The 56,032-nt window shown below is 64.4% G+C and carries 51 protein-coding genes (2 of these 51 cut by a window edge); 21 read left to right on the top strand and 30 right to left on the bottom strand.

The window, feature by feature from the left end; translation table 11 throughout:
* Positions 1-108, bottom strand: partial view of a hypothetical protein gene (locus tag AC1DSF_RS04560; protein WP_478182394.1) — the 5' end (the start) only. The gene continues 2,016 nt to the left of window position 1, outside the view; only the first 108 of its 2,124 coding nucleotides appear in the window; the start codon lies at positions 106-108; the stop codon falls past the left edge of the window.
* A 441-nt stretch (positions 109-549) separates the two neighbouring features.
* Here AC1DSF_RS04560 and AC1DSF_RS04555 point away from each other — a divergent pair, with 441 nt between their 5' ends.
* On the top strand, positions 550-1,086 hold the full coding sequence (locus AC1DSF_RS04555) for a BON domain-containing protein (RefSeq protein WP_478182393.1): 537 nt from the start codon (positions 550-552) through the stop codon (positions 1,084-1,086).
* On the opposite strand, the gene yccS is transcribed toward AC1DSF_RS04555, so the two are convergent.
* Entirely contained in the window at positions 1,073-3,313 is a 2,241-nt protein-coding gene (gene yccS, locus AC1DSF_RS04550; protein ID WP_478182392.1) for a YccS family putative transporter, read from the bottom strand. The genes AC1DSF_RS04555 and yccS overlap by 14 nt on opposite strands.
* 94 nt (positions 3,314-3,407) lie before the next feature.
* The gene (locus AC1DSF_RS04545; RefSeq protein ID WP_478123673.1) at positions 3,408-3,605 is read right to left on the bottom strand and encodes a hypothetical protein; all 198 of its coding nucleotides are present in this window, start codon (positions 3,603-3,605) and stop codon (positions 3,408-3,410) included.
* A gap of 121 nt (positions 3,606-3,726) precedes the next feature.
* On the opposite strand from AC1DSF_RS04545, the gene AC1DSF_RS04540 reads away from it, so the two are divergent.
* Entirely contained in the window at positions 3,727-5,028 is a 1,302-nt protein-coding gene (locus AC1DSF_RS04540; RefSeq protein WP_478182391.1) for an NUDIX hydrolase, read from the top strand.
* 320 nt (positions 5,029-5,348) lie between these two features.
* Positions 5,349-6,296 (top strand): DUF5996 family protein, encoded by a 948-nt coding sequence (locus AC1DSF_RS04535; RefSeq protein ID WP_478182390.1) that lies wholly within the window; start codon positions 5,349-5,351, stop codon positions 6,294-6,296.
* On the opposite strand, the gene AC1DSF_RS04530 is transcribed toward AC1DSF_RS04535, so the two are convergent.
* Entirely contained in the window at positions 6,289-7,248 is a 960-nt protein-coding gene (locus tag AC1DSF_RS04530) for a chitosanase (protein ID WP_478182389.1), read from the bottom strand. The genes AC1DSF_RS04535 and AC1DSF_RS04530 overlap by 8 nt on opposite strands.
* A 145-nt stretch (positions 7,249-7,393) precedes the next feature.
* Here AC1DSF_RS04530 and AC1DSF_RS04525 point away from each other — a divergent pair, with 145 nt between their 5' ends.
* The gene (locus tag AC1DSF_RS04525; RefSeq protein WP_478182388.1) at positions 7,394-8,563 is read left to right on the top strand and encodes a hypothetical protein; all 1,170 of its coding nucleotides are present in this window, start codon (positions 7,394-7,396) and stop codon (positions 8,561-8,563) included.
* A 55-nt stretch (positions 8,564-8,618) separates the two neighbouring features.
* The gene (locus AC1DSF_RS04520; protein ID WP_478182387.1) at positions 8,619-11,804 is read left to right on the top strand and encodes an AAA family ATPase; all 3,186 of its coding nucleotides are present in this window, start codon (positions 8,619-8,621) and stop codon (positions 11,802-11,804) included.
* Here AC1DSF_RS04520 and qhpG read toward each other — a convergent pair.
* The 5 genes from qhpG to AC1DSF_RS04495 are packed head-to-tail and all read right to left on the bottom strand — an operon-like array spanning position 11,778 to position 19,468.
* Entirely contained in the window at positions 11,778-13,217 is a 1,440-nt protein-coding gene (gene qhpG, locus AC1DSF_RS04515; protein WP_478182386.1) for a flavin-dependent monooxygenase QhpG, read from the bottom strand. The genes AC1DSF_RS04520 and qhpG overlap by 27 nt on opposite strands.
* A complete protein-coding gene (locus tag AC1DSF_RS04510; protein ID WP_478182385.1) occupies positions 13,177-14,547 on the bottom strand; it encodes a radical SAM protein in 1,371 nt (456 codons plus the stop codon). The genes qhpG and AC1DSF_RS04510 overlap by 41 nt, the downstream gene beginning before the upstream one ends.
* Positions 14,544-16,286 (bottom strand): ferritin-like domain-containing protein, encoded by a 1,743-nt coding sequence (locus AC1DSF_RS04505; RefSeq protein WP_478182384.1) that lies wholly within the window; start codon positions 16,284-16,286, stop codon positions 14,544-14,546. Before AC1DSF_RS04505 ends, AC1DSF_RS04510 begins: the two co-directional genes overlap by 4 nt.
* The gene (locus AC1DSF_RS04500) at positions 16,283-17,923 is read right to left on the bottom strand and encodes a hypothetical protein (RefSeq protein ID WP_478182383.1); all 1,641 of its coding nucleotides are present in this window, start codon (positions 17,921-17,923) and stop codon (positions 16,283-16,285) included. Before AC1DSF_RS04500 ends, AC1DSF_RS04505 begins: the two co-directional genes overlap by 4 nt.
* Before the next feature lie 18 nt (positions 17,924-17,941).
* Positions 17,942-19,468 carry an FAD-binding oxidoreductase gene (locus AC1DSF_RS04495; RefSeq protein WP_478182382.1) on the bottom strand — a complete coding sequence of 509 codons (1,527 nt, stop codon included), beginning with the start codon at positions 19,466-19,468 and terminating at the stop codon, positions 17,942-17,944.
* A gap of 195 nt (positions 19,469-19,663) precedes the next feature.
* On the opposite strand from AC1DSF_RS04495, the gene AC1DSF_RS04490 reads away from it, so the two are divergent.
* Positions 19,664-20,296, top strand: coding sequence for a Crp/Fnr family transcriptional regulator (locus AC1DSF_RS04490; protein WP_478123662.1), 633 nt, complete (start codon positions 19,664-19,666; stop codon positions 20,294-20,296).
* 6 nt (positions 20,297-20,302) lie between these two features.
* Complete coding sequence (locus tag AC1DSF_RS04485; protein WP_478123661.1) at positions 20,303-20,878, top strand: NnrU family protein; 576 nt, start codon at positions 20,303-20,305, stop codon at positions 20,876-20,878.
* Between the two features lie 21 nt (positions 20,879-20,899).
* Here AC1DSF_RS04485 and AC1DSF_RS04480 read toward each other — a convergent pair whose 3' ends face one another.
* Positions 20,900-22,198 (bottom strand): MFS transporter, encoded by a 1,299-nt coding sequence (locus AC1DSF_RS04480; protein ID WP_478123660.1) that lies wholly within the window; start codon positions 22,196-22,198, stop codon positions 20,900-20,902.
* 250 nt (positions 22,199-22,448) lie between these two features.
* Between AC1DSF_RS04480 and AC1DSF_RS04475 the strand changes: the two genes are divergently transcribed.
* The 4 genes from AC1DSF_RS04475 (at position 22,449) to AC1DSF_RS04460 (ending at position 24,358) form a co-directional block, all read left to right on the top strand.
* Positions 22,449-22,577 (top strand): hypothetical protein, encoded by a 129-nt coding sequence (locus AC1DSF_RS04475; protein ID WP_478123659.1) that lies wholly within the window; start codon positions 22,449-22,451, stop codon positions 22,575-22,577.
* The gene (locus tag AC1DSF_RS04470) at positions 22,574-23,341 is read left to right on the top strand and encodes a hypothetical protein (protein ID WP_478123658.1); all 768 of its coding nucleotides are present in this window, start codon (positions 22,574-22,576) and stop codon (positions 23,339-23,341) included. Before AC1DSF_RS04475 ends, AC1DSF_RS04470 begins: the two co-directional genes overlap by 4 nt.
* 44 nt (positions 23,342-23,385) lie before the next feature.
* Positions 23,386-23,754, top strand: a complete 369-nt coding sequence (locus AC1DSF_RS04465; protein WP_478123657.1) for a hypothetical protein — start codon at positions 23,386-23,388, stop codon at positions 23,752-23,754.
* A 376-nt stretch (positions 23,755-24,130) separates the two neighbouring features.
* Positions 24,131-24,358 carry a hypothetical protein gene (locus AC1DSF_RS04460; RefSeq protein WP_478123656.1) on the top strand — a complete coding sequence of 76 codons (228 nt, stop codon included), beginning with the start codon at positions 24,131-24,133 and terminating at the stop codon, positions 24,356-24,358.
* A gap of 402 nt (positions 24,359-24,760) precedes the next feature.
* On the opposite strand, the gene AC1DSF_RS04455 is transcribed toward AC1DSF_RS04460, so the two are convergent.
* Together AC1DSF_RS04455 and AC1DSF_RS04450 are read right to left on the bottom strand one after the other, a co-directional pair.
* Positions 24,761-25,513, bottom strand: coding sequence for an extensin-like domain-containing protein (locus tag AC1DSF_RS04455; protein WP_478123655.1), 753 nt, complete (start codon positions 25,511-25,513; stop codon positions 24,761-24,763).
* Positions 25,510-27,258, bottom strand: coding sequence for a RecQ family ATP-dependent DNA helicase (locus AC1DSF_RS04450; RefSeq protein ID WP_478123654.1), 1,749 nt, complete (start codon positions 27,256-27,258; stop codon positions 25,510-25,512). Before AC1DSF_RS04450 ends, AC1DSF_RS04455 begins: the two co-directional genes overlap by 4 nt.
* Before the next feature lie 200 nt (positions 27,259-27,458).
* Here AC1DSF_RS04450 and AC1DSF_RS04445 point away from each other — a divergent pair, with 200 nt between their 5' ends.
* On the top strand, positions 27,459-28,370 hold the full coding sequence (locus AC1DSF_RS04445; RefSeq protein WP_478182381.1) for a ZIP family metal transporter: 912 nt from the start codon (positions 27,459-27,461) through the stop codon (positions 28,368-28,370).
* A gap of 317 nt (positions 28,371-28,687) precedes the next feature.
* The gene (locus tag AC1DSF_RS04440; RefSeq protein WP_478123653.1) at positions 28,688-29,068 is read left to right on the top strand and encodes a response regulator; all 381 of its coding nucleotides are present in this window, start codon (positions 28,688-28,690) and stop codon (positions 29,066-29,068) included.
* Between the two features lies 1 nt (position 29,069).
* Here the strand turns inward: AC1DSF_RS04440 and AC1DSF_RS04435 are convergent, their stop codons facing one another.
* Positions 29,070-30,212: a PAS domain-containing sensor histidine kinase gene (locus AC1DSF_RS04435; protein ID WP_478123652.1), complete on the bottom strand. Its 1,143-nt coding sequence runs from the start codon at positions 30,210-30,212 to the stop codon at positions 29,070-29,072.
* 297 nt (positions 30,213-30,509) lie between these two features.
* Between AC1DSF_RS04435 and AC1DSF_RS04430 the strand changes: the two genes are divergently transcribed.
* Positions 30,510-31,232, top strand: a complete 723-nt coding sequence (locus AC1DSF_RS04430) for a hypothetical protein (protein ID WP_478123651.1) — start codon at positions 30,510-30,512, stop codon at positions 31,230-31,232.
* 20 nt (positions 31,233-31,252) lie between these two features.
* Here the strand turns inward: AC1DSF_RS04430 and AC1DSF_RS04425 are convergent, their stop codons facing one another.
* Positions 31,253-31,756, bottom strand: coding sequence for an Lrp/AsnC family transcriptional regulator (locus AC1DSF_RS04425; RefSeq protein WP_478123650.1), 504 nt, complete (start codon positions 31,754-31,756; stop codon positions 31,253-31,255).
* Between the two features lie 91 nt (positions 31,757-31,847).
* Here AC1DSF_RS04425 and AC1DSF_RS04420 point away from each other — a divergent pair, with 91 nt between their 5' ends.
* Entirely contained in the window at positions 31,848-35,450 is a 3,603-nt protein-coding gene (locus tag AC1DSF_RS04420; protein ID WP_478182380.1) for an indolepyruvate ferredoxin oxidoreductase family protein, read from the top strand.
* 32 nt (positions 35,451-35,482) lie between these two features.
* On the opposite strand, the gene AC1DSF_RS04415 is transcribed toward AC1DSF_RS04420, so the two are convergent.
* On the bottom strand, positions 35,483-35,920 hold the full coding sequence (locus AC1DSF_RS04415; RefSeq protein WP_478182379.1) for an NUDIX hydrolase: 438 nt from the start codon (positions 35,918-35,920) through the stop codon (positions 35,483-35,485).
* A complete protein-coding gene (locus tag AC1DSF_RS04410; RefSeq protein ID WP_478182378.1) occupies positions 35,917-37,533 on the bottom strand; it encodes an alpha-amylase family glycosyl hydrolase in 1,617 nt (538 codons plus the stop codon). The genes AC1DSF_RS04415 and AC1DSF_RS04410 overlap by 4 nt, the downstream gene beginning before the upstream one ends.
* A gap of 56 nt (positions 37,534-37,589) precedes the next feature.
* On the opposite strand from AC1DSF_RS04410, the gene AC1DSF_RS04405 reads away from it, so the two are divergent.
* On the top strand, positions 37,590-39,254 hold the full coding sequence (locus AC1DSF_RS04405; RefSeq protein WP_478123646.1) for an alpha-amylase family protein: 1,665 nt from the start codon (positions 37,590-37,592) through the stop codon (positions 39,252-39,254).
* A gap of 43 nt (positions 39,255-39,297) precedes the next feature.
* On the opposite strand, the gene map is transcribed toward AC1DSF_RS04405, so the two are convergent.
* Entirely contained in the window at positions 39,298-40,089 is a 792-nt protein-coding gene (gene map / locus AC1DSF_RS04400) for a type I methionyl aminopeptidase (RefSeq protein ID WP_478123645.1), read from the bottom strand.
* Positions 40,089-40,343 carry a ParD-like family protein gene (locus AC1DSF_RS04395; RefSeq protein WP_478123644.1) on the bottom strand — a complete coding sequence of 85 codons (255 nt, stop codon included), beginning with the start codon at positions 40,341-40,343 and terminating at the stop codon, positions 40,089-40,091. Before AC1DSF_RS04395 ends, map begins: the two co-directional genes overlap by 1 nt.
* 160 nt (positions 40,344-40,503) lie before the next feature.
* Here AC1DSF_RS04395 and AC1DSF_RS04390 point away from each other — a divergent pair, with 160 nt between their 5' ends.
* From AC1DSF_RS04390 to AC1DSF_RS04380, 3 genes are all read left to right on the top strand, one after another.
* Positions 40,504-40,758, top strand: coding sequence for a hypothetical protein (locus AC1DSF_RS04390; RefSeq protein ID WP_478123643.1), 255 nt, complete (start codon positions 40,504-40,506; stop codon positions 40,756-40,758).
* Entirely contained in the window at positions 40,755-41,612 is an 858-nt protein-coding gene (locus tag AC1DSF_RS04385) for a helix-turn-helix transcriptional regulator (RefSeq protein ID WP_478123642.1), read from the top strand. The genes AC1DSF_RS04390 and AC1DSF_RS04385 overlap by 4 nt, the downstream gene beginning before the upstream one ends.
* A gap of 132 nt (positions 41,613-41,744) precedes the next feature.
* The gene (locus tag AC1DSF_RS04380) at positions 41,745-42,779 is read left to right on the top strand and encodes an MBL fold metallo-hydrolase (protein WP_478123641.1); all 1,035 of its coding nucleotides are present in this window, start codon (positions 41,745-41,747) and stop codon (positions 42,777-42,779) included.
* Positions 42,780-42,845: 66 nt separating this feature from the next.
* On the opposite strand, the gene AC1DSF_RS04375 is transcribed toward AC1DSF_RS04380, so the two are convergent.
* The 8 genes from AC1DSF_RS04375 to AC1DSF_RS04340 form a co-directional block, all read right to left on the bottom strand.
* A complete protein-coding gene (locus tag AC1DSF_RS04375) occupies positions 42,846-43,817 on the bottom strand; it encodes a Bug family tripartite tricarboxylate transporter substrate binding protein (protein WP_478123640.1) in 972 nt (323 codons plus the stop codon).
* 37 nt (positions 43,818-43,854) lie between these two features.
* Entirely contained in the window at positions 43,855-45,282 is a 1,428-nt protein-coding gene (locus tag AC1DSF_RS04370; protein WP_478182377.1) for an MmgE/PrpD family protein, read from the bottom strand.
* Positions 45,283-45,309: 27 nt separating this feature from the next.
* Complete coding sequence (locus AC1DSF_RS04365) at positions 45,310-46,257, bottom strand: Bug family tripartite tricarboxylate transporter substrate binding protein (protein ID WP_478123638.1); 948 nt, start codon at positions 46,255-46,257, stop codon at positions 45,310-45,312.
* Positions 46,258-46,331: 74 nt separating this feature from the next.
* On the bottom strand, positions 46,332-47,528 hold the full coding sequence (locus AC1DSF_RS04360) for a PrpF domain-containing protein (RefSeq protein ID WP_478123637.1): 1,197 nt from the start codon (positions 47,526-47,528) through the stop codon (positions 46,332-46,334).
* A 13-nt stretch (positions 47,529-47,541) separates the two neighbouring features.
* The gene (locus AC1DSF_RS04355) at positions 47,542-48,537 is read right to left on the bottom strand and encodes a Bug family tripartite tricarboxylate transporter substrate binding protein (protein ID WP_478123636.1); all 996 of its coding nucleotides are present in this window, start codon (positions 48,535-48,537) and stop codon (positions 47,542-47,544) included.
* A 64-nt stretch (positions 48,538-48,601) separates the two neighbouring features.
* Positions 48,602-49,225: a 3-isopropylmalate dehydratase small subunit gene (gene leuD, locus AC1DSF_RS04350; RefSeq protein ID WP_478123982.1), complete on the bottom strand. Its 624-nt coding sequence runs from the start codon at positions 49,223-49,225 to the stop codon at positions 48,602-48,604.
* A gap of 2 nt (positions 49,226-49,227) precedes the next feature.
* The gene (gene leuC, locus AC1DSF_RS04345; protein WP_478123635.1) at positions 49,228-50,637 is read right to left on the bottom strand and encodes a 3-isopropylmalate dehydratase large subunit; all 1,410 of its coding nucleotides are present in this window, start codon (positions 50,635-50,637) and stop codon (positions 49,228-49,230) included.
* Positions 50,634-51,512, bottom strand: a complete 879-nt coding sequence (locus AC1DSF_RS04340; RefSeq protein WP_478123634.1) for an isocitrate lyase/PEP mutase family protein — start codon at positions 51,510-51,512, stop codon at positions 50,634-50,636. The genes leuC and AC1DSF_RS04340 overlap by 4 nt, the downstream gene beginning before the upstream one ends.
* Before the next feature lie 104 nt (positions 51,513-51,616).
* On the opposite strand from AC1DSF_RS04340, the gene AC1DSF_RS04335 reads away from it, so the two are divergent.
* A complete protein-coding gene (locus tag AC1DSF_RS04335; protein WP_478182376.1) occupies positions 51,617-52,405 on the top strand; it encodes a GntR family transcriptional regulator in 789 nt (262 codons plus the stop codon).
* Positions 52,406-52,587: 182 nt separating this feature from the next.
* The gene (locus AC1DSF_RS04330; protein WP_478123632.1) at positions 52,588-53,325 is read left to right on the top strand and encodes a TIR domain-containing protein; all 738 of its coding nucleotides are present in this window, start codon (positions 52,588-52,590) and stop codon (positions 53,323-53,325) included.
* A 165-nt stretch (positions 53,326-53,490) separates the two neighbouring features.
* On the opposite strand, the gene AC1DSF_RS04325 is transcribed toward AC1DSF_RS04330, so the two are convergent.
* The 4 genes from AC1DSF_RS04325 to AC1DSF_RS04310 form a co-directional block, all read right to left on the bottom strand.
* Positions 53,491-53,637, bottom strand: a complete 147-nt coding sequence (locus AC1DSF_RS04325) for a hypothetical protein (protein ID WP_478182375.1) — start codon at positions 53,635-53,637, stop codon at positions 53,491-53,493.
* Between the two features lie 315 nt (positions 53,638-53,952).
* Positions 53,953-54,939, bottom strand: coding sequence for a hypothetical protein (locus AC1DSF_RS04320; protein WP_478182374.1), 987 nt, complete (start codon positions 54,937-54,939; stop codon positions 53,953-53,955).
* Positions 54,939-55,607, bottom strand: a complete 669-nt coding sequence (locus AC1DSF_RS04315; protein ID WP_478182373.1) for an SOS response-associated peptidase — start codon at positions 55,605-55,607, stop codon at positions 54,939-54,941. The genes AC1DSF_RS04320 and AC1DSF_RS04315 overlap by 1 nt, the downstream gene beginning before the upstream one ends.
* Before the next feature lie 5 nt (positions 55,608-55,612).
* Positions 55,613-56,032, bottom strand: partial view of an AbiU2 domain-containing protein gene (locus AC1DSF_RS04310; protein WP_478182372.1) — the 3' portion only. Its footprint extends 216 nt past the window's final position; 420 of the gene's 636 nt are visible here — the last part of the coding sequence; its start codon lies beyond the right edge, outside the window; its stop codon occupies positions 55,613-55,615.

Raw genomic sequence — 56,032 nt, 5'->3', positions numbered from 1 at the left:
GCCATCTGCAGCGATCGTCGAACCGGCGTCGGCGACGACGGTTCCGCTTGCGTCTGTCGGCGCTGCAGCCACTGTGCCGGTGGTGCCGGTTCCGGCGAACGCGCCCATACCGCCACCACTCCCTCCACCCCCGCATCCCGCGAGTGTTCCTGCTGCAATAAGCAGCAGAAGCGAACTTTTATCTAAAGTTTTCAAGAAAAAGACCTAAAGATTGAGAAGAGCCCGGTTTGTACGTGGGACGCTTCCTACCCGGCAAGCTTTCTTGCAATTCCTTTCCTGATGTGTTTTGTGGACTGGGGAGCTTGTTACAACGGTATTGCTCAGTGACGACTTCGGTAGGAACTTCCTCATTAGATGCAGGTATTGCATGTAACAGCAGGCAAGTAGCTTCCATCATGCGAGATCGAAAATGGCAGCTTTGCGACCGCTGTTTTGCGCGCTCGGCCTACGGCGCGTTGAGGTCGCTTCGGCGCGTCGCGCGGCATGGCGGCGCCTAGATTGGGGTCGCGGGGGCGCGTCCTCGTCGTGCAATCAACAGGAGTGATCCCAATGAGAAACAAGAGCTGGAGCAGAAAGCCAAGTCCGCTGATCGCGCTGTTTGCGATTTCGGCAACGTCTTGGGTGCTGACGCTCGCCGCCTGCACCGATCGGTCGGCCAACGATCCCGCCAGCGGATCAGCCAATCAGCAACTCGATTCCGCCGTCGCCGAAACCAGGAAAGCCGCCGCCGCAGGTGCCGAAAAGGCTGCGGAGTTGGCGGACACCGCCCGCGACAAGACCAAGGCCTATTTCGAATCCCCCGAGGTGAAGCAAGATGCCAAGGCCGTGAAGAACGCGCTGGAGAACCTGGGAAGTTCCGTCGCGTCGGCGACCGACGATGCGGCCATCACGACCTCGGTCTCATCGGCGCTTTCAAAGGACCCCGAACTGAACGCCGCCCGCATCGACGTGCAGACCAAAGGCGGCACGGTTCGCTTGGCTGGCGCCGCGCCCACCGCTTCCGCGAAAGCGCGCGCGGGGGAAATCGCCAAGGGTGTGAAGGGCGTCGGAACCGTCGACAACGAAATTGAAGTCAAGTCGATGTAATCGCCAGCACGGGCGCTGCCTCCTTGAGCTGCAGCCACTGCCGCGCCTGTTCGCGCAAAGCTTCAATCTGCAGTGCGACGAGCCCGAGTTCGGTTCGCACCAGATGCACGGTCGCTTCCGCCGCTTCGCCCGGTTCGCCCGGTTCAGCGGCTTCGGCAGCCGGGAGCGGCGCCAGCGTCGTGTGCGCGGAGAGCTTGGCCGCCGCTTCATCGGGATCGGACGCTGCGCGTTCCACCCCGGCGGCCAGCATCTCGAGCACGCTTGCCGTTTCGTCGGCGGCGACCTTCATGGCGGCGGCCTGCGCCGGGTCCTTCAGCGCCACGCGATGCGCTCCAAGGGCCGACAAATAGCTTAGAAGGGTGTGCGAGTGGATCAGGAACCGCAGCGCAAGCCCCGCTCGCGGCCGCACGAAGCCCGGTTCCCTAAACATCTCCGACACCGCAATCGCCAGCGTGGCGTCGGCGTTATGGGCATTCCGCCTCGCCAGCCGGTAAGGCAGGTCGTCGTGCGGACCTGCACGGTATTGGGAGGCGATCTCGCGCAGGTAACCCGCATGGTTGCGCAGGGCCGTGGCGGCGAGTTCGTTGAAGCGCCGCGCCTGCCAGTGCGGCAAGACCAGCAGCATCGCCAGGCCCGCAATCAGGCTGCCGATCGCGGTATCGATCAGCCTCGGAACGATCAGCATCCCGCCGTCGCCCACCTGGTTGAAGCACATCAGGACCAGCACCGTCATGCATGCGGTCGCGATGAGATAGCGCGTTCCGCGCGTGGCAAAGAAGAGCACGCCCGCCGCAACGGCAAGCAACGACTGAAGCCAATGCTGCGGAACCAGCCCCAGTAGCGCCCATCCGGCGACCACGCCGACGGCAGTGCCTGCCATCCGCTGGCCCATCCGCGAAACGGTGTCGCCCCAGGTCTGCTGGCACACGAAGAGGGTGGTCAGCAAGATCCAATACCCGTGCATCGGGTGAATCAGGCGCATGACGCACCAACCAGCGAAAAGCGCAATGGCGAGCCGCGTCGCATGGCGGAACAGCGGCGACTGCGGCGTGAGTTGCCTCCGCACCCGCTCCACGACGTCGTGGGTGGAGCGCGGCGTCCGGTCGAGCAGGCCCATGTCGTTTCGTCCGGCGCTTGCCGACGGCTGCGTCGCGCCTGCGAGCTGCCCATCGAGTCGAGCAAGATTGCGCGCCAGCGCTTCGACCGACGCCAGCAGTGAAGTGCGACCCGGTTCCTGTGCGTGAATGCGCTCATGCTCGATGGCCCCGCGCAGTTCGGCCAGTGCCTGAACGGTCGCGGCGTCAGTGGTGAAGGGCTCGCGCCGCGCGATCGACTGCGCGAGCCGCAAGCACGACTGGCCCTGCAAATCGAGCACGCGCTGGCAGCGGTAGAGCAGGTCGCTGTGGAAGAAGGCGTCCGCCAGAGCGTTGTGGTCGCCGTGCGACGAACTCGCACGTTCGTGGATGTCCTGCGCGATCAGGTAGAGGCCGCGATAGCGCGCGATGCGGCCGGTCGGCGCACGCTTGCCGAGGCGGCGAAAGATGGCTTCCTTCGCAGCGTTGAGTTCACTTACCACCTCGGCATTGAGCTGCGACAGCGAAAGCCGCTTGCGCTCGAAGTCGATGCCACGCAGCGGCTCGAACAGCGAAGCCTTGAAGCGCACGTAGTTTCCGAGCACCGAGAACAGCCGCACCAGGCGAGCCTGGACCGGTTGCGCCGGGAAAGCAGCACTCCACGCGACGGAGAAAACGCCATACCAGGCGGCGCCGGCCAGCAGCAGAACGATCTCCTGCTGCCTCCGGATGGCGCTGGCGCCTTGATTTTCGATACCCAGCGTGGTGTACATCGCGAGGATGAGCGTGGCGTAGCCCACGGCCTTGTAGCGCGCATCGACAGCGCCCAGCATCGTCAGCGCGAACGCCGCGACCGCGAGGCCGACGATGAACAGCAGGGGTGTGCGGATCGATGCCTCCACCGCCGCCGCGGCGGCGGCGAAGCAGGCGAGCGTCACGATCTGCGCGCGAAGGCGCCCGCGCCCGCTGTCGTCAGTTTCAGCCAGCGCGCTGGCGATAGCGCCGAGGAAAAGCGGCGTGACCGCGTCCGGATGCCCGAGCAGCGCACAAGTCGCCATCAGGCTTCCAAGGGTGAGAAATACGCGCAAGGCTTGTGCGCGGCTGAGAACCTGGCGCAGCGCTTGGCGCAGTTTTTCGACGGTGGAGGAAACCATCGACAGGGTTGTGCACGATGCGTGCCACGGCAGTGTCAGGAAAAGTAGGCAACGCGCCTGGGCCGGTTCCCACGCCCGCGACCCGATCCTGGGTTCAGCGACCCTGGTTCAGGCGCTGGAGACCCTGTTCGGTCACGAATTTGCAGCCTTGCGGGTCCGACGACACGAGCCCGTTGGACCGCAGTCGCTCGGAAACCTTGATGGTGTGGGTCGGCTGCCGCTGCGTGTTCGCCTCCAGCAGCGTTTGCAGGGTCTTCCACTGTTCGTCATTGAGCTGGATCTTCTTGACCACCGGGGTCTCCGCCTTGTCATCAAGGGCGAAGTTTGAAACAAGCTTCTTGCGGGCGCCTCATCAAAACGATTCTTGCCTTTCGGTCGATTTCGGGTTATCAAAGCAGGTTTTGCCCTGGTCCATGACGACTTCCACGAATCTTTCAAACACCGCGCCTTCAGCGATGGCCACGGCATCAGCGGCCGTGCGCCCTGTGCGTTTCGCCGCCACGCTGATCGTCCTGCGTGACGGCCCCTCCGGGATGGAGGTGCTGATGCTGCGCCGCGCCGAAAAAGAAGCGGATCAGAACAGCGGCGCGGCGGTCTTTCCCGGCGGAACGCTCGATGTGGGTGACCGTGCGCTGCGGACGCTGTGCGCTGGCGTCGACGACTTTGCCGCCAGCCAGTGTCTCTCCGTGTCGGCCAACGGGCTCGACTACTACGCCGCCGCCATTCGCGAGTGCTTCGAAGAAGCTGGATTGCTGTTCGCGAACGACGCGCACGATTCGGACGACCGGCTCGTGCCGCTGGTCGACATGCCGGCGCAGGAAGTTGCAGCAATGCGGCTCGCGGTGGAAGAGGGCGGCGACGCATTCCTGCGCCTCTGCGAGAGCCGGGGATGGCGGCTTGCTGTCGATCGCCTCGCCTATTTCAGCCACTGGCTCACGCCGCCGGGCATGCCGCGCCGCTTCGATACGCGTTTTTTCGTGGCCTTGGCGCCACCCGCGCAAAGCGCGCGACCCGATGGGCGCGAAACCGTCGAGCACCTGTGGCTTCGCCCGGCGGATGCGCTGGAAGCCGCCCGGGGACTGCGTCTGATGAACGTGCAGCGGCGCATCCTGGAGCAGCTCGCGGCCTTCGGCCGCGCCGCCGAGTGCGTCGACCACGCGCGCGGGCTGCGCGAAGTGCCCATGGTCATGCCGCGCCTCGCGGACGGCCCGGCCGGTCGCAAGCCCGTGAATCCGGGTGAGGCGGCCTACGATGAGCTCTCGCGCATCGATCCGGACGGACAGGGCCACGGCCGCTATCAACTCACGCACGGCGTTGCCATGCGGCTTTCGCCCCGCGTGCTGCGGGTGACCGGGCACAGCGGCGGCGTGCTGGTCAACAGCTATTTCATTGGAGGCGAGCGTGACGAATGGGCGCTGATCGATGCGTCTCCCGACGACGAGGCTCATGGGGCAATGCTGCTCGCGTCGGCGCCGGGTCCGATCCGGCGGACGCTCCCATTGCATTCGCCCGATTCGGCACACGGCGAGCAAGTCGAAATCGGCGGGTGCGTCCTCCGCATGGTGCGCACGTCGCAGGCGCCCGATGCGTACCCGTGCTGGCTGCTGGAGGAGGAGAAGCTGCTCTTCGTCCGCGATGCGGATCAGCTTTCGGGATTGGCCGTGGATGACGTCGAATGGCTGGCGCCGGGCAGCGGCTTTCTCAGGCGCGTCTGAGCCGCGGCTTCATCTTGGGCGAGTTCGACGCGCTCTTCCAGATCGCGCGCCAGCACGCGGCAATCCAGCGAAGAGGCGTCATGGTCGCCTTGCCGGATTCGGACGTCCAGCAGGCATCGGCGAAGCAGGGCCATCGGTAGTGAGTCGGAACGAGCCGTCAGACAAAGCGGGCGATTTTCGGGCGCAGGGCGGGGCGAAGCCTCCGCGCTGCACGGAAGGGCTGTTCACGCCGCTGAAACAATGAACTGCTAGGCATCCGGTGCGGCGATTATGGTCGAGCGTGGATAACATGACGCACATCGACTTGACGGAGACCCGGCATGGACTCATTGGCAAGGCAGGCAGCAGCGACGCAGGCGTGGCCCGCGCTGCCGCTCGAAGGGTGGCGCGACACTTATGCCACCCTGCACATGTGGACGCAGATCGTCGGCAAGACGCGTCTGGCGCTGTCGCCGGTGGAGAACCATTGGTGGCAGGTCGCTTTCTACGTCACTGCGCGCGGACTGACGACATCGGCCATGCCTTACGGTGAGCGGACCATCGAGGTCGAATTCGATTTCATCTCGCATGCGATCGCCATGCGCAACAGCGATGGTGCGACGCACGGATTTGCACTCGCGCCCTGCTGCGTTGCCGACTGGTTCGCGCAGTATCAGTCCGGGTTGCGGGCGCTTGGGGTCGAGCACGAGATCTGGGCTGCGCCGGTGGAAGTCGACCCGGCCGTTCCGTTTGCGCAAGATCGCGAACACGCGGCCTACGATGCTGATGCCGTGAACCGCTGGTGGCGCATTCTTGCAAGCACCGATCGGGTGCTGAAGCGCTTTCGGGGTGGTTTCAGCGGCAAACAGAGCCCGGTGCATTTCTTCTGGGGCGCTTTCGACTTGGCGGCCACGCGGTTTTCCGGACGCACGGCGCCGGTGCATCCGGGCGGTGTGCCCAATTGCCCGGACCGCGTGATGGTGGAGGCGTATTCGCATGAATGCGCCAGTTGCGGGTTCTGGCCTGGCGGCGGTGCAGTCGCGGAGCCTTCGTTCTATGCCTATTCATATCCGGAACCACCCGGCTATGCCGCACATGCAGTGTTGCCCGCAGCGGCGCGTTACGACCCGCAGTTGCGGGAGTTCGTGCTGCCGTATGAGGCTGTGCGCAACGATCCCGATCCGGAGGGGGTCTTGCTGGCGTTCTTTCAATCCGCTTTCGAGGCAGCCTCGGAGAACGGGCAGTGGAGCAAGGCCCCGCTCGAACGCAGCGCTCGCGATCTCAATTGACGATCTCGGCGATCAGCGGCACGTCGGCAATGCCGGTAGCCGGCAGCCCATGCGCGGCCTGGTATTGCCTGACGCACTTGAATGAGGCTTGCCCGAAGACGCCATCGGCCTTGATGTCTGCTCCAAGGTCCGACAAACCAAGCTGCAGCAGGCGCACGTCGAGCCCGCGGGCGAGCGGCGACTGAACTGCGAGGACGCGAGAACCGGGGAGGGGACCGTCGTAGCAGCCCGGCGGCGTCGCCGAGAGCGTCGCCATCGAGATCTCCTGGCCGCGCACGACGAGCGGCAACGCCAGACCCCAGAAGCCCTGGTCGATCAAGCGCTGGAATGCGTCCATGCGGTAGACGGTCGCGCGGAGGTCGGGGCGTTTGTTGGTCGCCATCCAGTTGCGGCGTGCCGAAACATAGGCCTGGATCCACGCCTTCTCGCCTGCCGATTGAACGGTGCCCACCGCGGCGACGGCCTTGTCGCGAATGGGTGCCCATGAGCCATGCACGCTGCTGTCGTACACCACCGCCACACCGAGCGGCGAGACGATGCCGAGCTTGCCGGCCGTGGCGTAGGCAGGTCGCCAGTACGCATCTTCGAAGAAGGCGTCCTGGGTATCGCGCATCACGGGATCGTCGGCGCATGCGCGCAGCACGTTCTGCAGCCTGGCATCCGCATCGAGCGTGAGGTCGCGCTTCGCGAATCGGGGCAGCGATTCGACCAGCCGCGGGCCGAACCGCGCGCCGTGGTTGGCGCAGTAACGCTGCAGCAGCGTCGCCAGGTTGCCGGAGCCGAGCGTCGTCTGAGACCGGCCATAAGTGAGGTGCCCGGTATCGCCTTCGATCAAGGTCACCTGGCCATAGTCGCCCCGCACTGTGCCGGTCTCGAACAGGTTGACGATCGCCTGTGCGCTCTTGATCTGGGTCGAGGTGAGCAGTGCGCCCACCGCCTGGACATCGGTCATGGCGATCCCTCCTCTGGCGAGTTCTTGTCGCTGGCGATTGCAGCAGAAAGCAGGGGGGCAGGCTATCTCTCTTTCAGTGGATGGCGTTCGATGGAGGGGGCGCGCAACATCGGCCTCCAGCCGACGCTTCCGGAGGGAGGACATCATGCTCGGGTCCGCGACGCTCGATCTCGCAGTAGGAATGATCTTTATCTTCCTCATGCTGAGCCTGGTGGTGTCCGCGGTGCGCGAGGCGATTGAAGCTCGCCTGAAGGCGCGCGCCAAACACCTCGCGCACGGACTGCTGGAGCTGCTCGGAGATGCGCGACTGGTCGAGGCGGTGTATCGGCATCCGCTTGTGTCGGCGCTCTATAACGGCGAGTACGACCCGAAGACGGTGCACTACCGCGGGCTCAAGTTCTTCAGCTGGATCCCTGCCATCGTGGGCAGCTACTTTCGCGCGCCGACCAACATGCCTTCGTACATCCCTTCGCGCACCTTCGCGCTGGCACTGGTCGATCTGGCGCGCGCCGGCAAGCTCGATGTTGCGCCGCCGGACGCCGCGCCAGGTGCCACCGCCGTATCGGCTCCGGCGCTTGGCGCTGGCAATCCGAATGCAGACGCGCACGCGAATGCGATGTCGATCCATGAACTTCGCGCAGCGCTGGCAAGGTCGAGGGGCACGCTGCCGGCGGGTGTCCTCGCCGCGCTTGCGCCTGTGGGCGACGACGTCGAGCAAGGGTTGGACGCAGTCCAGAAGTGGTACGACGCCGCGATGGATCGCGTCTCCGGCTGGTTCAAGCGCGACACGCAGCACATCCTGTTCTGGCTCGGCGTCATCATCGCGATGGCCCTGCACGTTGACACCATCTATCTTGCGAAATTTTTGGCGGCGAATCCAAATGCGAGGCAACAGCTCGCGGACAGTGCGGCGAAGGCATCTGCGGACAGTGGCATGACGCGTGCGGTGGATGCATTGCGCGCTCCACACAAGGCGCCCCAGGCCGCTCCGGCAGGCGCGTTGGAGCCGACCCCCGCCGAAATCGAAGCTGCGTTGCGCGAGGCGGACGTGAAAGTCGCCGATGCAATCCACGCCGTGACCGATCTCAATCTGCCGATCGGCTGGACCCACATGCGCTGGAACGATTTCCGCGTTTTCGACATGCGCAGCGTGCTGACGGTGTTCGGTTGGCTGATCACCGCTTTCGGCGTTTCGTTCGGCGCGCCGTTCTGGTTCGATCTGCTGAACAAGATGATGGTCATCCGCTCGACCGTGAAGCCGCACGAGAAGAGCCCGGAGGAAGGCTCCGAAGATCGCGGCAAGCTTTCGAAATGAGAGTGGCCGCGCCTGCGATGTGGAGAAGCGATCGGGCAGGCCACGCATATACTCGATGAGTTTTTCGCCCTCCAACAAACTCGGCAGCCGCAGCATGAGTTTCGAGTCCGTCCTGGATGCCGTCGCCGAGTTTCTCAAGACCCGAAAGAGGGTCACCTACGGCCTGTTGCAACGCGAATTCCACCTCGATCGCGAGGCACTGGCCGACCTCAAGAACGAACTGATCCTGGGCCGACGCGTGGCTGTCGACGAAGACGGTCTCGTGCTTGTCTGGCGCCCGCCAGTGGAAGAAGCGCCGGCCGAGCGCCGCCAGCTTACCGTGATGTTTTGCGACCTCGTCGGCTCGACGATGCTGTCGTCCCGTCTCGATCCCGAAGACCTGCGCGACATCGTGCGCAGCTATCACGACGAATGCGCCGCGGTCCTGCGTCCGCTCGGGGGCCATGTGGCGCAGTTCCTGGGCGACGGCATCCTGACCTATTTCGGCTATCCGGTGACCAACGAGGACGACGCAGAGCGTGCCGTGCAAGCGGGCTTGTCGATCGTGCAAACGGTGCTTCGTCTCAGCAACCGGCTCGGACCGCGCGTGGCAGGCGGTCTGGCGGTGCGGGTCGGGATTCATACCGGGCTCGTGGTGGTCGGCGGGCTCGGCGATGCACGCAATCCAAGCAGATTGGCTTTGGGCGAGGCGCCGAACCTTGCCGCTCACATTCAGGGCGTGGCCGAACCAAACACGGTGCTGGTGAGCCAGGCCACGCTCGATCTGTTGCCGTTGCGCTTTGTCATCGACGATCTCGGCCCTGTGGTTCTCAAGGACCCGGCGAATCCCGTGCGACTGGCCCGGGTCGTCGGCCAGCTCGACGCGAACAATCGGCGCTTCGCTCGTCCGCAACTCGAAGATCCGGCCGGGCACCTGAGCACCTTGCAGGATGCGTGGAAGACCGTGTGCGGCGGCCAAGGGTATTCGATCAGCTTGATCGGAGAGGCCGGCCTTGGAAAGACGCGTCTGGCGGATGAACTCTGCGCCCATGTGGAGGCGAACGGAGGCAGCGTGCAAGTGTTGCGCTGCTCGGCCTTCCATCGTCAAAGCGCGCTGCATCCGGTGGCTCGTCAACTGCTGCTGCGCGCGGGGCTGAACCCCGACGCGCCCGGCGACGACGTGCTGCCTCGGCTCGATGCCCTGCTCAAGGCGGACGGCATCAACCGCCCCGACGCCATGAGACTGCTGGCGGCTTTGACGGGGCCGGGATTCTCCACCGCGGCGAATGCTCCGGAAACGGCGCCTCCGGTGCTCATGCGATCGCTGCAGACGCTGCTGCTCGATGCGTTGCGTGCCGCCGCTCGGGAACGCGCAGCCCTGATGGTCTGGGAAGACGTCCACTGGGCCGATCCCTCAACCCTCGCGGTATTGAAGCTGTTGCTGGAAGGGCCGCCGCAACCCGGCTTGCTGATCCTCCTGACGGCCCGGCCGGACTTCGTGCCGGCGTGGAGCGATTCGACCACCTCGGCCACTGTGACCCTCGATCGCATGGATGGTCCTCATATCCGCCATCTGATCGAGCAGGTGGCCGAAAACCATGCGTTGCCGCCTGCGCTGGTCGAACGCATTGCCGGCATCGCGGAGGGTGTTCCGCTGTACGCGGAGCAAATCACGCGTTCGGTGATCGATTCGGTCATCAGCACGATGAGCATCGAGGTTCCGGCGAGCCTGCATGCGTCGCTGATGGCTCGCCTGGATCGCATGGGCCCGGCGAAGTCGGTGGCACAGACTGCTGCGCTGCTCGGGCGCGAATTCTCGACCGACCTGCTGGGCGCCGTCTGCGGCATCAGCCCTGCGGACATGACGCGGGTGCTCGCGCATCTGACGGCAGGTGACATCCTGCAGGCCATACCGGACTCGGTGCCCCAGCGCTACACGTTCCGCCATGCGCTCTTGCAGGCGGAGGCTGGCGATTCGCTGCTGCGAAGTGCCCGGCAGGAGGTACATCGACGCATTGCCGAGGTGCTGCAGGAGCGTTTTGCGACCACCGTCGAGGTCGAGCCCGAGACCCTTGCCCGCCATCTCACGGGCGCCGGCCAGATCCGCCCGGCGATCGCGCAATGGCAGCTTGCAGGCGAACATTCGCTCGCGTGCTCGGCGGTGCGTGAAGGGTTGTCGCATCTGCAGGAAGGCATGAATCTGTTGTCGGCGCTGGAGCCTGGGCTGGAACGCGACAAGCTCGAATTGAAGCTGCAGATTCCGCTGGCCAGTGCCTTGCGTGCGCTGCAAGGCGTCGGCGCACCGGCGACGGGCGCGGCCTACGAGAGAGCGAGTGCGCTGGCGCGCCAGCTCGGCGACCAGCGCCGGCTGATTCCTGCGCTCAACGGTTTGTATTCATACCACCTGGTGAGCGCGCAGTACGTGGCCGCGCTCGATTCCGCACGGTCGCTGCTCGACGTGGCGCGCGCGAACGGCGATGGCATGTTCGAGATGATTGGCCTGCGTGCAGTGGGTGCGGTGGCCTTGCACGTCGGTGATCCGGCGACGGCTGCAACCCATCTTGAACGATCGCTGGCGCTGTACGAGCCTGAAAGGCATGCGTCGATTGCGATGCAACTCGGCATCGACCACAAGGTCATGACGTCGAACTTCCTGGCGCTCACGCGGCTGGTGCAGGGGCACTCCGATGCCGCGCTTCAAGTGCAGCGCGAAGGGCTCGAGTGGGCCGACCACATCGATCATGCCCACAGCATCGCGCAAGCCCTTGTTTTCTATTGCCTGTTGCTGTCGGTGCACGAAGACTGGACCCATGTTCCGGCGCTTGCGGAGCGCACGATCGAGGTGGGCGTCAAGCGCGGCTTTCCGGTGATGGAAAGCGGCGGGCGTTTCTTCCTCGGTGCGGCGCGTGCCTTTGACGGCGATCTCGAAGCAGGGTTGAAAACCATGCGCGAAAGTTCGGTGCAATGGTGGGCCAGCGGTATTCGCAACTACCGGCCTTTCTCCGAACTGCTGCTTGCGCGAGCGCACGCCAAGTGCGGCGAGACGGATGCGGCGCGAACCTTTCTCGATGCTGCGCGCAGCGGTATCGAATCGACAGGCGAGCGCTGGATCGAAGCTGAAATGTGGCGCGTGCGGGGTGAACTGCTTCCCGACGCGCCCGAGTCGGATTTGAAACGCGCGCTCGCCGTGGCGCGAGCGCAGAAAGCGACGGCTTTCGAGCAGCGCGCGCTGCGCTCACTGGCCGCCTGCGGATTCGCTTGATCGCTCGCCCGCGGGCACGATCAGGCCCTGCCGCCAGAGCATCGGCCAGACCGTCGTCGTGCTGTTCTCTCCAAAGCGCCGATGCCATGTGTCGAGCAGATCGCGCAGCAGCGGCTTCGATGCCAGCGGTGAGAGCCAGTCTGTCACGGGTTGCCCGGCCAGGAAGGCGATCGGCGAATCCAGCGTTGGATGCTGCAAGGCGTCGGCCGGGCTGATCCAGCCGTCCACCAGCGCGGGCTCGCGGGCGCAGCGGGCGTTCGCATCGAGTGCGAGGCGTTCGTCGAGCCCTGGCCAGGGGCGTTTCGCTTCATGCGTGGCGCGGGCTGGTTCGGCGCGGCTCGTCCAGAAGGCGTCCGGGTGCCGCTCGGCTGCTTCGGCGTAGTAGCCTCCTGCGAGCCGCGCATGCCAGCGCATCGCCCGCTGTGCCTGCACGCGATGAAAGGCCCACGCGATGGCCGCATCGTCGGGTCGCTGTAGCGCGGTCCGCACGCACGCGGCCGCTTGCACGGCAGAGCGCATCGCCGCAGCGACGCCTTGCGAAGACAGAGGATCGATCGTGAATGCGGCTTCGCCGATGCGCAGCAGTCCGGGCTCCGGTGCCGCATCGGCCGTAGCGCCGGACGTCGCATCGCAGGCCGTCACCGCTGCGTGTTCGCGGCCGGCGAGCAGATCCGCCAGGAGGGGCGAAGCGGCAATCAAGCGTCGATAAAGCTGCATGCGTTCCGCGGGGTGGAGTCCGGCGCATCGCCGCGCGTCGACGAACGCTGCGGCGGTGATGCTGCCGTCAGACAAGGGAAGAGCCCAGCACCATGACGATGCCGTCGCTTGCACTCGAGTGCGCGGATCCGCTGGCAGGGCGCCGGCCCAGTTGGCGCACAGGGCCACCGTGCGCGGGCTTTCGATCGAATGACGATGAGCTCGGCGCCCGCGCGCATCGATCACCACCGCGCATCGGACAACGCCACCTCCGCGCAACGGCACGTGCCAGTGTGAATCAACGCGAATGGGCGCCTCGGCAGTGGCAGGGATGACCTGCACACCGACCGCTCGGGCGCCGTCGAGCAGCAGCGCATCGAAGCGCTCGCGGTCTGCCTGGAGGCCGGGCTCTGCGGCTTGGCTCTGCGCCATCGGCGGTGCACTGTCGTGCCAATGAACGAGCGCGCCGCGCGTGCGGAGAAAGCCGGCATTTTCGATCCGGGCGTGCAACCCGAGCGAGGCGAGCAACGGCAGCACCGACGGCGGCAAGGATTCGCCGCGCCGCATCGGCAACCGGCTTTGCACTGGTCGATTCACGAGCACTACACGATGCCCCACCTGGGCCAGGCGCAGCGCAGCGGCCGACCCCGCAGGACCGCCGCCGATCACGCAGACCTCAGCGGAAAAAGCCGGGTCGTTGCTCTGAGATGCGAACATACGCTCGCAGGCAGTGGTCGAGCCAGCCGCGAATGAAATCGCAGGCCACTCGTCCGCGATGCAGCACTTCGTGATGGCAGCCGCCGCCGCACAGATAGCGCGCCCAGCAACTGCGACAGGGTTCCTGCCGATCGACGTGGCGCGTGGCCAGCCAGTCACTGCGCGCCTCGTCGTCGACAACGCCGTGGACGCTGCCCATCGCCGCGCGCGGATCATCGACGAAGCGGTGGCACGCGCTCAGTTCGCCATCGGCGGCGACGCCGAGATAGCCCGCGCCGGCACCGCAGGGCAACGGTCGGTGCGTTCCGCGGTGGATTTCTTGCATGGCCGACAGCATGTTGGAGAACGGGTAGTGGTCGCCCGCCAGTGAGCGCCGCTCGAACTCGTCGGCACAGTCGATCATCTGCGCGAGCAGTGCATCGAGGTCGCCGGCACTCAGTTGCAATGAAGGGTCGCGTGCGCTCAGGCTGGGCGAGACACCGACGGTGTGGAACCCGAGGGCCATCAGATGCTCGATCGTCTCGCGCAAGGCGTGATGCCGCGGTGTGACCGTCACGCGCGCCGTCACCTGCATCGGCGAGCGACCGTGCAATGGCCTTTCACCCTGCCGTGCAAGCAGCGCCGGCAGGCGCGCCACGATGCGGTCGTAGCTGCCGGTGCCGCCCAGCGTGGGGCGCAAGGCATCGTGCAGATCCTTTTCGCCGTCGATGCTGACGGTCACCGCGAAGCCGTGGGCTGCCAGGAAAGCGGCATCTTCGGCATTCAGCACTGTCGCATTGGTCGTGAGCGCGAGGCGCAGCGTTTGACCTTTTGCGGCAGTGCGCTCCGTCGCGTACTCCGTGGCTTGGCGTAGCACCGCGCGATTGAGCAGCGGCTCGCCGCCGAGAAAGGCGATCTTGGCGGTCGCGCCTGGCGCCACGCCTTCGAGGAGTTGATCGATGGCGGCGCGCGCCGTCTCCCAGGGCATGTGCTTGGCTTCGCCGCCGAAGCTGCCGCCGTCGGCATAGCAGTAGCCGCAACCGAGGTTGCAGTGCTCCGAAACGGCGAGCGCGATCGCATTGACCGGTGGCGTGTCGATGGTGTCGGTGATGGCTTGGGGTTGTTCCAGTCCGTAAGCCGCGAGGAACCGGTGTTCGGCTGGCGCACCACCTTGCCGTGCCGCATCCATAAGCTTTGCGGCGAAATCCGCCGGCACATCGTAGACACGCGATGCGTCCACCACAAGGGCATGTGTGCCGTGCTCGGTCTCGAAGCAGTGCGCCTCGGCCGGCCCCGTCTGCGCGCGAGCGCGTCGGCCGATTGCGGACACGGGCACGGTGATGGTGGTCATGGCACGTCGAAGAAGGGAATGCCGATGCCGCGCGCCGCCAGTGCCAAGGCTTCGGTGCGCAGGTTGTCCATGGCCAGGCGTGATCGGTTGATTGCGCCTTGCGCTTCGTCGAATCGCCTGTCCGCCTCGGCGATGTAGGCGGTGCGCAGCTCGCTCAGCAAGGCAGCGAGCAAGTCCAGCGCCACGCGGGCTTCGTCACGTGTGCCTGTCCTGACGTCCAGCAGGTAGGGCGACGGGCCGGATGCATTGCGATAGGTCTGCAGCGTCGACCGCACGTCGCGGAAGCGTGCGTAATGCTGTGTGCCGTCGGTATCGATTCGGACGGCGAGTTCGTACAGCTCGCGCGGGTAGATGTCCTGTTCTAGGGTCGCGACGCAGCGTGCGTAGGCGGTGTCCAGCGGCCCGCCCGGTCGTTCGATGCGGACGAAGTCGTCCAGTGCCTGCATGTCGAGCGGGCGCAGCGCCGGCAGCTCGATGCCGAGAATCCGGGTCGGCGACGCGAACGGTTCGAGCACGGGCTCGTAGTGCTCGCCTTGCGGGTAGAAGCCGGCTCGGTCGAGTTCCCAGAGCAACTGGTTGGCCCAGCGCAGATGGGTCATTTCGCTCACCGCGACGAGCGTGACGAACTGGCGTGCAGTGTTCAGGTCTGCAGCCAGCGTGGGCCAGGGTGCCTGCGGTGTGCCCGGCTTTGGCGCCGCAGGCGGATCCTTCAGCGAGAACAGGGCGTAGAGGTATTGATAGGCGAGCGTCAGTTCGAGCGGCGCGAGCCGCGTGCGCAGGTCGGCGACCATCTCGTGCGGGGTGGCATAGGGCTTTGCGGCCGGGGCGATGGGCGGGTGGTATGAATCTCCCACTTCGCGGCCACCGATGACGTACGCGAGGTCTTGCCATCGATGGTTGATTTCGAAGTGATCGAGTTGCGCCGGCCGCGCCGCAGCGCGGGATGCCGGCGCGCCGACCGCCCCCGCCGGACTGCGATCGCGCCGCAGCCAGTCGAGCCAAAGCACTGAATCGGTCGCGCCCGTTGGCGAGCCGTCCGGCAGGCTTTGGCCGTCGCCTTCGCCGAGCACCACGTCGGGATGATTGGAGGCCCAGTAGTAGCAGGCGCAATCGCGGAAGTCGTGCTGCCAGGGATTGCACATTGCGCCGGTCAACTCGCCAGGCGGGTATGCGGCGTCGATCACGCCGTTTTGCGTGGTGTAGCGGCGGCGATATCCCTCGAGTTCGACGGGTGCCTGGCCGGCCGGGCCGTCCCGCTGCACCAGCGCAATCTTCAATGGCTCATCGGGTGCAAGGCAGCGGATAAAGCGCCAGATCAGTTCGCCGTCGTAGGCGTTGCCTTGTGCGTCGTGGCAGGCAATGCGCGTGCCGCCCTGCTCGATCCAGTGCAGATACCAGCGTCCCGCGCTCAATGCGATGCCGGTGTCGCCCTGGTATGTGTCGAGCAGCTTTTGCACCCAGGGCTCGTCGCTGCGCTCCGGCAGCATCGGGTCGGCTTCATAGTCCAGGTACTTCAGGTGGATGCCGGCCTGGTTGGGAATGGCGCCCGCCACGGGGGCGACGGGCGCCGCGACCACCCAGAAGAGCAGGCCCGGGAAGAAGCGCCCTTCAAGTGCGCGCACATCCAGTTCGAGCCCTGGAAAGCAATTGGCGACCGCCGAATCGATGCGAGACGTCGCCGGGTTGCCAATCACGGCTGCACGGGCGGTGCGGTTGCGGGGCTGGATGGAATCGCTCATGGGGTCGTCTCCTCAGCCGCAAGCAGATCGAGGAAGTCGATCATCATGTGGTACTGCCGCCGCGATAGCGACAAGGGCACGTAGTAGGCGTCGCGCATGTACGGAGGCATGCGCATGTCATGCAGCACGTCGCGAAGCACGCGCGGGTCTCGGAACTCGGGATGGGGCTGGGGGCCGGGCGCTTCGTCCCATTGGGACAGAAGCCCGAAGGGCGGCCGCAGCAGTTTGCGAACATGGTCGTGGCGGCGGCGCAGGAAGTCGAGCAGCACGACCTCGTCCATCAACTGCCCATGCACGAACGGAACGACCTCGGTGTAGGTCAGCCGATCGCCGCGAACGCTGGTGGTGAACACCGAGACGGCCTGTCCGGGCGTCAGGTCCGGCACGCGATCGACGTAGGGCTTGTCTTCGCGCGTCATGCTCTCCTTGCCGACGGCCGGCAGTCCTTGCTTGGGGACATCCGTCGATCCGATCCTGGCCTGGTTGTCCTGCAAAGCCTCTGTGCGCGCGGCATCGAGGTTGAGCGAACTTGCCGTCTCGAAAACGCGCCGGAACAACTCGACGACTTCGGCCTTCACCGCATCGAAGTTCTCGCGAGTGACTTTCATCAGGGGCAGGTCACGGTCGGCGAGGTCTGACGCGACGTCGTAGAACGGACGCCGGTCCGGTGCGTATTGGGGCGGTCCGACGAACACGCGCGCTGCCGCACCATAACGGGTGCCGCGCCACGCGACCGAGGCGGTGATCAGCGCATCGCAGGTGTCGTCCACCACACCCCAGGCCACGCTGTCGCCTTCATCCGCGCCGTCGTAGCCGTCCTGCGGCTGAGGATCTTCGAACAGCCCATTGGTCATCTGATAGCGCGAGAAGACGGTGGCTCCGCTCAGGATGCGGTTCTTCGCCTTGACGATCATGTGAACCCGGCCGTCTTCCTTTTTGGAGAACTCTTCCACGTCGAGCGGCCCGGTCACAGTCTGGCGGTCGGGCCCGTAGGCTGCCTGTGGCGGTCCGTAGACCTCGCCGGTCGCGGGTGTGAAGCGCAGCCGCAGGGTCGACAGGTCGACCCCTTCGATCGCTTGTTCGATGGGCCGTATCCATTGCACCTTGCCGACGGGAATCGGCTTGTCGTGAAGCACCAGCGGTTGCTGGCCAGACGTATGGCGGCTGAAGGCGAGCAGCGCGCGTTCGCTGTGATCGCGTCCGGCGATCTCGACGCGGGCGGTGAATCCGCAGGCATCGTCGCCGGTGCGCCGCGCGGCCTTGAGGTTGGAGGCCGTCACTTCGAGCGCGAGGTGGTCCAAACCGATGCCGAGTTCTTTCAGCAAGCGCAGGGTCAACGGGTGCTCTTCGAGTTCTCCATCGTCAGGGCGCATCAGCGTCGCCCACAACTCGAAGAAGGGAGCGACCGGACGAATAGAGCCATCCACCTCTCTGAAGCGAATTTCGCTGGGCATGTATGGGCGCAGGCTTCCGTCAGGGGCGATGTCGAAGCTCAGCGCGGGCTCAATGACCGTCTGCGTGCCGCCGTGCGCAGTCTTGGCCGTGGCCCATTCGAAGGCGGCCATCGGCGTCGGGCTGGCGCCAACGCGGGCGACTGCCATGGGTGGGTTGAAGAAGATCTTGACCAGGGTGCGCATCGCATGCTCCTTCGAGTCTCAAGTCGACGATGGCGGAATCGGTGGAGGCCCCCATGGCACCGGCACGATCGGACCGCCCGCCGGGGCAGGCCAGCGGCTGCCCGGCTCGGGGCTGACACTCTGCGCGTATCGGAACGTGTTGTCAGGATCGTACTTTCGCTTGATCGAAAGCAGACGCGGAAACTGCTCTGCCCAATAGCGTTGGCGGTAGTCGGTCTGGCTCAGGCGCGGATAGTTCTGGTAGGACTCTCCGTTGCCCATTGGGTCGAGCAGCGCCATGAAGTCGTCCAGATAAGGCTGCACCTTCAGACGCTGCGGCTCGTCCATCCAGAAAACGTCGACGAAGAGGTTCATGTCCGCCTGGCGATGCACGAAAGCCGTGGCGTCGCGGGCGACCCGGTTGATGGCACCGCCATAAGGCTCGATGGCGACTGCGGTCCACGGATTCGGGCTCTCGGTGAAGCGCTTGCAGATCCTGCGCCATTCCGCAATCGTGAGACGTCGCGCAATGTTGGTGGATTGCTTGTCCTCGCGCGCCAGATCGGGGCAGGGTGGGACGTTCTCGAACAGCCAGTCGTTGAGTTCGAAATAGCTGCCGACCTTCTGAAGCTTGAGCGTGGCACCCGTGTTGTCCAGCAGGGGCTTGAGCGCCTTCTTGCCCTGAGCCGCCGAGCCCCAGTAGGTGCCTCGCATCACCAGCACGGGGTCGAGTTTGGCGCCCAGGCGAACCAACGCGCCCATGTAGCCGAGCTCGGGCGGGGCGCCGCTTTGCATGTAGCCGTCCTGCAGTGCGGCCAGGGCGGCAGGCGCCTTGTCGATCGGCCATTCCAGGCCAAACCCCCATAGCGGCGGCAGGTCACGCAATTGATAGGTCACCTGAAGCAGGATGCCGAAGTTGTTGCCCGTCCCGCCGCGCATGGCCCAGAACAGATCGGGATTGCTATCGTCTGCCGCGCGCACGATGCGCCCGTCGGCCAGCATGACGAGCATCTCCAGCACGTTGTCGCAGTTCATCCCGAAGAGCCGCGAAGTCAACCCGAAGCCGCCGCCCTGCATGAAGCCCGCCACGCAGACATCGCCACAGATGCCGGTCGGCACGTGAAGCTTGTAGTCCGCCAACGTCGCGTTGAGATGCCCCCAGTTGGTGCCCGGCCCGACCACCGCAATCTTTCGATCGGGGTCGACGTAGATCCCGTTCAAGTGGCTGGTGTCGATGACCATGCCGTCGTTCATGCTGAAGCCAGCCGTGCTGTGGCCGCCTGAACGAGTGGTGGTCCACAAGCCGTATTTACGCGCGAATTGCAGGCATTCCCAGACGTCCTGGAACACCTCGCAATACGCGATCAGTTGTGGAAAGCTCTGGAATGCCAGGTTCGAAAGTTGCCTGGACGCCGCATAGGGCGAGTCGGACGGCAGCACGATCTGCCCCTGCAGCCTTGCCTGCAGTTCCTTCGCGGCGCTGCTGTCGAACGGGGCCGGATAGGCGGACATCGCCTCGGCCCAGCCATGAATTCGCTCTCGCCGAGCGACTTGCTTGCGACTCATTCGCCACATGGAATTCTCCTCGTCGGCCGGCGGGCGGCGCGATTGTGTTTATGTTCTTGCGCGTTTGTTGCGAAAAGGCTTGTAGCAGCGAAGCGGAGGGCAGGCAAGCTCCGCTTTGGGGTTGTCGTGGCGGCCACGTCCGAGCAATGGCAGAGCGCAGTAGTATTCCGCGCAGAGGAGTTTCGTGACCCACCGATGAGTTCCGCCAATGAACGCTTGCCGCAAGGCCTGCTCGACGCCATTTCCCCGCACGGATTGATCCGGGCCTTTCCGCCGCAGGCGATCCTGATCAACGAAGGGGACACCACCGATTCGCTCTATATCGTGCTGAGCGGTCGCGTGAAGGTCTACGCGAGTTCGGAGGACGGGCGCGAGGTCGTCCTGACGGAGTACGGGCCGGGTGAATACTTCGGCGAACTCGCGATCGACGGTGAGAAGCGTTCGGCGTCGATCAAGGCGCTGGAAGCCTGCACGTGTCGCGTGGTGCAAGGGACCGAGTTGCGACAGTTTCTGGCAGAGCACCCGGATTTCGCGCTGCACCTCACCCGCAAGCTCATCCGCATGGTGCGTCGCCTGACCGAACAGGTGCGCAGCATGGCGCTGCAGGATGTCTATGGACGGATGGTTCGCGTATTGACAGATCTTTCGGACGAACTCGGAGAAGAACGCGTGATGCGCCGCAAGCTGACCCAGCAGGACATCGCCGATCGCGTGGGTTCGTCGCGCGAGATGGTGAACCGTGTCATGAAGGAACTCACCGCCGGGGGCTACGTGGGGCAGCGCGACGGCCGGATCGTGATCTTGCGCAAGCTGCCGGCGGCCTGGTAGATGAGCATGTCGATTCTTGTTGCCGGCCTTGTTCTCTTTCTTGGCGTGCATTCGGTGTCCATCTTTGCGCCTGGCTGGCGCCAGGCGCGGATCGCACAGTTCGGCGAGCGCGCCTGGAAAGGTCTGTACGCGCTGGTCTCTCTCGCGGGTTTGCTGGTGCTCATCTACGGTTACGGTTTGGCCCGTCACTCGCCCGTGGTCTTGTACGCGCCACCTTTGGCACTGCGGCATGTGGCGCTCGTGCTGATGATTCCGGTGTTTCCGCTCTTCCTGGCGGCGTACCTGCCGGGCCGAATCCAGCGCACGGCCAAGCACCCCATGCTGCTTGCCGTAAAGCTCTGGGCCACGGCGCATCTGCTGGCCAATGGCACGCTCGCGGACGTGCTTCTATTCGGCGGCTTTCTGGTGTGGGCGGTGGCAGACCGGATTTCCGTCAAGCGACGCCCAATGCCGCATGCCGTGCCAACAGCTCCTTCGGGACCACTCAACGACGTCATCGCCGTCGTTGGTGGTCTTGCCGTCTATGTCGCTTTCCTGTTCTGGCTCCACGCCTGGATCACCGGCGTCTCACCGCTCGGCTAGCAAATTGCTGCAGGCCCGTCACTAGGCTCGCACGGCCTGCGCGCCATGTTCAGCCCGCTTGTCGTGACCGACAAGCAACACCAGCGCGAATGCCACCACCGACAAGAGCGCGAGGAAAAGCACCGCGTAGAAGTCGTTGCCCATCCGGTCCTTCAGGATGCCGAAGATCGTCGGGCCGATGTAGCCGCCGAGATTGCCGATCGAATTGATCCACGCGATACCGGCCGCTGCGGCAACACCGCTCAGCAATGCCGTCGGGACGGTCCAGAACACCGGCAGCGCCGTGAAGATGCCGAACGCGGCCACCGTGACGGCGGCCATTTTCGGAATTGGTGCGCTGAACTGCGCCGCAGCGACGAGGCCGAAGAAGATGCATGCAAGCGGGATCAGCAGAAACAGTTTTCGCTCACGCCGCGCATCGGACCAACGCGTCCAGAACACCATCGCGATCGCACCGACCAAGTAGGGGAACGCGTTGATGAATCCGATCTCCACATTGCTCAGGCCGCCGAAGCCCTTGATGATCTGCGGCAGGAAAAATCCCAACCCGTACAGCGGCACGGTGATGCCCATGTACACAATGCCCAGCGAAATGACCTTCCAGTTGAGCAGTGCCTGCTTCCACGAGATGTTGTGAATCGACTCGCGATGGCGTTGTTCGGCATTGAGCGTGGTCTGCAGCCAGTCGCGTTCTTCAGGCGTCAGCCACTTTGCGTCCTTGGGGCGGTCGGGCAGGTAGAACAGCACGAAGAAGGTCAACACAACTGCGGGCACCGCTTCAATGATGAAGAGCCATTGCCAGCCGTGCATGCCCCAAAAGCCGTCCATGTTGAGGATGTAGCCTGAGATGGGGGAGCCGATCACCGTCGAGATCGGAACGGCAAACATGAACCAGCCCACGATGCGGGCGCGGTAGGCGGCGGGAAACCAAAGGGTGAGATAGAAGATGACGCCGGGGAAGAAACCGGCCTCGGCCATCCCGAGCAGAAAGCGGACGACGTTGAAGCTCGTCGCACCGCCCACCCATGCCTGCGCCATGGAAAGCACGCCCCAACTCAGCATGATGCGAGCGATCCATCGACGGGCGCCGAAGCGTTCGAGCGCCAGATTGCTCGGCACTTCGAACAGGAAGTAGGCGATGAAGAAGATGCCCGCCGCGTTGCCGAAGACGGTGCTCGTGAACCCCAGGTCCTTGGACATCGAGGCCCCGGCAAAGCCCAGGTTCACCCGGTCGAGATAGGCAACGAAGTAACTGACCATCAGAAGCGGCAACAGCCGCCAGCTGATTTTCGAAATGGTTCTCTGCTCCAGGGATTCCACGTTGTCTCCAGATGTTGTTGTGATGGGGCGCATCGGTGCGCGCCCGATGTTTATACATCGTCGCGGATGCACGCACTGTCTCCGCAAAGCAATCGAAGTCTTTGCCGCAGCTTTGCGATGTTTCTCATGTACTGGGATTGACGCCGTCCCTAGGATTTCGGTCGAGCGCTTGCTGAGGGAGGGAATCCGCTAACGCTCGATTGGCGCCATCAAAACATCGTGCGATTCACATCGCACCGGAGGATTCATCATGACGGCCTTCAATGCCGTAGCCCTCTCCTTGGGCTGTTTGCTTTCGCGCGCTGACAAGCGTTTTCTGCTCACGCTGCGCGTCTCCCCTCAGATGCCGCAACTCGACCTTGGTCGCACAAAACCATGAATCGTTCAGTTCGGAGGAGACGAATCGGTGTGCTTGCGTACTCATCGGGGGAACGTGAATATGCCCGCCGCGTACTGCGCTCACTCGGCTACGCGCCGCTTGTTTTCACCAACCTCGATGAACTGGCGGAGATGGGTGTCGGCGCGACTACTCTCGATATGCTTTATCTCGGCAACATGCCTGTGACGGATAGCAAAGGCCGGGAAGTTCTAGAAGGCGTTCGTGCCTCCATCGGCCCTGATGTCCCCGTACTTCACGCGGGGTTGCACCAGGACATTCGCCCCAAGAGCCGAGGAGTCTCCGCGAGTCCGCCGCGCTCCTTCAGTGACTACTACCGGCTCATCCTTTCGTTTCTGAATGCTTGCAGGTTCGAAGGCGCCCGGTCTCATCTGTCCTGGGGGAGCTATGCGTTCGATCCCTTGGGGAGAACAGTAGCTTTTGCCGGTCGAACGGTGCGGCTGGAGCCCGCTGCCTTCGACGTCGCCCTCGAGTTCTTCTTCTATGCCGGCAGGACGTTGACGACCAAGCGGTTGAAGCAGGTGATGCACTTTGAAAAAGCTGCGCTCAGGCTGAAGGACGACTATCTCGCAGGCACCATCGCTATCCTGACTACCGAGCTGTGGCTGTCTGGAGCCCATGGATGGGCTTTGGAGACGGTTGAATCGGTCGGCTATCGGCTGATCCCAGTGGATCCCGCCTCGAGCACCCCGGCCACTGAAGCAAGCTCTCGTCCACTCGCCGGCGCTGAGCTTGAAAGCCAATAGTGATATTCGGCAGAGGCCAAGTCTGAAGAATCAGGGAGAACGACTTGAACGGAAAAGAGCCATATGCCGGTCTGAAGGCGCTGTGCGGTGGAAAGCCGGAACACATCGCGGAACTGATGGACGTATTCATCCTCTCGACTTCGGACGATTTGAAGGAGATGCACCTGGCGGTCCAAATGCGACGCTACGTCGAACTGCAGCGGTTGGCGCACCGCGTGAGTTCGGCGTGTCTTCAGCTTGGCGAAATGACTGGAGTAGCCGCTCTGCGGGCAATCGAATACCTGCCCGAGGTCGAGGGGGACGGCCCTGAAAAGGTTGTTCAGCTTTTGTTTGCTTTTGCAGAATCTGAGTTGTCGGCCGTGCTTGTCCGTGCATCGGAGTTCCATTCTTCTCTACGCCCCCTGCAGGACTGATTGGATGCTGCGAACGACGGTATCAATTTGCGAAACTGAAGCGGTGTAAGCTGCCGGCGTGAAACCCCTCCAGAAACTGATCCTCTCCGGTGCTGTTGCGGTTGCCGGCCTTTGCGCCTTCGCGCCTGCAATCGCGGCGGGAGATGCGCCAACCAAGGCCAGATCCTGCCATTGGGATCGGCAAACGGGTCGCATGATTTGTCAGCGCGCCCGTTCGCCCCGCACCAACGCGCCCGCACCGGCAACAAAGCCGAAAGAAGTTGGCGCTCCAGATTCTGTTTCTCCCACATAGACAAGCACAATGCACTAGCAGGCCGATAGGTTCTCGGCGGCGGTAGAGTTTCGCCTTGAACTGGATCACGGCCAGGAGGAAAAGATGGAACCGGAAGAAGTCAATGCTCGGCTGCGTGCCCTGGAACTGAGGGCAGTCGCCCAAACAGCGGCGATCGCGGTTCTGCTCCAGGAGCAGCCCAACGCCTCCGCGAAGCTGCACTTGGTTGCGGAGCACCTCGTCGACGCGCCACCGCTGCCCTTGTCTGATGAGGATCTCGTCAAGGTGGCAGCGTACATCCAGGCCATGCTGGGCGGCCCCTGGATCGACTGACCGCGCCGGATCTTGACGGCTACCACCGCGACACGACACGACGCGGCAGTTGGCAAGGTTTGCAGCAAATGTTGCGGATGGATGCGACCATCCCTTCACCCATCGCTCTATGGCGCACGCGGGGAAGCTTTTTTTTCACAGTATTCTCGGCATGCTTCCACGAAGCGGCGCGCTGCTTGTGCGTCCGGGTCCCCGTCCGTCCAACGCACCGTCACGGTGGCGTCAGCATCGCATGACGAGAGGGCGACGCCCAGCGATCGACGGAGCGGTTCAGGTACCTGTGGCTCATCGATGAGCAGGAACGCGGCAATGCGCGCGGCCTTTGGACTCAAGGCGACGGCCTGTTCATAAAGCGAACCCATCTTCATACCGATCCGTTGCAACATGCGTGCCGGACCGCCCTCAGTCGCACATGCGCCAACCACCCATCTCCAGATGGAAATGGTTCTGATGGGCGGTGTTGTAGTCCGGCCCGAGCACGCCCTCGAAGTACGTGCATGCGCTCGAATGGACGTCGCTCAAGAACGCCGTTGGGCCGGTGCGGGATTTGGAAATTCCCGACTCCCAATCCCGTCCGACAAGAATCCGACGCCCGTGGATGGTGACGAAGCCGGATACGTCCAGCGCATCGGCTGTCGCATGGCGGCTGCGCCGTCCGCTCGCGCCGTCCTTTTCGCCGGTGTTGATGTCGCGACATGCGTAGCTTCCAAGATGCTCCAAGGACGCGATGGTGGACTGAAGATCCTTGCGCGCCGCCGGCTGGACGCCGTGGCGCTCCCACATCGCAAAGGAGAGGGCGGCGCGGCAACTCAGGATCAGTGGCGAACTCAACTTGATCTCTCGACCTTGCCGCAGACGTAGGGCGTTGTGAAAGCCGCATTCGGGACCGGTCACTTGGTCGGGCACGCGCTCATAGCGCATGCCACTTCGGCCGAGCGCTGCGAAGCAGGCTGGCGCCGAGGCACCCGCCCGGCGCAATTTGAACCCGGTCAGGAAATTCGGCGGCGCGTCGACGTCCAGTTCAGCCCAGGGGTTGAATCGGTCTGGCACTGACACAAGACCGCGATAGAGCGCGAAGCCCGCCGCAACCAGCGCAGCGACGGCGACCACAGCAATCCAGCGCGCACCGCGTGGCCTTCCTTGCTTGCCGTTCATGGTTCAGCCGGGCGAGCACGCAGCGGCCTCACGTAGTCAGGCTGAAAACATCGCTGACTGCCATCTGCGAATTCGATCGTGACCGAGATCGCATCCGCGCTGACCACCATTCCCTTGCCGTACCGCGCCACGCGCGCCGGCGTGCGCGGCGAAAAGTTCGAGTGGTGCGACTGAGCCGACGACGACGCAGGCGCCGCGGAGTCGCTGGCGGAGAGGGCGCGCTCATGGGCGGCGATCCGCAGGCAGTTGTCGCAGGTGCCGCATCGCTCGGCCAGTTCATCGCTTGCCAGTTCACGAAGCAGCACTTGCCAGCGGCACAGTCCGGTCGTTGCATAGAAGACCATTTTTTCAAGGTCGATGCGCTCCTGCTCGCGTTTGTCGCGGTAGCCGCTGAGCAGTGCGTTCACGCCGGCCTCATCGAGCAGCGGCCTCTCGCCCCAGCGCAACGAACCGTCTTCGGAACTCGCCACGAGTTCGCTGGATTTCAGCAAGCCGAGCAGCACCCGCAGTTTGCCGCCCGAAAGGTGCGCCTCTTGCTGGAGTGCCGTCGGCGACCAACCCGGCGCTTCCGCAGGCGGCGCTGCAAGAACCCGCTGAAGCATGCGCAGTTCCCCAGCTTCCGGCCATGCGCCAGCCAGGAAGAATTGCTGCACGGCTTTGTCGCGCCGCAGGTACAGCAAGGTGCAGTTTGCGGGCTGCCCGTCGCGGCCTGCGCGTCCCGACTCCTGGTAATAGGCGTCGAGGCTCGAAGGCATCTGGAAGTGCAATACGAAGCGGATATCCGGCTTGTCGATGCCCATGCCGAATGCGTTCGTCGCGACCATGACGCGCACTTCGCCCGACATGAAAGCATCCTGTGCGGCGCGCCGCTCCGGGGCGCGGCGCCTGCCGTGATACAGACCCACCGACTCGCCGGCCTCCGAGAGCGCCACGAACAGTGCTTCGGCCGCCTTGACAGTTGCCGTGTAGACGATCCCGCTTCCGCTCAGCCGTGCGACGAGTTCCAGCGCGCGCTCCAGTTTTTCCGGTTCGCTCGTCGATGCGTGGACCGAATAGCGCAGGTTGGCTCGGTATGCGCCGGTGTCGACGAGGCCTGCCCGCGGAATGTCGAGCTTTTCCATGATCTCGGAAGCCACCTCGGGCTTCGCGGTAGCCGTCAAAGCCAGCACGACCGGTTGACCGAGTGCCCGCGCCGCCGCACCGATCTCCAGATAAGCAGGCCGAAAATCATGCCCCCATTGCGAAATGCAGTGAGCTTCGTCGACAACGAGCAGCGATGTCGGGCGCTTCTGCAGCAGAGCCACGAACGATGCATCGGCCAGGCGCTCGGGCGTGCTGAAAATCACGCGCGCTTTGCCGGATTCGATCGCCAACTCCGCTGCCTCGATCTCTGACGCGCTGCATTGGCTATTCAGTTGCACGGCATGTACCCCGTGATCTCCGAGCTTTTCGCACTGATCCTTCATCAGCGCGATCAATGGCGAGATCACGACTGTCTGGCCGGGAAGAAGCAGCGCCGGCAGTTGGTAGCAAAGGGACTTGCCCGCTCCGGTCGGCATGACGGCAAGCGTTGAAAGTCCCGCCATGACGCGGTCGATCACGAGGCGTTGCCCGAGGCGCAATCTCCGATGCCCGAATGTCTCGCGCAACGCTCGTTCAAGTCGATCGTCCGTGGTGCTTCGGCGAGGCCTGGACGCTGCAGGCTTGGGTCGCGTCTTGGCTTGCGTCTTGGCTCGGGTCGACATGGCGGTCAGTGTGCGCGCCGGCGCATCGCAACTTGTGAGAGCGCGTCGATGGGCCCTGTCGGTCGGCGGCCTCCTCAAGACTTGCGGCAATGGCGGCCGACCTGAAGACTTCCTCGGGTCTCCGAACGCGGAAGTCTCCTACGCGGGCAGCACGGACGGCGGGCGAATTTGGCGCGCTCACCAGACGGGATCACGACTGAATGAACTGGCTTGCCGCCGTTGAAGGACTTGCGCGACCACGCCGCCATGGGTCCTTGCGGCGCTGGAGTGGCTTTGCCATCGTGATCGGTGGCTTGTCGATATTCGCCTGGCAGGCGTTCGAAGCGGGGATGGGGCACGATCCGCGCTTGCGGGGCGCTTTGCTCGGCGGGTTGGTCGCCGCCCTGGCAACTGCTCTCGGGACGGTCCCCGTGCTGCTGTCGCAGCAGTTTTCCCAACGGGCCTACGACACGATGCTCGGGTTCGGCGCCGGCGTGATGCTGGCGGCCAGCTCGTTTTCATTGGTCATTCCGGCGCTGGCGGCGGCCAAGTCCCAGGGAGCGAGCGGTTGGGGCGCGGGCAGCATCGTGGCTGCCGGGATATTGCTCGGTGCCCTGATGCTGCTTGGCATCGATCGGGCGGTGCCTCATGAGCACTTCGTGAAGGGCGTCGAAGGCCCGGAGGCGCGCAGTCTCAAGCGCGTCTGGCTCTTCGTCCTGGCCATCGTTCTTCACAACCTTCCCGAGGGTTTGGCGATCGGGGTTGCGTTTGCCGGCACGGACACCGTCGGCGCGGTAGCGCTGACCACCGGCATTTCAATTCAGGACGTACCAGAGGGCCTGGTCGTGGCGCTCGCGCTGCGGGGCGTCGGCTATGGGCGCCTCCTCTCGGTAGTCCTCGGGGTGCTGTCCGGGTTGGTGGAGCCCGTCATGGCCGTTCTGGGCGCCGCCGTGGTCGGCGTATCGGCAAGCATGCTGCCCTGGGGCCTTGCCATGGCAGCGGGTGCCATGCTCTACGTGATCAGCCACGAGATCATTCCAGAGTCCCATCGCAAGGGGCATGAGGCCTTTGCGACGGGTGGTCTCATGCTGGGCTTTGTCGTCATGATGCTGCTGGACACGGCCCTGAGTTGAAAGAGACTATTCGTGCGACTCTCCGCCTGAGTCCACCCCGAAAGCGCGGCGAATCTCGTCCAGGGCATGTTGCGCGATGCGAACTGCCTCGTCGAGCTGCGGTACATCCTCTGCAGGCATGTCGGGCCGCGGATGCAGCGCAAACGCCAGCCTCTCGCAGGCTGCCTCCCACCGCAACTTCGCTTGCAGTTTCGCCGGCTCTCTGTCCATCGTCTTCATCTAGTTGATAGAGAAACCATCCTACTGCGCCGTGTGCTCGCTGCCCACTGATATGACGGCGCGTCCGTCTACGCTTGGGCACAGCCAGTGGATGGGACATGCCTCTTACAGTTTTCTTGGTGGAAGACAACCCTGCAATCAGGGACGTCCTCATTCCCGCGCTGCGGGATCTCGGGCAATCCGATGTTCTCGCCTCTGCGGAGTCGCAAGGCGAGGCCATCGATTGGCTCGCGAGCCACAAGGGCTGCTGGAACCTGGCGATCGTCGATTTCTATCTCAAGGAAGGCTCGGGCCTCGGCGTCGTGCAATGGTGCAAGGAGCGTGATCGCGGTCAGCATGTGGTTGTGCTGACCAACTCCGCAACACCCGCCCGGCGCTCGGCTTGTGAACAAGCGGGTGCCGACGCAGTCTTCGACAAGGCGAACGAACTGGAAGAGTTCTTCGACTATTGCCTGGAACTGGCGGAACAATCGCAATGACCTATTCGTCCTCGCGGAGCGGAAGGCGCACGGCAAATGCGGCGCCTTTGCCCTTGCCGTCGCACTGCACCTCGATGAAGCCGTGGTGCGCATCGACGAGGTCCTTGACCAGCGACAGGCCCACCCCAAAGCCGCCCTCCGATTGATTCGGGTTCTCTTGCGTGAAGAGGTCGAAGATGACCGGCAGCAGCTCCGGGGCGATGCCCACACCCGTGTCCTCGATCTTGACGACCGCATAGTCGACTTCGACGGTGCAGTGCGCCCAGACCTGTCCTCCCTCTGGCGTGTACTTGATGGCGTTGTGGAGAAGATTGAAGATGATCTGATGCACCCGCTGCCGGTCCGCCCAGATCATGACGGGGGTTGAAGGAACCATGACGTCCAGTTCCTGCCGTTTCGCCTTGGCCTGGCTGCGGATGCTTTCGGTAATTTCGATCAGGTCTGCGCCGAGATCGAACTGCTCCTTGATGAGTTGAAGCTTGCCGGCGCCGAGCTTGGCGACGTCGGTCAGGTCGCGCATCATCCGTTCCATCTGGGCGACCTGCCTCCTGATGACGGCAAGGGGAAGCCGGGCATGTTCGTCCTTGCCCGAATGCTCCAGCAAGCTTGCGACATTGAGGATGGGCGCGAGTGCGTTGCGGACTTCGTGACTCAGCCTTGCAAAGAACACGTCCCGGGCCTGCAGGTCGCGCTTGGCGGCGTCGAGCCGGTTTTGCATGGTCTCGATCTGCGCTCGCTTGTTCGTCCTTTCGCTGATCACCTTGGCGAAGCCGGCGATCTCGCCGTCGCTCTGAAGGGCCACGAGAGAGCCGAACACCCAGATCTGCGCACCATCCTTTCGCACGTGCCAGCGGTTGTCCTCCGAGCGGCCGGCCGAAACTGCTACGTCGCGCTCGTGCTGCGGCATGCCGCGCGCGCGGTCCTGCTCTGTGAAAAGGAAGTCCAAGGATCGACCCAGCACCTCCTCTTCGGCATAGCCCAGCATCGCCTGCGATGCGCCACGCCAACTGATGATCTTGCTCGCCCTGTCCAACATGATGAAGGCGTGGTCCGGTGCCTGGTCCCACAGGAGATGCAAAAGACGCTCCGGGCGTTCCGGCTCCCTGTCCTCGGGTGCGTTGGCAGTGGCATTGCTTTGGTTCATGAGGTCATCGAACGAAGGATCGAACCGGAGGGTCCATGGCAGGCATGCAGGTGGCGCGGGTGTCGCGGGTGTGTTGACCATCGACCCGAGCTTGGGCGAGATCGCGTAGGAAGAAGCCCGGCGAGGCGAGGGGCGTTCACTGACAAGCGCCCCCAACAGGGCTCCGCCGTAGCTTGCGTCGGCCAATGCTCTCAAGGGAAGGTTGTGCCGACCGGCCCGGACGCCAAGGTGATCGCGGTAGCTTTGCTCTCGTGTGCGAGGCGGTGGCGCCGCGCACAAACCTGCAAGGAGAGCTGCATGCCGAAGCCGAAGCTGGAATGGGAGGTCCTCCCGCACGGGCCGCTCAGGGAAATCGATCGCGACATCCAAGTCGTCGAGGGCGAGATCCCGATGCCGCTGTTGGACCTTCCGCGACGAATGACGATCGTTCGCCTGGCCAATCGCGACTTGCTGATCTGGAGCGCCATTTGCCTGGACGAAGCAGAGATGGAAGCGATCGAAGGCTACGGTCGGCCCGCGTTCCTGGTGGTGCCGAGCGACCATCATCGCCTCGACGCCGGAGCCTGGAAGCACCGCTTTCCGGACCTGAAGGTGGTCACGCCACCCGGCTCGCGCGACAGGACCGAAAAGGTGGTGGAGGTCGATTCCACCGCACCCGACTTCGGCGACCCGGACGTCCGCCTGATCGCCGTGCCCGGCACGCGCGAGGAAGAAGCGGCCTTGATGGTGCGGCGCGCGAGCGGCATCACGCTGGTTCTGAACGATCTGATCGGGAACATCCGCCATTCGTCAGGCTTCAGCGGCTGGGTGCTTCGGACGATGGGGCTTGCCGGCGACAAGGCTCAAGTGCCCAAGTCGGTCGAGCTCATGATCATCGAGAGCAAGAAGGCTTTGAGCGCCCAGCTCAGCGAATGGGCCGCGCTTCCGGACCTGAAGCGCATCATCGTTTCCCACGGCGACATCATCGATGAGTCGCCGCAAGCCGTATTGAGGGAACTCGCCTCGTCGCTGCTCGAGTGAAGCATCGCGCAGGCGTCGGCTCAGCCGCGTGATCGCCGCGCCGGCCCGAAATCGACCGGCAGGCTTCCTTCCGACTTCACTTCGCGCAGCACGATGGCCGATCGCACGTGGGTGACGCCGGCTTGGTCGAACAAGGTCGTGTGCAGGAATTTGTCGTAGTGCTTGATGTCCGGGACGAGCACCGTGAGGATGTAATCGGCTGGGCCGGTGGCCGACACGCAGCGCACGATCTCCGGGCTCGCCTCAACGGCCTTTTCGAAATCGCGCACCTTCGATTCATTGTGGCGGTCCAGATTCACCTCCGTCACGGCTGCGAGGTTGAGCCCGACCTTCTCGCGGTCAATGACGACCGTGTAGCCGCGGATCACGCCGGCCGCTTCCATTTCCTTGATGCGGCGCCAGCAGGGCGTCGACGACAGGCCGACCTTGTCGGCAATTTGCTGCACGGTCTGACGCGCATCGCGCTGCAATTCCAGCAGGATCTGGAGCGAGTAGTTGTCTAGAGGAATGGAATCGTCGTTCATGGCATTTTGTGAGAATGAAATTCTCGGAATCAGGGTCGGTGGGGGCGCATTGAAGAGGATATTCCTCTTGATTGCGAAGAACAATCCTCGGATGAACTCGCCAGCAGTCTCCTCTTCCGTCGCGCCCATCCAGCGGCCTGCCTATCAGCTTTCCGACAGCCTCTGGGCGCGATCCGGCGCCATCTTTCTCACGGGAACGCAAGCGTTGGTGCGCATCATGCTGATGCAGCGCCAACGCGATGCCGCTCGGGGCTTCAATACGCAGGGCTTCGTCAGTGGCTATCGCGGCTCGCCGCTCGGCATGGTCGACCAGGCGATCTGGAAAGCCGGACCTGGTTTTAAGGATGCGGGCATCCGCTTCGTGCCAGCGATCAACGAGGAGCTTGCCGCCACGCAGGTGCTCGGCACGCAAAGGGTGGAGTCGGACCCCGAACGCACGGTCGAAGGCGTCTTCGCTATGTGGTACGGCAAGGGCCCGGGCGTAGACCGTGCCGGCGATGCGCTCAAGCATGGCAACGCATACGGCTCATCGCCACACGGCGGTGTGCTGGTGGTGGCGGGCGACGACCACGGCTGCGTCTCGTCATCGATGCCGCACCAGAGCGACCATGCATTCGTCGCCTGGAGCATGCCCGTCATGCAGCCGGCCAGCGTGGCGGAGTACCTGGAATTCGGCTTGTATGCCTACGAACTCTCGCGCTTCTCGGGTGCGTGGGTCGGCATGGCGGCACTGTCGGAGGTGGTCGAAAGCGCGGGCACGGTGGATCTCGACCTGATCGAGGCGCGCATCGCAAGGTGGGCCGATGCCGACGCCGTGCGTGCAGCCACGGGCCATCGCGCGCCGGCAGGCGGATTGCACTACCGCTGGCCCGATCTGCCTTCGTTGCGCATCGAATCGCGCCTGGCCGACAAGCTCGAAGCGGTGGCCGCGTTTGCGCGCGTCAACAGCATCGACCGCCACGTCATCGAGAGCCCGCATGCCAAGGTGGGCATCGTGACCTGTGGCAAGGCGCACTACGACTTGATGGAAGTGCTCCGCCGTCTTGAAGTAACGCCAGAGAGCCTCGCCCGCGTCGGCGTCAGGCTCTACAAGGTCGGCCTGAGCTTTCCGGTCGAGCAGACGCGCATCAAGGCTTTTGCCGAAGGGCTGGAAGAGATCCTGATTGTTGAAGAGAAGGGCGGAGTGGTCGAGAGCCAATTGCGCGACATCTTCTACAACGCGCCGGCCGGTGCACGGCCCGCACTCGTGGGCAAGCACGATCGAGACGGCAGCCCGCTGGTATCCGCGCTTGGCGAGCTGCGGCCGTCGCGCCTGATTGAACTGGTGGCCCACTGGCTGTCGGTGCACTTTCCCGACAACGCCGGTCTTGGTGATCACTTCCAGCACGTGCGCGACTTCACGCTGCCGGAGCTGTTGAGCAACGATGGCGACTCCGTCAAGCGACTGCCGTATTTCTGCGCCGGGTGCCCGCACAACACCAGCACGAAGGTGCCGGAAGGCTCGACCGCCCGAGCCGGAATCGGCTGCCATTTCATGGCTAACTGGATGGACCGGAGCACGGCCGGCCTGATCCAGATGGGTGGTGAGGGCGTCGACTGGGTTTCGCATTCGATGTTCACGCGGACGCCGCATGTTTTCCAGAACCTCGGCGACGGCACCTACTACCACTCGGGCTATCTGGCGATTCGCCAGGCTGTCGCGGCCAAGGCGACGCTGACCTACAAAATCCTCTTCAACGACGCCGTGGCGATGACCGGCGGGCAGCCGGTCGACGGCATCATCAGCGTCGATGCGATTGCGCGACAAGTCGAATCCGAAGGCGTGAAGCAGGTGGTGGTCGTCAGCGACGCGATCGACAAATACGCGCAAATCAAGAACAAGTTTCCGGCCGGCACTGAGTTCCACGACCGAAGCGAACTCGATGCGGTGCAGCGCCGCTTGCGCGAAGTCCCCGGCGTGACGGTGCTGATCTACGAACAGACCTGCGCGGCCGAAAAGCGCCGGCGCCGCAAGAAGGGCGAGATGGTCGATCCACCCAAGCGCCTGTTCATCAACGAGGCAGTGTGCGAAGGCTGCGGCGATTGCAGCGTTCAGAGCAACTGCGTGGCGGTGCTGCCGCACGAAACCGACCTGGGCCGCAAGCGCAAGATCGACCAGACGAGCTGCAACAAGGACTATTCGTGCGCCAAGGGCTTCTGCCCCAGCTTCGTCGGCGTGACCGGCGGCGCGCTGCGCAAGAAGAGCGGCGCACTGGCCGCTGGGCGCGATGCCTTTCTTCAGCATGTGGGGGCGTTGCCGCTCCCGGCGCCACGCACGTGGAACGCGCCCTATGACCTGCTCGTTACCGGCGTTGGCGGCACGGGCGTGGTGACCGTCGGCGCCATCATCGCAATGGCCGCACACCTGGAAGGCAAGTCGGCGAGCGTGCTGGACTTCATGGGTTTTGCGCAGAAGGGCGGGGCGGTGCTGAGCTTCGTGCGGCTGGCCGACACGCCCGAGCGTCTGAACCAGGTGCGCATCGACACCCAGCAGGCCGACGCAATCCTGGCCTGCGACATCGTGGTGGGCGCTTCACCCGACGCTTTGCAGACGGTGCGGCATGGACGCACCCGCATCCTCGCGAACATGCACGAAATTCCCGTCGCCGAGTCGCTGCGCAATCCCGATGCGGACCTGAAAGTCGAACTGCTGCTGGAGAAGATGCGCTTCGTCGCTGGCAGGAATCAGGTCGAAACTTTCGACGCGCAGACGATGGCGGAGGAATTCCTCGGCGATACGCTGGCGTCGAACATCCTCGCGACTGGCTACGCATGGCAGCGCGGGTTGATCCCGCTGAGCCTCGAGGCGCTGACGCGCGCGATTGAACTCAATGGGGTCGCGGTTGCTGCGAACCTGATGGCCTTCTCGCTCGGCCGGCTCGCTGCAGGCGCACCGCAAGCCATCGAGGGTCTGCGCGATTCAACGGCGACGCCTGTGCAGGACGACTCGCTCGATGCCTTGATCGCGCGCGGACGCAAGCATCTTTCCGCCTACCAGAACGCGGCCTGGGCGCAGCGTTTCGAGGCTCGCGTACGCGCGGTGCAGCAGCGCGAAGAGAAACTCGTCGGCGGCGATGCGAGCTTGCCGGTCACGCGCAATGCGGCCAGCAGCTTGCTCAAGCTCATGAGCTACAAGGATGAGTACGAAGTCGCTCGGCTCTACAGCGATGGCACCTTCCGCGAAAGGCTCGCCGAGCAGTTCGAAGGCGACATCAAGCTTGAGTTTCATATGGCCCCGCCCATGCTGTCGCGTCCGAAGAACGGGCAGCCGCCCGCCAAGATCCGGCTCGGCGCCTGGATGCTGCCGGCCATGAAGTGGCTGGCGCACGGCAAACGCGTGCGCGGCACCGTTTTCGACGTGTTCGGCCACACCGCGGAGCGCCGGCTGGAGCGCTCGCTCATCGAGCAGTTCGACGCGCGGCTGCAGGAGCTGACGGCCGAACTGACGCCCGACAACCAGAAGCTCGCTGCGCAGATCGCCGCAGTGCCGCTCACGATCCGCGGCTATGGGCATGTGAAGCTCGCCAACCTCGCGCTGGCGCGTGGCCGCGAAGCCGAATTGCTGCACCGCTTCTCGCCCAGCCGCTACCCACGGCCGGACGCGGAACCGAAGGCCGGGCAGATCCGCGGCATTGCGGTCGTTGCGACGCACTGAAGCGGTCGGCGCTTGAAAGAAAAGGCGTTGCGCTACGGCGACATCGCCTCGAAGCCGGGTAGCGACCGAAGCAGCGCCGTCATCGACTTGGCCGCATGTGCGGGTATGTCCACGACATCCACCCACTTGAATCGGTCGACTTCGGGCGTCATCGCGCCTGAGGCATGGTGAGGAAAGAAGCTCGTGCATTTGCAACTCGCGATGTCGCAGTCGCGCGTGTGCAAGGTGACTCGAAAAAGGTGGAGATCCTTGGCGGGCAGATACCGCATGCGACCGACTTCCGCCAATGAATCCGGCGTCAATTCGATGCCCGTCTCCTCACGCACTTCTCGCACTGCGGCATCGCGCGCCGACTCACCTTCTTCAGCACCACCCTTGGGAATGTCCCAGTGCTTGCGGCCCGTCGCGTGCGCCATCAGCAGTTGACCCTGCTCGTTGGTGATCAGCACGCCGTAGGACGTCGTCTTCATGCCTCGGCACCGATCACGACACCTTCGTAGGGGCCCAGCACCAATGGGCCTTGGATGGATTTGGCGCGTGCGGGATCGGTCGAAGCCAGGACGATAGGTCGGCTGGGCATCAAGGCCGCTGCCGGCGTTGCCGTGGTGCCGCTGAAATTCAAAAGAATCAGCAGCCGCTGGTCGTCGGCGTTGCGCGCATAGGCAAGCACGTGGTCTTGGCATCCAAGCGCTTCATAGTCGCCCTGGTTCAGCGCCGGGTGCGCACCGCGCAGCGCGATGAGGCTCCGATAGAGTGCCAGCATCGAGCCTGGGTCGCGCGACTGCGTTTCCACGTTGTGCTTTTGCCAGTCGGCTGCGAGGCGCAGCCATGGGGCGCCCGTCGTGAAGCCAGCGTGCGCCGCGGCACTCCATTGCATGGGCGTTCGCTGCGGGTCTCGCCCCAGGCCCTTGCCGGGCTCGTTCTTCTCGAACGGGTCTTGCACTTCATCGGCGGGAATGGGCACGTCGGTCATGCCGATCTCGTCACCGTAGTAGAGCGTCGGCGTGCCGCGCAGCGTGAGCAGAAGCATGCCCGCAAGCCGTGCCATCTGCGGTCCGATGCGGCTCGCGATGCGCGGCTTGTCGTGATTGCCGAGCACCCAGTTTGGCGCAGCGCCAGGGGGTAGCGCGGCTTCATAGTCGCGCACCAGGCTGTCGATGCGCTCGGCGTTCCACTCGGCCGCGATCAACTGGAAGTTGAAAGGCAACTGCACGCCTTCGAGCACCCCTTCGGCGTTGAGCCCGTAGTAGGCAACCAGGCGCGAGAGCGGCAGGTAGAGCTCGCCGATCAGCACGCGGGAGGACCGGGCGTCGCTGAATGCATCGACCACGCGGCGCATTTCGGCGACGATCTGCTGCATCTCGGGACGATCGGTCGTGTAGAGGGGCAACCAGCGGTGGGCCGGATCCTGGCCTTCGACGAAGGCCGGGTTCGGCGGGTTGTCCCGAAACTCCGCATCCTTGATGAGGTGATAAAGCACGTCGATGCGAAAACCATCGACGCCGCGCCGAAGCCAGAAGCGCAGCACGTCGTACATCGCGGCGCGCACGTCCGGGTTGCGCCAGTTGAGATCGGGTTGCTCCTTCAGGAATGAATGGCAGTAGTACTGGCCCGTGGTCTCATCGAAGGTCCATGCCGGCCCTCCGAAGTTGCTGAGCCAGTTGTTGGGCGGGCCGCCGCCGGGCGCCGGGTCGTGCCATAGATACCAGTCGCGGCGAGGGCTGTCGCGACCCTTGCGGCTCTGCACAAACCAGGGGTGCTGGTCGGACGTATGGTTCGGCACGAAGTCCAGGATGACCTTGAGCCCCCGCGCATGGGCGTCATGCACCAAGGCGTCGAACCCGGCCAGCGTGCCGAAGCGCGGATCGATGTCACAAAAATCGGAAATGTCGTACCCGAAATCCGCCATTGGCGACGGATAAATCGGCGAGATCCAGATGGCGTCGATGCCGAGCGAGACAAGGTAGTCCAGCCGGCTGCGAATTCCGTCGAGGTCGCCGATTMCATCGCCATTGCTGTCCTGGAACGAACGCGGATAGATCTGATAAACGATTCCGTTCTTCCACCAAAAGTCGGCTGACATGCCGTTCCTTTCAACGTTGAGCGCGTCCAACATTTTGTACAAGAAAGCGCCCCTGCATGATCAAAGACCTTTGGTACAAGAACGCCGTCGTGTACTGCCTGGCAGTGGAAACTTTCATGGATTCCAATGGCGACGGCTGCGGTGATTTCGAAGGGCTGACACGAAGGCTCGATTACCTGCACGGGCTCGGCATCACCACCTTGTGGCTGATGCCGTTTCAGACCTCGCCCGGCCGTGATGATGGCTACGACGTCTCGGACTACTACAGCATCGATCCGCGATACGGCACGCTCGGCGACTTCGTCGAGTTCACGCACGCGGCCGAGGAGCGTGGCATGCGGGTGCTGATCGATCTGGTCGTCAATCACACGTCCGATCAACATCCGTGGTTCAAGGCGGCGAGGTCCGACCCCGACTCACCTTATCGCGACTGGTACGTCTGGGCCGACAAGAAGCCGGCCAACGCGGACGAGGGCATGGTCTTTCCGGGCGTGCAGAAGTCCACCTGGAGCTTCGACAAGGTGGCCAGGCGCTGGTACTTTCATCGCTTCTACGACTTTCAGCCGGACCTGAACACCAGCCACCCGCAGGTGCAAGCCGAGATACTGAAGATCATGGGCTTCTGGACGCAGCTCGGCGTCTCGGGATTCCGCATGGACGCCGTGCCATTCGTGATCTCCACCAAGGGGGCCGACGTCGCCAGGCCGAGGCTGCAATACGACATGCTGCGCGAGTTTCGGGAGCTCCTGCAATGGCGCCAGGGCCAGGCCATCATCCTCGGCGAAGCCAACGTGATGCCTCGCACGAACATGCATTACTTCGGCCATGCGGGCGAGCGCATTCACATGATGTTCAACTTTCATTTGAACCAGCATCTGTTCTATGCGCTCGCAAGTGGGGACAGTCGCACATTGGCCAAGGCGCTGGAAGACACCCGCTCGCGGCCTTCGACGTCGCAATGGGGCGTGTTCCTGCGAAACCACGATGAGCTCGACCTGGGCCGGCTGACACCAGCACAACGAGCCGAGGTCTTCGCCGAGTTCGCTCCGGACAAGGACATGCAACTCTATAACCGGGGCATCCGCCGCCGGCTTGCTCCGATGCTCGCGAGCGACCGGCGGCGCCTCGAACTTGCCTACAGCTTGCTGCTGACCTTGCCTGGGACGCCGGTGCTGCGTTACGGCGATGAAATCGGCATGGGCGACGATCTTTCGCTGCCAGAGCGCAACTGCACTCGCACACCGATGCAATGGTCAACCGAGCCGCACGCCGGTTTCACCGTCGCCAAAAAGCCCGTGCGGCCCGTCATTTCCGGCGGAGCCTATGGGTTCGAGCATGTCAACGTCGCCGCGCAGCGCAGGGATCCGGATTCGCTGCTCAACTGGACGGAACGCACGCTGCGCATGCGCCAGGAGATTCCCGAAGTCGGCTGGGGCGATTTCAAGGTGCTGCCGCAAGCGCAGCCGTGCGTGTTCGTGGTGCGCTATGAATGGCGCAACAACACGGTGGTGTTCGTGCACAACTTGGTGGCGGATCCTCAGGAACTCGAACTCGTTGCCAGCGCGATGGGTGAAGGCGGCGAGCAGTTGACGAACGTGCTGTCGGAAGACCACAGCGTGGCCGGTGCCGACGGGCGGCATTGCTTCTTGCTGGAGCCGTATGGGTATCGGTGGTTCCGGGTGGGGGGGCTTGACTATTTGCTGAAGCGCAGTCGCGCTTGAGAGATGGCCGGGCGTGCACGTCGTGTGCAGTACGGAGTTGACGTCAAACCGGCGCGTAGGCCCCTGTGCCTCTTGGCCAACGCGTAAGCACTTCATACCCCTCGGGTGTGACAGCCACCATGTGTTCCCACTGGGCGGACAGAGACCTGTCCTTTGTCACGACTGTCCACCCGTCGGCCAGTTGCCTGGTTTCGCGCTTGCCTGCATTGAGCATCGGCTCGATGGTGAAAACCATTCCCGGTTCCAGCTTGAGTCCTTCCCCGCGCTGTCCGTAGTGCAGCACGTCTGGTTTCTCGTGGTAGACCTGCCCGATGCCGTGCCCACAGTATTCGCGCACGACGCTGAAGTGTTCCCGGTGAGCAACCGACTGGATGGCATGGCCAATATCGCCAAGAGTCGCGCCGGGCTTGACCTGCCGGATTCCTGCCAACATGGCTTCGTAGGTCGTCTCCACCAAGCGCCGAGCCAGCACACTGGGGGCTCCGACGAAGTACATGCGACTGGTGTCGCCGAACCAGCCATCCTTGATGACGGCGACATCGATGTTGACGATGTCGCCCTTCTTCAGAATCTTGTCGGGGGAGGGGATGCCGTGACAAACAACCTGGTTGACGGACGTGAGGATGGTCTTCGGATACCCGAGATACCCCACATTGGCCGGAATGGCACCTTGGACATTCACGATATGGTGGTGGCACATTCGGTCGAGCGCCTCCGTGCTCACCCCGGGCACCACATAGGGCTCGATCATGCTGAGAACCTCTGCGGCAAGCCCGCCGGCCCGCCGCGCCATCGCTATGTCCTCGGCGGACTTGATTGAAGGGCCGCGCGCCACTAGCGTTTTCCGGTGGAGGAAGCGCGAGGCTTGCCAAGTTGCGCTGTGACAGCCCCGGCGATGTCCAGCCCGCCCGCAAGTTCAGCGCGGATCAGGAGCTGGCAGATTTCTCGGTGATCCAACTCCGGATGCATCTCGGTCAGCATGCCGACTCGCATCCAGTGCTCTGCCTGTGCATTGATGGACCTGCTCAGGGCGTTTCCTGCCACTCGCAGGTTCTCATGCATCAGGTCCGAAATCTTGACGATACCCATCAGTGTCTCTCTTATACGAAATGTGCGCGAAGTATATGTGTTCCGTATCACCCTGTGCCGTGTAGATCCCGCGTCTGCAAGAACACTACTGCCGGTGCCAAAGGAGGGTTTCGCTTGAAGTCCGCCCCCACCACCGGCGAGCATCGAATGCATCGCTGGTATGCCAGTCGCCCGCGACCCTCTCTTTCAAGCCTCACTCGTTGTGGCGTTGAATTCGTCCGGCATCTATCTGGGCATGTCGATCGATACGATGATCGGCAGTCAAGCCATCGGGCAAGGTGCGGCCGTGCTCTTGTGGCACGGCGCCGGCCTTGCCGGCCTCTCGCTTCTCTATCTCCTGATGACAGTCTCGCGAGCCCAGGTGGTAGTCAAATACTGGAAGGAGCGTAGCCAACGATGGAAGAGAGACTCATGAACGACATTGACGACATTGCCTTGGCTCCCGCGCCTGTGCCCGCGCCGATCCTGGAGCGGCTGATGGCGCTCACCATGGACGAAGTGCTGTCCAAGGAATATGCCTGCATCTGCGCGACGCGCGAGCACGGCGTGCGATCGGCGGACATCGACCAGCCGACTTTCGGTGTGGTGCTGCGTGGTCGCAAGCGCCTTCGAGGCGAGGGCAGCGAGGTCTCGCTCGTCGCGGGGGACATGTTCGTGATCACGCGACCCTGCCAGCTCGATGCCTTCAACTGGCCGGACGAAGCCGGCCTGTACCTCACCATCACCATGCCGATCTGTGACGAGGTGATAGCCGCGGCGCGCATGCTGTGGGCCCAACCGGTGGCGAAGGGCGGCCCACCTGTAGTGGGGCTGCCAGCGCAGCGCATGGGCACGCAACTGGCCGCCTGGGGCGATTCGTTGCGTTCAGGCGCTTATGGGCCCGCACGTGCAGCCTTGGCCGACATGGCCGTGCAACTGTGCGAGATGGGGCACACAGCGATGTTGGCTCCGCCACCGCCCACCCTGGCTGCACAGATCCGCTCGCTGGTGGCCGCGCACCCGGAACGTGCCTGGCGCTCGCGCGACTTCGAGGATGAGCTGGGCCTGAGCGGTGCCACGCTGCGCCGCCGGCTGGCTCTCGAGGGGCGCTCGCTGCTGGACGTGATCACCGATGCGCGACTGGCCTGCGCGATGCAACTTCTCTACACCACGCGCTGGCCGGTGAAGACGGTGGCGGCACGGGTCGGCTACCAGTCTGCACCCACCTTCGCGCGGCGCTTTGCCCAGCGCTACGGCCTCGAACCGGCGCAGATCGGCAACGGTAGCTGAGAACTCCGACGCAGCGAGCGGATCGCGCAATGAATTGAGCGATTCGCGCAGGCACATGGGAAGAAGATGAAAGGGCACTGCGGCCACTCAAGGCCGCAGGGGCAACAAGTTCATCAACCAGAAGAAGTCTCCATGCCTGCAATCACCTTGATCCATTCCCGTCCCGGCGTCGTCCTTCGCCGCCTCGCGCTGCTCGCAACTGCGCTTGTCATCGGTACCGGTCACGCAATGGCACAACAACCGCAACCAACGAAATCACCTGCCTTGCAGCAGGTGCCGGGCTACTACCACCAGGCCATCGGCTCTCTGCGCGTCACGGCTCTCTTCGATGGGGTGGTGCAGCTGCCGCGCGCGCAGATCGCCGGCCTCACACCTGCTCATGTCGACGCGCTGCTGAGCCGGCGTTACGTGCCCGAGAACAAGGCAGGCCTGCAGACGGCCATCAACGCCTACCTGGTGCAGCTTCAGGGCCGCCTCGTGATGATCGACGCCGGCACGGCCGACTGCTTCGGGGCCGGCTTGGGGCACGTGGCGGAGAACCTCAGGGCCGCCGGCTTCCAACCTGAACGAGTCGACGACGTGCTGCTGACGCACGCCCATCCCGATCATCTGTGCGGCGTGCTCACCACCGACGGCAAGCAGGCCTTCCCCAACGCCACAGTGTGGGTGGATCGCACTGAGGCTGAGTACTGGCAGAGCCCCGAGGCCGAGTCCCGCACGCCCAAGGACTTGCGCTTCGTCGTCGGTCAGGCGCGCCGCGCGCTCGATGCCTACGCATCAACGGGTCGCCTCAAGACCTTCACGCCGGGAGACGGCAGCCTGCCGGCAGGCATCGACGCCGTGGCAACGCATGGCCATACGCCAGGTCACACTTCGTACCTCGTCTCCGGCGGCGTCAACCCGCAGGACAAGCTGCTCGTGTGGGGCGATCTGGTGCACTACCACGTCGTGCAGTTCGCGCGGCCCACGGCCAGCTATGAAGTCGACGTGGATCGTGCCGAGGCCATCCAGGCACGCCGCGCCATGCTGCAGCGCTCGGCGGCGGGCGGGTGGTGGGTGGCCGGTGCGCACCTTCCTTTCCCGGGGCTGGGCCATGTGAGGCCCGAGGGCAAGGCTTATGCGTGGGTGCCAGCAGAGTATTCGCCGCTGCCGGCATCCGCGCCTTGATGGAGGCGAATTCAAGGAGCAGGAAGACCCGCGGGCAGGCTGCTTCGTCGCACCTGGCGCTTTCGATCATTCCGCGACCATGTCGAGGTCCTTCGCCATCTTGCCCAAGCGAGCGGTCTCGCCGTCTACGAAGGCGGTGAACTGAGGGCGGTTGCCGAGCATGGGCTCCGAGTTGCGGGCGGCCATGTTGGCGCGCTCGGAGGGCGAATTGATGAACGATTGCGCCGCGGCATTGATTTTGTCGAGCACCGCGGGCGGCGTGCCCTTGGGCGCGAACAACCCCAGCCAATGGATCATGCGGATCGAGGGAAAGCCGGCCTCGGCCGTGGTCGGGACATCTGGCAGTTGTGGCATTCGCTTGTCCGAGGCGACGGCCAGCATGCGCACCTTGCCGGCCTTGCCGAGGTTCGCGAGCGTCACACTGGGCACATCGGAAATCAGCTGCACCTGGTGCGAGCTGAGCGCCAGGCTGGTTTCGCCGCTGCCCTTGTACTGGACGAAGGTGAACGGCACGCCGAGCGCCGCCTTGATCATTTCGCCCGAGAAGTGTCCCGTGCTGCCGATGCCCGTGGTGCCGAAGAAGATGCCGTTGCGATCCGCCTTGGCGCGGGCCTGCAACTCCGCCAGAGTGCTCACGTTGATGGCGGGATCGGCCACGATCAGCGAGGGCGAGAAGGACACGCCGGTCACTGGCGCGAGGTCACGGGCTGCATAGGGCAGCTTGCGGTGGATCAGTGGGTTGATCAACGTGCCGTTGGCACCTGCCAGCAGTGTGTAGCCGTCCGCGGGCGACTTGGCGACGATGTCGGCGCCGATCACGCCCCCGGCGCCTGGCTTGTTGTCCACCACCACAGGCTGGCCCAGGGCTTTCGAGAGGCCATCGGCGATAGCGCGTGCGCTTTCGTCCCCTGCGCCGCCTGCCGCATAGGGCGCCACGATGCGGATCGGCTTGGTCGGCCAATCGCCCTGCGCCAGGGCAGGGGTACCCAGCGCCAGACCGGCGAGGGCCGCGATGCTCCATTGTTGGAAGGCTTGCATGTCTCGTCTCCTGATTTCGCTTTTGAATGAAGGGCGCTCAGTCGAACGCGGGGCGAACCACCGGCGCAAGCAGCGCCATCAACTCGCGCACGTCGGGCAAGTCTTCCACGCCAAGCGCCATCTCCTCGATGGCGCGCTGGCGAGGCGCATCGATCAGCCCGTCTGTGAGGCTGCGGAACTTGGCGGCCACGCCGGCGGTGTCCTGCGGCTTCTCGATCACGCGCGAGCTGGCACGCTCGGCCACGATGCGCTGCCCGTCGGTGAAGGTCACGGCGACGCGGGTCTGGCCGCGCTTGAGCATCCCGCCGGCATCGAAAGCTGGGTCGTGCCTCACCTCGACCCTGGGCAGCAGGGCCCAGACGTCATCAGCGTCGATGCGTGCGGGCGAGAACTGCCGCACCATCGCGGCGCCGTCGATGGCCGCCACCGCAAGGGCATAGCCGATGTTCATCTGCGCGCCGATGGGCGTGAGCGGCCGCTCGGGGACCCACCAGCCATGGTGGTACACGGCGTGCGACACATCGCATTCGATCCTGGCGATTTCATCGKGCCTGAGCGGGCGCTGCGCCGACACGTCGAAGAGCGCGTCCAGCGGCGAATGGATGCCGCCCATGGCCGCGTAGGGCTTGATGACAATGCGCTCCACCTCCCAGCGCTGGCCAAGGCCGCTGGTGATCTGCGAAGCGTCGGGCTCATGCCCTTCACCGAACGTGGAAAGAAAGCCGCCGTAGGGCCGCTCGAACACGCGCTTGATGCCTGTGTAGCCGCCCTCGGCCAGTACCGCGGCGTACAGACCGTTGCGGGCCGCGAAGCCGTGGTGCATGCGTTTGGACATGGCCTCGTACTGCGCCGCCATCAGGCCGGCCGACTGCGTGCCGGCCAGGCCCAGCGCATCTTCGAAGCGGGCACGGTCCAGGCCCATGAGCTTGCCCACTGCCGCGGCCGCCGCATGCGTGCCGAACACCGACCCCGAGTGCCAGCCGCGCGACAGCATCTGCGCACCATGCAGCGCCATGCCCACGCGCGGGCCCACCTCATAGCCTGCCAGCGCGGCTTCGATGAACTGCCGCCCGTTCACCTTCCTGCCTTCGCCCTCGGCCGCGGCCCACAAGGCGGGCAGCACGATGGACGCACTGTGCAGCGGACCCAGCGGGTGATAGTCGTCCAGCTCGAAGCCCTGGATGAAGGTGCCGTTGAGCAGCGCAGCGGCGGGCGCGCTGGTGGTCATGCCCCATCCGACGATGCTGCGCTCGCCCGCGCCCTCGAAGCGCCGCACGATCTCCACCGCGGTGCGGGACCAGGGCAGTTGCGCGCCGACGATGGCGCAGCCGATGCCATCCAGGGTCAGCGCCCTGGCACGCTCGCGGGCCGATGCCGGCGCCTGATCGAGGGAGAAGCCGGCGAGCCAGTCGCACAGCTGGCCGGTAGGACCGCCGGGGTCCGTGGGCAGCGCTGGGTGTGTCATTTGCAGTGAACCTTTCTCGTCGCTTTCTCAGTCGATCTGAACGCCGGCGTCGTTGACCGCCTGACCCCACTTGCGGATCTCGCTTTGCAGGAAGCGCCCGAATTCCGCCGGCGTGGTGACGGCGAGCTCACTGCCGGTGGCGCGAATGGATTCCTGGATTTCGGGGCTGGCTGAGGCCCGTTGGATGGCGTCGTGCAGCGCGTTCACCGTGGCTGGCGGCGTGCCGGCCGGCGCCAGGAAGCCGACCCAGGAACTGATGTCGAAGCCCTTCAGACCCTGCTCGTCGACGGTGGCCACCTCCGGCAGCTGCGGGTTGCGCTTCGGACTGGAGATGGCGAGCGGCTTGAGCCTGCCGGCCTTGACCTGCGGCAGGGTTGCAGCGAGAGCGTCGAACATGATCGGTACCTGGCCGCCGATCACGTCATTGATAGCAGCCGGCGAGCCCTTGTATGGGATGTGATTGAGCTGCAGGCCGGCCTGGCGTTCCAGCACCACCATCGCCAGATGGGCCGTGATGCCGTTGCCGCCGGAAGCGAAGTCCACCTTGCCTGGACGTGCCTTGGCGTAGTCGATCAGCTCCTTCAGGTTGTTGGGGCCGAAGGACGGCGAGGCCACCAGCAGCAGCGCGCCGGTGCTGACCTGGGCGATCGGCGCGAAGTCCTTCAGCGTGTCGTAGGGCAGCTTCTTGTAAAGCGTGGGGTTGATGGTCATCTGGCCCAGGGTGCCCAGGAGAATCGTGGTGCCGTCGGGCGCGCTCTTCTTCACTTCCTGTGCGCCCAGGCTGCCGTTGGCCCCCGGCCGGTTGTCGACGATGACCGGCTGGCCGATCTCTCTGCTGAGAGCCGCGGCGAAGTTGCGCGCGACGATGTCGACCGTCTGGCCGGCGGGATAGCCGACGACGATGCGCATCGGCTTGGCGGGCAAGGCGTTCTGCGCGAAGGCAAAGGTGGGGGCGGCCAGCGCCAGGCCGGCCAAGGCTGCGCAGGCGCGGCGGCGCGTAGAGGTTGCGGGCATGTCTGTCTCCGTCGTTCTTGAAATCGTCTGAGCGTTCAGGCCGAGTCGCGCGGCACGTACACGGTGCCATCCATCAGGCGGCGTGCGGTGCGCTGCAGGCCCAGTGCATCGAAGCGTGTGGAAGCGGCTGTGTCGCCGGAGCGCGCAACCACCTTCACCGTCATGACGCCCAGGGGATGACCGATGCGCAGCGTGTCAGTGCCGGCACGCGCGCCCACGGCAATGTTCACCAGCGTGCCGGGCACGCGCGAGGCCGCGGCGGTGCACATCGATCCGGTGCCGGCCATGCTGTCGTGGCACTTGCCGAGGAATACGAGCCGCGCACGCAGGTCGCAGTCGCCGACCTTCACGCTTTGGTGGTTCGTATCGATGTAGTCGGCCGGCGGCGCCACCATCACGGCCAGCGGCAGCCCGGGCAGGTGCACTTCCTTCCAGTGCTTGTAAAGGCCAATGCGCTCACCTGCCTTGGACTGGATCTCGCCGATGGTCTCGATCAAGGCGCGGTCGGCGCTGATGGCTGGCGGCAGCTCGCTGCCGGTCAAGCCCAAGGCGCCGGCGGCAATGAACACGCAAGGCGTGGCGGCCTCGACGATCGAGACCTCGATGCGACGCCCGTCTTCGAGCTCGATCTTGTCCACCGGTTGGCCGGTTGGGAGCAGCCTTCCGGTCTTGGCGCCCAGCGTGTCGGTGTAGTCCATCAGGATTTCGGCACCGGTGCCCGGAACGCCGGCGATGGCGCAGTCGCCTTTGATCCGCGCCTTCCCGTTCTTCACCTGCACCTTCGACACCAGCAGAGTGCCGGTGTTGGTGTTGTGGATGCGCACGGTGGTCACCGGCTCGACCGCCGTGACCAGGCCCTCGTCGATGGCAAAGGGCGCGACCGCCGAGGAGATGTTGCCGCAGTTGGCGTCATACCCGATGCGGTCACGCTCCACATCGGCTTGCGCGAAGGTGTAGTCCACATCCGCATCGCCGCGTTCGGACTTCTTGATGAGCGCGATCTTCGAAGTGACGAGGCGCGAGCCGCCCATGCCATCGATCTGCAGCACGTCGGGCGTGCCCATCGCGCGCTTGAGCACGCGGTCGCGCGCCGGACCGGGCGGAGGTACATCGGCTTCGTGGAAGAAGAGGGCCTTGCTGGTGCCGCCGCGCATCAGCACGCAGCGGATGCCGACCTGTTCGCTTTCGTCGTCGCCCTGCTGCTGGTAGGCGGCGGTGGGTGCCAGTGTCATCGTTCGCCTCCCTTCATTCGAGTGGGTAGAGCTTCACAAGCGCATCCATGCGCTCGCTGTCTTCGCGGATCTGCGCGGCGAACTCGGCAGGCGTGTTCACCAGCGGTTCGGCGCCTGCGGCGGCAATGGTCTTCTGGACCTCGGGGTCCTTCACCGCTTCGCGCATCGCACTGACAATGCCTTGCGTCACATGGGCCGGCGTGCCCTGGGGCGCAAACAGGCCATACCAGGTGACCGACTGGAATTGGGGGTAGCCGGCCTCCGCGGTGGTGGGCACATCGGGCAGTGCGGCTGCGCGCTTCTTGCCTTGCGTGGCGAAGATCCTGAGCGTGCCCGCTTTGTAGTGCGGCAGCGCGGCGGTGATGCCCGTGAAGGCCATGTTCACGTTGTTGGCGATCATGTCCGTCACGATCGCGCCTGTGCCCTTGTAGTTGACGACGATGAGATTCGGAATGCCAGTCTCTGCCGCCAACTGCTTGGCTGACACACGCGCCAGGTTTTCGCCGCTGGCCAGCGAGCAGGGCGTGCTCGCGGTCTTGCAGTAGCTGATGAATTCGCCGAGCGTCTTCGCCGGCAGCTTGGCGCTGGCCACGATGGCAGCGGGCGAGATCGAAACAGCCGTGACCGGTGTCAGGCGCGCGAGCGGATCCACGCCCTTCAGGCCGGGCACATGCTTGGTGACCACGATGGAAGGCACCTGCAGCAGAAGCGTGTAGCCGTCCGGCCTGGCCTCCATCACCCTGCGCGTGCCGATCAGGCCGTCGGCGCCGGCCATGTTCTCCACCACCACCGGCTGACCCCACAGTTCGCCCAGGCGGCGCGCCACGGCCCGCGCAGTGGCGTCGGTGCCGCCGCCAGGCGTATAGGGCACCACGAGTGAAACCGCATGCTCGGGCTTCCATGCGGCCTGCGCGTGGGCCAAGGGGCTGGCAAGCATCGCCGCTACGGCGAGTGCCGCTATTGCGATGGACGTCGGTGGATGTGTTCGTGCCTTGCTTCCTGCTTTCATTCGTGTGTCTCCATGTCTTGTGTTTTCTTTGTTCCCGAGGCCTTGGCTCAAGGTGCTACCGGTGCTATCGGCCCGGCGCTGATAGCGGCCAAGCCCAGGGCCTGCGCTGCCGGTCGGCTGACTGCCAGGCGCGGATCAAAGCGTCGTCCTTGAGCGTGAGACCGATGTCGTCCAGGCCAAGCAGCAGGGCTTCGCGCCGCAGCGGATCGACGGTGAAGGTCTGCGTCCCGACGGCCTCGTGCCTGAGCGTGCAGCCCTGCAGGTCCACGGTGAGCGACGAGCCGTCCGCGCACGCTGCGGCGAGCGCGTCGATCTCCGAGGCCGGCAGGCGAAGCGCGAGCACCCCGTTCTGATAGCAGTTGTTGAAGAAGATGTCGCCGAAGCTGGGCGCGATCACGCAGCGGATGCCCATCCCCATCAGCGCCCACACCGCGCCTTCGCGCGACGAACCGCAGCCGAAGTTCTCTCCGGCCAGCAGGATGGGCGCGCCGCGGAAGGGGGAGCGGTTGAGCACGAAGCCGGGGTCTTCGCTGCCGTCCTCCAGGTAGCGCAGCGCCTCCAGTGCATAGGGACCGAGCTGGTCGCGCGTGAGCGTGGTCAGACGCTCGATGCGGACGATCACGTCGGTATCGACATTGGCGCGCGGCAGGTGCGCAGCGGCGCCGTTGATGCGGACAAAGGGTTGCATGCTCATGCAGCCTCCAACGATCCGACGTCGCAGATGGCGCCCGCGATCGCGGCTGCGGCGGCCATCGCCGGGCTGGCGAGGTGGGTACGCGCACCGGGCCCCTGGCGGCCGACGAAGTTGCGATTGGAGGTGGAGACCGAGCGCTGCTGAGGCGGCACCTGCTCGCCATTGGCCGCGACGCACATGCTGCAGCCGGGTTCGCGCCAGGAGAAGCCGGCGGCCTCGAACACTTCGCGCAGGCCTTCGGCCTCCGCTTCACGCTTCACGTTCTCGGAGCCGGGCACGATCCACGCATTCACACCCGGTGCAATCCTGCGGCCACGCACCACCTCGGCGGCAGCGCGCAGGTCCGACAGACGCGCGTTGGCGCAGGAGCCGATGAAGACCCAGTCCACGGGCGTGCCGGCGATCTTCTGTCCCGGCGCAAGTCCCATGTAGTCCAGCGCGGCGCGGATGTTGTCGCGCTGCGCATCGCTGCCGGCGGTCTGCGGGTCGGGCACGCATCCGTCGACGGCGATGGCGTGTTCAGGACTCGTGCCCCATGTGATGGTGGGACGTACCGCGTCCGCGTCGATCACTACCTCGCGGTCGAAGCGTGCGTCCTGGTCGCTGTGCAGCTCGCGCCACTGCGCGACGGCCGCGTCGAAATCGGCGCCTTGCGGTGCGAATGGGCGGCCGCGCAGATAGTCGAAGGTGCGCTCGTCAGGCGCCACCAGCCCGAAGCGCGCACCGAGTTCCACCGACAGGTTGCACAGGGTCAGCCGCGCCTCCACTTCCATCGCCTCGATCGCCGGACCGGCGAACTCGATGGCGTGGGCCACGCCCGCAGCTGCGCCGAGCCTGCCGATGATGTGCAGCCCGAGATCCTTGGCACTGACGAGTGCGCGCAATCGACCTTCGACGTGCACGCGCATCTGCCGAGGCTTCTGCTGGCGCAGCGTCTGGGTTGTCAGCGCGTGCGTGCTTTCGGAAGAACCCACGCCGAAGGCCATCGCGCCCAGGCCGCCATTGGTGCATGTATGGCTGTCGCCGCAGATCACGGTGAGGCCGGGCAGCACGATGCCCAGTTCCGGTCCCATGACATGCACGATCCCTTGGCCGCGCTCGCCCAGATCGAACATGCGCACCTGCATCTTGTGGCTGAGCTGCTTGAGCGCGCCATGCAGCCGCCCGCCGAGCGGAAATGTGGTCGCAACCCGGCCGGGCTGGCTGGAGACGGCGTGATCCGGCGTGGCAAAGACCAACTCGGGGTTGTGCAGGGCCAGGCCGCGCGCAGCGACCTCGCCCAACGCGGGCGGTCCCGAGAGGTCGTGCAGCAGATGGCGGTCGATGTGCAGCAGAGCCCAGCCGTCGCCCAGGTCGCGCACCACATGCGCGTCCCAGAGTTTGTCGAACAGGGTGCGCGCGGTCATTTCTGCTGCTCCATGGTGGCGCCGGCGTTGAAGCGGGTTCGCAGCGCGTCCCACTCGTCGGCGCCGAACCGGCGGAAGGTCTGGGCCACGCTCTGCGTTACAGCAGGCGCCTGATGGGTACGCTTGAGTTCGGCCAGCGCTGCGTCACCGGCCTCGATGGCCGCCTTGAGCATTAGTCCCGGAAGGATCGCGAGCTTGTAGCCCATCTCTTGCGCTTGCCGCAGGTCGAAGATGGGCGTGCGGCCGCCGGGCACCACGTTGAGCAGGCAAGGGCCTTTTACCTGCCTCGGCACCGCGGCGACTTCCTCGATCGTCTGCGTGGCTTCGACGAAGGCCATGTCGGCGCCGGCGTCGAGCGCCGCGTTGGCGCGCCACACCGCTTCGTCCAGCGACAACACGGCCCGCGCGTCGGTGCGGGCAATGACGATGAAGTACTTGGTGCTTCGTGCCTCTACGGCGGCGCGGATCTTGGAGATGAAGTCTTCACGCGAGACCACCTCCTTGCCGGCGAGATGGCCGCAACGCTTGGGCGAGACCTGGTCCTCGATGTGGATGGCAGCCACACCCCGCGACTCGTATTCGCGCACCGTGCGCGTGACGTTCAGCTCGTTGCCATAGCCAGTGTCGGCATCGGCGATGAGCGGCACCGAGATGGAGCGCGCGATCGTGGCGGCATTGCCGACCATCTCGCTCATGTCCAGCAGGCCGAAGTCGGGAAAGCCGCGCGCTGCGGAAGTGCCGGCTCCGGTCATGTAGACCGCCTGGAACCCTGCCTGCTCGATCAGCCGCGCGCCGATGCCGTCGTAGGCACCAGGGGCAATCACCATGCCGGGGGCGGCCAGCAGTTGTCGAAGAAGCGAGGCGGGATGGCTCATGGGTCGTCTTGTGTCGTTCTAGTTGTATTGAGAATATCACAACATAACGACAAGTCAACAGGCTATGCTCGCGCCTCATGAACACCGAGACGGCGGCAAACCCCATGAACAGCGCACGCGGCACGGCGCTGCACCGGCAAATCTTCCTGGTACTGCGTGACGAGATTTCCCGAGGTCTGTTCGCCAGTGGCGCACTGCCGGGCGAGGAGCAGTTGTGCGAGCGTTTCGGTGTCTCCCGCATCACAGTGCGGCGTGCGCTGAGTGACTTGGCCGCGCTCGGGCTGGTGGAGCGACGCCACGGCCGCGGTACCTTCGTGCGGGGAGGCGCTGGCGCGTCGTGGCGGCCGGCGCCGAGCCTGGGCGTGATCGACAGTCTGCGCAAGACGGCGATCGAGACGGTGGTGCGCGTGTTGGACGTGGTGCAGACCGTGCCGCCAGCCGACGTGGCGCGGCTCCTCGAACTGGTACCCGCCGAGAAGGCGGTGCATGCGCTGCGCGTGCGCTCCAACCGCGACGGCATGCCTGCGATGCTGACCGATGCCTGGGTGCCCGTGGCCATTGGCCGCCGCGCGACCGAGGCCGCGCTGAAGAAACGTGCGCTCTACGAGATCCTGATGGCCCAGGGCGTGAAGTTCGGCCGAGTGGTGCAGGAGATCAGTGCCACCGTGGCCGACCCTCAGCGTGCCGCGCTGCTACAGACCGAGGTGGGCGGCCCCTTGCTCAAGCTGGTGCGGCTGATGCACGACCTGGAGGAGCGCCCGGTGCTGCATCTCACGGCGCACATGGTGGCCGAGCGGGCGACCATCCTCATGGAGATACCGGCCGCCACTGTCAACACGCTCACGGCCGGGCGCATCGTGCTGGATGCGCCAGGCTCGGGCACTGCGGATTGAGGCAGCCACAGCGGTGGCTGCGGGTTCCTACACATCCGCCAAGCCAGCGTCCGACTCGGAGCGGCTGGCGGAATGCGTTTCCAAATTCAGAGAGGCATCCTTTTTGACTATCAAAACCGCCATTTACAGTTTGGTTGTCGCCAGCCGTGTGTAGGATCTCTGAGCTTGTTTAAAAAGCTCTCATGAAGCCAAAAATATTCATTGGATCCTCCAGGGAGGGTCTTGCAATTGCCAACGCGATTCACTCGAATCTCACCTCCGAGACTGAATGCACCGTTTGGAAAGACGGAGTGTTTCAGCCATCGTCCTCCACGCTCATTGACTTGATGCGGATATTGCGAACGTCCGATTTCGCGATCTTCGTGTTTAGTCCGGACGATGTCTCGATGATGCGAGACAACACAGACAAGGTCGTCAGGGACAACGTCCTTTTTGAGCTTGGCTTGTTCATCGGTCGACTCGGCCCGGAGCGTTGCTTTTTCCTCGTGCCCGATCTGGAGAAGATGCGGCTGCCTACCGATCTTTTCGGTGTGAATCCGACAAAGTATGAGTCTGGCCGGAGCGATTCGAATTGGGAAGCAGCGGTAAATCCGGCCTGTATGCAGATTCTTCGGCTAATTAATCAGCTGAAATCATTTCAGGACAGCGTCGAAGAAGTCGAACCGGAGCACGTGCCGATTGCAAAAGCTTCTGCAGTTGCACGCAGCCGCAAAGCGCCGAAGCCTTCGCAAACGGCGGATGCCGCCAAGTTGACCCTTGAGCCGTATAAAAGATCGTTTCTGCTGAAGGGCAACTCAGATCCGCACCGCGCTCGCCTGCTGGGCTTGGGCTATCTGTCTTTCAACGGGACTTTGCAAGCCTGGGTCATTCCCTGGTCGAGGGAAGAAGAAGCTCGGGCTGATCTTGCCGATCTCTTGTGATCGGAAGCGGAGGCTGTGAGATGTGGAGCGGGCGAAGGGAATCCAATAAGGGCTGGGAACCCGCATGGTTCCTAGTAAGTGCAATTCGATTTGGATGTTTATGCCCTGAGAAATGCCCTTATTAATTGGTGCCTTTGACGGCTGCTGTCAGGGCCGCGCAACAGCTCAGACCGTTCGGCTTCCCGCTTCTGGCTGCTGCTCGATCACCTGATCGGCAAGCCTCCGCGCCCCTGTGAGGTCGTTGGACTTCACCAGCACCGCGAGCCTGACGGCGGCGCGGACTTCCTGCGGTGGCCTGTTGCGGTTGCCCATGGTTTCATCAAAAGGTCCCGTCATTTTCGAGGCAAACGGTCTGCCAGGCCACTCCAAGTGTCCCGACGACTATCATCGCCTTGCGCGCCCGCCGACCGGGCGTTTGCACCAGCCCTCGCGGGCATGCCAATGACCAGACGAACAGCACCGCACATGCGTTCCCATCTGCAGGCGGGCAGCGGCACCTCCGGGTGCCGTTTGTCTTTTCTGCACCTGTGCGCAATCACTGTTAGCCGAAGCGGGGCCGCATGCATGACGACGGCGAACAAATCACCGAATGGCGCCAGACCAGAAGTGGTGATTGAGGTTGGCTGCCTAGAACCTGTCCGGGTGCTCCGGGCCAAAGCCGAACGCCTTGTTGAAGATGTTCCGCATGCGTCGTTCGATGGTCACCAGTTGGGCAGCGAACTCCTCGTGATTGCCACCAAGGTGAATTTCAGTGCGCAATTGGCTCACAAGCTTCACCAGACCTTCTTGCACGGGTTTCAGTTCGGCCATCGTCACGCGTATGTACGTCAAGATTTGCGGTGTTCGATCAGCGTGCATGCGGGCAAGAGTCTGGCGCAACGTCTCCAGCCACTGGTTCGCAACCTTCCATGAGTTTTGTACTGCTTCCAATTCAGTCGGCGGGCGCAACTGCTCCGAGGTCTCGGCGATTTTCGTCTCGATGCGGCGCACCTCAGCCTCTGCGCGCGCAATCCTTTCTTCGATGCTGCGAATTGCAGCGAGGCTTTGTCGCAACGGTGCAGCGCGAATTTGGGCGCTCGTCGAAGCCTCCGTCATGAGGGCAGCCAATTCTCTTGCGTGCAGTGCAGCATCGGTCTCGGCAACCAGCCAAATCTTGGCGCTCGCCTTTAGAAAACTCAGGCTGGCCTGCTCGTCTGATCCGTCGGAGGAAGGGGGGCGTGCGAAAAGACTGCCGATGTAGCTGAGAGTCATCAACGTCGCCTCGATGGCTTCGATATAAACCGCCCGCCGTATCTCTGCCTTGCGGTTCTGCGTGCTCTGCGCCGCCTCGTGGTCACGTACTCGCCCAGCTTCGTCTGCGTCGTGCTGACGCTGAGCAATGTTTTCTTCACGGTCGAACTGGTGCTGCTCGCGGAGGCGTGTCATTGAACTGTAATTCGATGCGACGACGCCAGCCAAACTGATCACAGCCGCGACAACGGCTCCGAATGCGGCGGCCCAGCCGACTGCCGGGATTGCACGCAGCAGTCCCCTGATCGAGTCAGAGTAGACCAACGCAGCAGCTACCGCCGCCACCACGACGAGGACGGGAATCCAGCTTCTTTTTTTAATCACTATTGCGTCTCCAATTCCCGACCTGCAGTGAACACCTCGACAGGCGTCAACTGCATCAGCGCCTTTGCCTCCTCTACCGTACCGGCCAGCCAGCGATCGAAGTCCGACGGCTCAAGCAGCACTAGCGAACGCTTGTCCTGCTGATCGGAGCCTAGCTTCGGATCGGGCTTGTGCAAGCGGCTCATCAGCGGGTGCGCGTCGGCGTTGAGCGTGAGCATGGTGTAGCTCTCGACGATCTCGCCGCTGGTCTTGTCGACCCAGGTGTTCCACAGCCCGGCGATGCCCCAGGGCGCGCCGTCGGCGCGCGCGAAGCGCCACCAGACGTTCTTGCCGCTCTCCCAGTTGGGCTCGTCGAAGGACTCGGCCGGGATGATGCAGCGTTGCCCGCGCGCCCATGGGAGCTTGTAGCTGGCCTTGGCTTCCAGTTCCTCGCCGCGCGCGTTCACCGTCGCATAGGGCAGCTTGGCGGTCTTGGCGAACCAGGGCACCAGCGCCCACTGCCCGACGACCAGTTCGCGCTCGTAGCCGACGGCGTCCTTCGCGCGACGAATGAACGGCCCCGACGCGCGCGGGAACAACTGGCGCGGCCACAGGTTGTTGTTGCGGCGGTCGATCTTCCAGACGGCCTCGATCTCGCGGTCTGTCGCGCTGATGTAGCGGGTGCACATGGCCGTCAGTCCTTCGAAGCCGACGTCTTGTCGAATGCCTGTTGCACCTTGGTGACCTGTTCGGCGTACTGCGCCGTGTGCCCCGCTTCGAGCGTCCGCAGCATGTCTTTGGCAATGCCGATGCGGATGTCATGAAAGTAGGTGCCTCGGTTGGCCCCGTAACAGCGCGCTACGGTATCGAGAGCAGCTTCGCACGCCGCGATGGCCTCACCCATTTGATCAACGCTGCCGAGAGTGATGTTCGAGCCCTGGGGGTCTCTGACCGTGTCGAGGTCCCTGTGCGCATAGACCTTGTTGCGCCCATCGCGGGCGAACCCTGCAGCCTGAATGGCCGCTTCGACGGCGGTCATCACGGCGGGTTTGTACGAGGCGTCCACGGTCTGCGACAGGCGTTCCAGGCTCAAGTTGACGAATCGGCCCTGGGT

It is taken from the genome of Variovorax sp. 01N429 (genome assembly GCF_056399425.1).
Note: the sequence above shows the minus strand (reverse complement) of the source record. Positions and strands in the feature narration are given on the sequence as shown.

Excerpts from the sequence above, each read along its gene's own strand:
- AC1DSF_RS04555 (WP_478182393.1), top strand. The coding sequence starts at position 550 with ATGAGAAACAAGAGCTGGAGCAGAAAGCCAAGTCCGCTGATCGCGCTG.
- yccS (WP_478182392.1), bottom strand. The coding sequence starts at position 3,313 with ATGGTTTCCTCCACCGTCGAAAAACTGCGCCAAGCGCTGCGCCAGGTT.
- AC1DSF_RS04540 (WP_478182391.1), top strand. The coding sequence starts at position 3,727 with ATGACGACTTCCACGAATCTTTCAAACACCGCGCCTTCAGCGATGGCC.
- AC1DSF_RS04535 (WP_478182390.1), top strand. The coding sequence starts at position 5,349 with ATGGACTCATTGGCAAGGCAGGCAGCAGCGACGCAGGCGTGGCCCGCG.
- AC1DSF_RS04530 (WP_478182389.1), bottom strand. The coding sequence starts at position 7,248 with ATGACCGATGTCCAGGCGGTGGGCGCACTGCTCACCTCGACCCAGATC.
- AC1DSF_RS04525 (WP_478182388.1), top strand. The coding sequence starts at position 7,394 with ATGCTCGGGTCCGCGACGCTCGATCTCGCAGTAGGAATGATCTTTATC.
- AC1DSF_RS04520 (WP_478182387.1), top strand. The coding sequence starts at position 8,619 with ATGAGTTTTTCGCCCTCCAACAAACTCGGCAGCCGCAGCATGAGTTTC.
- qhpG (WP_478182386.1), bottom strand. The coding sequence starts at position 13,217 with ATGTTCGCATCTCAGAGCAACGACCCGGCTTTTTCCGCTGAGGTCTGC.
- AC1DSF_RS04510 (WP_478182385.1), bottom strand. The coding sequence starts at position 14,547 with ATGACCACCATCACCGTGCCCGTGTCCGCAATCGGCCGACGCGCTCGC.
- AC1DSF_RS04505 (WP_478182384.1), bottom strand. The coding sequence starts at position 16,286 with ATGAGCGATTCCATCCAGCCCCGCAACCGCACCGCCCGTGCAGCCGTG.
- AC1DSF_RS04500 (WP_478182383.1), bottom strand. The coding sequence starts at position 17,923 with ATGCGCACCCTGGTCAAGATCTTCTTCAACCCACCCATGGCAGTCGCC.
- AC1DSF_RS04495 (WP_478182382.1), bottom strand. The coding sequence starts at position 19,468 with ATGAGTCGCAAGCAAGTCGCTCGGCGAGAGCGAATTCATGGCTGGGCC.
- AC1DSF_RS04490 (WP_478123662.1), top strand. The coding sequence starts at position 19,664 with ATGAGTTCCGCCAATGAACGCTTGCCGCAAGGCCTGCTCGACGCCATT.
- AC1DSF_RS04485 (WP_478123661.1), top strand. The coding sequence starts at position 20,303 with ATGTCGATTCTTGTTGCCGGCCTTGTTCTCTTTCTTGGCGTGCATTCG.
- AC1DSF_RS04475 (WP_478123659.1), top strand. The coding sequence starts at position 22,449 with ATGACGGCCTTCAATGCCGTAGCCCTCTCCTTGGGCTGTTTGCTTTCG.
- AC1DSF_RS04470 (WP_478123658.1), top strand. The coding sequence starts at position 22,574 with ATGAATCGTTCAGTTCGGAGGAGACGAATCGGTGTGCTTGCGTACTCA.
- AC1DSF_RS04460 (WP_478123656.1), top strand. The coding sequence starts at position 24,131 with ATGGAACCGGAAGAAGTCAATGCTCGGCTGCGTGCCCTGGAACTGAGG.
- AC1DSF_RS04455 (WP_478123655.1), bottom strand. The coding sequence starts at position 25,513 with ATGAACGGCAAGCAAGGAAGGCCACGCGGTGCGCGCTGGATTGCTGTG.
- AC1DSF_RS04450 (WP_478123654.1), bottom strand. The coding sequence starts at position 27,258 with ATGTCGACCCGAGCCAAGACGCAAGCCAAGACGCGACCCAAGCCTGCA.
- AC1DSF_RS04445 (WP_478182381.1), top strand. The coding sequence starts at position 27,459 with ATGAACTGGCTTGCCGCCGTTGAAGGACTTGCGCGACCACGCCGCCAT.
- AC1DSF_RS04440 (WP_478123653.1), top strand. The coding sequence starts at position 28,688 with ATGCCTCTTACAGTTTTCTTGGTGGAAGACAACCCTGCAATCAGGGAC.
- AC1DSF_RS04435 (WP_478123652.1), bottom strand. The coding sequence starts at position 30,212 with ATGAACCAAAGCAATGCCACTGCCAACGCACCCGAGGACAGGGAGCCG.
- AC1DSF_RS04430 (WP_478123651.1), top strand. The coding sequence starts at position 30,510 with ATGCCGAAGCCGAAGCTGGAATGGGAGGTCCTCCCGCACGGGCCGCTC.
- AC1DSF_RS04425 (WP_478123650.1), bottom strand. The coding sequence starts at position 31,756 with ATGAACGACGATTCCATTCCTCTAGACAACTACTCGCTCCAGATCCTG.
- AC1DSF_RS04420 (WP_478182380.1), top strand. The coding sequence starts at position 31,848 with ATGAACTCGCCAGCAGTCTCCTCTTCCGTCGCGCCCATCCAGCGGCCT.
- AC1DSF_RS04415 (WP_478182379.1), bottom strand. The coding sequence starts at position 35,920 with ATGAAGACGACGTCCTACGGCGTGCTGATCACCAACGAGCAGGGTCAA.
- AC1DSF_RS04405 (WP_478123646.1), top strand. The coding sequence starts at position 37,590 with ATGATCAAAGACCTTTGGTACAAGAACGCCGTCGTGTACTGCCTGGCA.
- AC1DSF_RS04395 (WP_478123644.1), bottom strand. The coding sequence starts at position 40,343 with ATGGGTATCGTCAAGATTTCGGACCTGATGCATGAGAACCTGCGAGTG.
- AC1DSF_RS04390 (WP_478123643.1), top strand. The coding sequence starts at position 40,504 with ATGCCAGTCGCCCGCGACCCTCTCTTTCAAGCCTCACTCGTTGTGGCG.
- AC1DSF_RS04385 (WP_478123642.1), top strand. The coding sequence starts at position 40,755 with ATGAACGACATTGACGACATTGCCTTGGCTCCCGCGCCTGTGCCCGCG.
- AC1DSF_RS04380 (WP_478123641.1), top strand. The coding sequence starts at position 41,745 with ATGCCTGCAATCACCTTGATCCATTCCCGTCCCGGCGTCGTCCTTCGC.
- AC1DSF_RS04375 (WP_478123640.1), bottom strand. The coding sequence starts at position 43,817 with ATGCAAGCCTTCCAACAATGGAGCATCGCGGCCCTCGCCGGTCTGGCG.
- AC1DSF_RS04360 (WP_478123637.1), bottom strand. The coding sequence starts at position 47,528 with ATGACACTGGCACCCACCGCCGCCTACCAGCAGCAGGGCGACGACGAA.
- AC1DSF_RS04355 (WP_478123636.1), bottom strand. The coding sequence starts at position 48,537 with ATGAAAGCAGGAAGCAAGGCACGAACACATCCACCGACGTCCATCGCA.
- leuD (WP_478123982.1), bottom strand. The coding sequence starts at position 49,225 with ATGCAACCCTTTGTCCGCATCAACGGCGCCGCTGCGCACCTGCCGCGC.
- leuC (WP_478123635.1), bottom strand. The coding sequence starts at position 50,637 with ATGACCGCGCGCACCCTGTTCGACAAACTCTGGGACGCGCATGTGGTG.
- AC1DSF_RS04340 (WP_478123634.1), bottom strand. The coding sequence starts at position 51,512 with ATGAGCCATCCCGCCTCGCTTCTTCGACAACTGCTGGCCGCCCCCGGC.
- AC1DSF_RS04335 (WP_478182376.1), top strand. The coding sequence starts at position 51,617 with ATGAACAGCGCACGCGGCACGGCGCTGCACCGGCAAATCTTCCTGGTA.
- AC1DSF_RS04330 (WP_478123632.1), top strand. The coding sequence starts at position 52,588 with ATGAAGCCAAAAATATTCATTGGATCCTCCAGGGAGGGTCTTGCAATT.
- AC1DSF_RS04325 (WP_478182375.1), bottom strand. The coding sequence starts at position 53,637 with ATGGGCAACCGCAACAGGCCACCGCAGGAAGTCCGCGCCGCCGTCAGG.
- AC1DSF_RS04315 (WP_478182373.1), bottom strand. The coding sequence starts at position 55,607 with ATGTGCACCCGCTACATCAGCGCGACAGACCGCGAGATCGAGGCCGTC.